We start from the raw sequence: 56,374 nt of genomic DNA, 5'->3' as shown, positions 1-56,374 counted from the left end.
GGGCAAAAGCCTTGACCAGACGGTCGGCATCTTGAAATGCGCTGTCTTTGATCCCGAGCGCCGCGCCAGCATCGCTCTTCAGGGTCCCCGGGCGTTTAGCAGGCTGAGTACCAACGAACGAGAGCACCATGGTATCGCCACGCTTGTAAACGGCGACCTTGAGCGCTGACCAAGCATCGCCTGTCAGGATAAAGGGGTCATTCTTGCCCTTGCCCGGGGTTACATGAAGAGTCAGTGCACTCCCGGTGCCGCCGGAACCATCTTCACGACGGGCCAATATCGAAGGAGGAATATCTGCCAGCGTGGCGTGACTGTAGCCTGCCGGCATCTCCCGATAGCTGCTGGAGCAGCTGACCCGAGCCAGCTGGGCCGCATCCATCACAGCTCTCGCCCCCTCGGCAGTCAGCGGCTCCTGCTGCGCCTTCGCCACGAAGGCCGGCTTGATGATTCCCTTGGCGGCACTCAATGCCTGCTGTGAGCCCTGTTGCAACCTGTCTGACATACCGAGTGGCAGATGGGAGGCCCCCTTCATAACGCTACCCGCCAACCCCAGAGAGGAGGAGGCCACCAGACGCGCCGCTGACTCACCAAGGTTTTTCACCCCGGCCACCCCGGCCGTCACCGCACCGCTGGCCACGCTGCTGACGCCGCCGGTAATATTGGCCAGCCCTTTGATGATGGCGCCAGTCCAGTAACGGGCTTTCCCCTTGGCGCTCTGGGCATGGGAGTCATGGCCGCCCTGGATGGCGATGCCAATCTTGCGAGCCGGGGCACTGAGGGTCAACCACTTGAGCGAGGTATTCAATACCTTGCCTGGCTGAACCCGGGAACCGAAGCCGAGACTGGTATAGTGAGAGGCCAGATTGTGATGAACCGTGTGCTGGCGAGATGATGATTGCACCTCGCCATGCTCATGAGAGGCCACTGCGGTGGCTCGCTGGGGTTGTCCAATGCTTTGAATAGACATCTTCTGCTCCTGATTAATACCAATGACGATCCATCAACACGGGATCATGACGCCAGATAACGGTGAGTGAATGGCAGGTTTCTCCTGCTGGATGCTCAACGTCCGCAACTGCGCCTGCAAGGTGACGCCGAGATCAAGAAACTCGCCCAGGGTCTGCACAAACAGGGTTTTATCGAGCATCTCGATGAGGGAGGAAAAGGTCAGCACCAGATGGTTGCTGCGACTGTCCAGACTGATCTGGCTTCCACCAGTGGCCAAACCAAACATGTTCAGCTCAAGGGCCGAGCGGGTCAGCAGCAACTGGCTGGCTGCATCGTCAGGCAGACGAAGCAAGGGAATATAAAGGTAACATGCCTGCAGATCATCGTTATCAGGGACTTCGACCAGACACTCGCCATCCAGACCGAACGGCACACGACAGTGGCCATCACTGCCCAGACTCAATGCTACGCCCTGCTGTTCGCCCGCGAGCAATAGCCATTCAGATACGATTTTTTGATAAGGTTTCACTATGATGCACTCCACGCTCAATCCCTTGCTGGCGAACGAGCTCGCACGCATCAGGGTATGATGGAGATGCTACCTCTGGCAGAGGTGCTGTGATTTAGCTGTGAAACGGCGTTTTTTAGATTCACGCCGAAATTGCCCCTAACGGCAAGCGGGCTTCACCGTGAAGGTACGGCTCGAATCCACGGCCCCCAGATCCGCCAGCAGACGGCGACCGAGCAGCACCGGATAGATCATCTTGCTGCGATCCCGCAGGGTGAACCACTCCTCATACACCTTGTCACCCAGGCAGATGGCCATGGTGACGGTTGGCCTCTGCTCCATGCCGCCGGCACCGCGCACCGTCACCATGTGTTCCACCGGCCGCTCCAGGGTCTGGCGCACCTGCTTGTCGGTGTTGGCATCCGTCACCTGCAGAGTAAAGCGCACCCAGGGTTTGCCATCGCGCTTGAAGTGGTGCAGATCCCGTGCATCCATCGAGGAGGTGAGCGCCCCTGTATCCAGCTTCATCTTCACTGCCACGCCGCTTGGCATGATGAGTCCCTTCTCGATCCAGCCATACACGGCGGGAGCCGAGGCGGCACGGGCCCCCCCCGGCAGGGAGAGGCAGGCCAGCAGCAACAGCGGCATCATTCGCGATCCAAACATGTCGGTTCCTCGTCCAGACAGGGCCCAGGCTGGCCCGAGAGGCCCAGAATGAGGATGCAAACGGCGGCTGTCAACTGGCGAAGCGCGGCGGCAGGCGGGCTTGTTCTGTCAGCGTCGGAGGCGCGACATGGGCTGGTAAAAAGGCGTGATTGATGACTCTGTTCGCGAAGAGGTTCAGGCAGAAAAGCGGTGTTGGATGACACCCGAGGCTGCGCTCAGGTTGTGACGCCAAAGGCTAACACAATGATGAGCGAATTATCAGTCTTGTTCTGGCGGGATTTTTGCCTACACTGTTGTAAACCGGAGGCCCTGAAAACCGCCGGTTTTTTTGCGCCTGCCGAAAATTGACCACTGCAAAAGTGACTTTCAACAAGGCTCAATAAGGAATTCGTCATGCGTATCGAAGAAGACTTGAAGCTCGGTTTCAAGGATGTTCTGTTCCGCCCCAAGCGCTCCACTCTCAAGAGCCGTTCCCAAGTCAGCCTGACCCGTCAGTTCACCTTCAAGCACACCCAGACTCAATGGCAGGGCGTTCCCGTCATCGCCGCCAACATGGATACCGTCGGCAGCTTCGCCATGGCCAGGACCCTGGCCGGTTTCGAGATGATGACCGCAGTCCACAAGCACTACAGCCTTGCGCAGTGGCAAGCTTTCGTGAACGAGACAGACCCCGCCCTGCTCGGCCATGTAATGGTATCGACCGGCACCTCCGAAGAGGACTTCATCAAGACCCGCCAGATCCTGGCCATGTCGGCGGCTCTGCGCTTCATCTGCGTGGACGTAGCCAACGGCTACTCCCAGCACTTTGTCGAGTTCTTGCGCAAAATACGTGAAGCCTGCCCGAACCACGTCATCCTGGCCGGCAACGTGGTCACCGGCGAGATGGTGGAAGAGCTGATCCTCTCCGGCGCCGATATCGTCAAGGTTGGCATAGGCCCGGGCTCTGTCTGCACCACAAGGGTCAAGACAGGCGTCGGCTACCCCCAGCTCTCCGCCATCATAGAGTGCGCCGATGCGGCGCACGGCCTTGGTGGCCAGATCGTCGGTGACGGCGGCTGCACCTGCCCGGGTGACGTGGCCAAAGCCTTCGGCGGCGGCGCCGACTTCGTGATGCTGGGCGGCATGCTGGCAGCCCACGAGGAGTGCGGCGGCGAAGTGGTGGACGTAGATGGCACCCCCTTCATGAAGTTCTACGGCATGAGCTCATCGAGTGCCATGGACAAGCACGCCGGCGGCGTCGCCGACTATCGCGCCTCCGAAGGCAAAACCGTGCTGCTGCCCTACCGCGGCCCGGTCGAGAACACGGTGCGCGACATCCTGGGCGGCGTGCGCTCCACCTGCACCTACGTCGGCGCCAGCCAGCTCAAAGAGCTGACCAAACGCACCACCTTTATCCGGGTGCGCGAGCAGGAGAACAACGTCTACGGCAAGGAGTAAACCTGCCCCTGCCAGGAGTGAGGGCTTCATGCCCTGCCCCTTAGAAGCCAATCCACCGGTGTGCTACCCTGCACACCGGTTTTTTTGTATCTCTTTTCCATCGGACCCCTGACATGACAACCTCTTCACCACGTAATCTGCCGCCATTCGACTGGGATATCTTCTGCTGCGTCGTGGACAACTTCGGTGACATAGGCGTCACCTGGCGGCTCGCTCGCCAGCTGGAGCAAGAGGGGCATGTCCCGACCCAGGCTAGTGGAGCAGAAGAGGGACAAGGGCTGACCCACGGCAGTGAAGCAAGAGTCAGGCTCTGGGTGGACGATCTGGCGAGCTTCGCCCGCATCTGCCCGGGACTCGACCCCGCGCAAGATGGCCAGTGGGTCGCGGGCATCTATATCCAGCACTGGCACGACGCGCTGCCGGCGGATGTCATCCCGGCAAAGGTGGTCATAGAAGCGTTCGCCTGCGAACTGCCCGCTCCCTTTATCGAGCGCATGGCCAGCCAACCCAAGCCCCCCTGCTGGATCAATCTGGAGTACCTCTCGGCCGAGAGCTGGGTCGAGGATTGCCACGGCCTTGCATCGCCCCAGCGAGTCGGCGACCTGAGCCTCAACAAATACTTCTTCTTCCCGGGCTTCACCCCCAGCACCGGCGGCCTCTTGTGCGAGCAGGGGCTCATGGCTGCGCGTGAGCAGTGGCAACAGGATGAAGCTGGCCTTGCCGCCTACTGGGCCAGCCTGGGATTGCCGCCCAAAGGGGACAATGAGCTGAGAGTCAGCCTCTTTACCTACGAGAGCGAAGCGCTTGTGAGCCTGATAGAGGGCTGGTGTCAGAGCCCAACCCCCGTCACTTTGCTATTGCCGCTGGGGCGCTCGCTCAATGACGTGCTGCGCGGCGCCGGCCTTGAGAGCGCCATCGCCACCGCCAGGGCCGGGGATCTGCTGCGCGTGGGCAGTCTCACCATCAAGCTGCTGCCGATGACGGATCAGGCAGGCTACGACCGGCTGCTGTGGAGCTGCGACCTCAATCTGGTGCGCGGCGAGGACTCCTTCGTGCGGGCCCAGTGGGCCGCCCGCCCCTTCCTGTGGCACATCTACCCGCAGGATGAGCAGGCCCACATGGTCAAGCTGGACGGTTTTCTCGATCACTATCTGGCGGACTTTTCCCCGGAGGCAGCCCAATGGTTGCGGGCTTTCAACCACGCCCTCAACCAGGGGGAAGATACCAGCAAACTTTGGGCCCAATGGCCCCGATATAGCGCCATTTGGCAGCAAGATGCGCGAAGCTGGTCACAGAAGCTGCTCGAGGACGGGGATCTCGTCACGCGGTTGGTGAAATTTTTAGAAAGCCGTATATAATCTGGCAGTTTTTATCCGTCCGTTTCACGAACAGGAATTTTTTACATGAAAACCGCACAGGAAATCCGCGCTGGTAACGTAGTCATGATCGGCACCGAGCCGATGGTGGTCCAGAAGGCTGAGTTCAACAAATCCGGCCGTAACTCCGCCGTGGTCAAGATGAAACTGAAGGGTCTGCTCAACGGTAGCGCGACCGAGACCGTATTCAAGGCCGACGACAAGCTGGACGTGGTTCAGCTGGAGCGTAAAGAGTGCACCTACTCTTACTTCTCCGACCCTCTGTATGTCTTCATGGACACCGAGTACAACCAGCACGACGTCGAGAAAGACAACCTGGGTGACGTGCTGAACTACCTGGTAGACGGCATGGAAGACATCTGCGAAGTGACTTTCTACAACGAGAAAGCCATCTCCGTAGAACTGCCGACCACTATCGTGCGCGAAGTCGAGTACACAGAGCCGGCCGCCCGTGGCGACACCTCCGGCAAAGTGACCAAGCCTGCCCGTCTGAAGGGCACCACCTACGAGCTGGCCGTTGCCGCCTTCGTAGAGATCGGTGACAAGATCGAAATCGACAGCCGCACCGGCGAATTCAAGCGTCGTATCTCCTGATCGACCCCTTGAGTTGAATCCAAAAAAGCGAGCCAATGGCTCGCTTTTTTATTGATCCCCTGGCCGCACTTCAGAAAACCGGCCCCGTGCCGCTAACCCAATTAACCGGGGAGCGCACTATGGCCAGATTATCCTTATCACTGCTGTTACTGACCCTGCTGGCAAGCCAGGCTTCGCAGGCCAGCGATGTCGCGCCCCCCATCACCGAGCCACAGCCCCTCGACTACTGGCAAAACAGCGACTGGCAGGGGCTGCCCAACAGCACCCAGATAGACAAGCAGACTGTGCTGTTTGCCAAGCATGACAGCGACAGCTATGTCGGGCTGGCGATCCTGCTGCCGGACTGGCAGCGCAGCGGTCAGCTGTGGCAACTGACCCGGGCCCTCGGCCAACTCGGCTTCGATACCCTGCTGCTGCTCCCCTCTCCCCAACAGGCGGAGCTGGACCCCGCCGCCGAGAAGAAACAGCAGGCCATCGATGACTTTCGCAAGCAGTTTGCCGCCCGCATCATCAAGCTGGGGGATGCCAAGCTGCAAGAAGGGGGCTTCAAGCTGATACTGGCGCAGGGCACCAGCGCCGCCTGGGCCACCAACCTCATCGCCAGCGAGCAAGTGCCCGCCCCCGATGCCCTGGTGCTGCTGGATGGCTTCTTCCCCAATCAGCAGAGCAATCAGACCCTGGCCAAGCAGGTGGCCCAGGCAACCATGCCGACCCTGGATCTCTATCAGGAAGAGGGCGGCCGCTGGCCACTGCTGGCCGCTGAAGCTCGTCGCAGCGAGAGCCGCCGCAGCCACAAGCTCAACTACCGCCCCTACGCCTTGATGGAGCTGGATGAAACACCGACCCGCATTCAGGGGTGGCTCACCCACCTCGGCTGGCTCTGACCTCGACCTGCCCCCAAAATGCCGCCAGCGTCACAGACAGCGCCATTGATTCACCGCTGACGGCGTTCGGGCTGGCTCCCGGACGCCCATATTTGGCATCATGACGGCTCCAATGGCAGGAGGCGTCATGCAGCAGATAGTTTTTCTCGATAGCGATACCCTGGATGCGGGCATCACACTGCACCGGCCAGACTTTCCCCATCACTGGCAGAGCCATCCAAGCACGACCCCCGAGCAGGTGGTGGAGCGGCTCAGGAATGCCAGTATCGCCATCATCAACAAGGTACGCATCGGCGCCACCGAGCTGGCACAACTGCCGGATCTCAAGCTGATCGCCCTGGCGGCCACCGGCAGCGACAACGTGGATCTGGAGGCGTGCCGGGCAGCCAATGTCGGGGTATGCAATATCCGCAACTACTCGGGTCCCTCGGTGCCGGAGCACGCCATGGCGCTGATGCTTGCCTTGTCGCGCAATTTGTTCGCCTGGCGCCAATCCCTGCTGGAGGGGCGCTGGCAGCAGAGCGGCCAGTTCTGCTTCTTCGATCACCCCATCATGGATCTGCACGGCAAGCAGCTCGGCATCATAGGCAAAGGTACCCTGGGTCAGGCGCTCGGCGAACGGGCGCAGGGGATGGGCATGGCGGTGCGCTACGCCCAGAGTCAGGTCGGCGCCAGCCACGACGAGGATCGGCTGCCGCTGGACGCGCTGCTGCAAAGCTCGGATGTGGTCAGCCTGCACTGCCCGCTCACCCCCTACACCCGCCACCTGATCGGCGAACGGGAGCTGGCCCTGATGAAACCGGGCGCCCTGCTGATCAACGTGGGCCGTGGCGGCCTAGTGGATGAAGCGGCACTGCTCAAGGCGCTGGCCAACGGCCGGCTCGGTGGCGCCGGCTTCGATGTGGCGAGCGTCGAGCCGCCACCCCCCGATCACCCGCTGATGCAGGCTCTGCAATACCCCAACTTCATCCTGACCCCGCACGTGGCCTGGGCCAGCGAGGAGTCGATGCAGCGCCTCGCCGATCAGCTGATCGACAACATCAACGCCTTCGCCGAGGGACGGCGCCAGCACCGGCTGGTCTGAGTCACACCATGCAAAAAGGGGCCTGTTGGCCCCTTTTGTCTATGCTCGCCACCATGGCGCACCAGCCAGCACGGCTGACATCAGTCATCATCATGCCATCTGTGTTTCTTGTGCTTCTTGTGTTTCTTGTGGTGCCTGTGCTCATCGTCGTCGTAGCGATCATTGTTGCTCTTGTGACCGTCTCCCGTCTTGGCACCAATGGCCGACCCACTGGCACCGCCGATGCCGGCACCGATCAGCTGGCCCGTGCTGCCTCCCACGCTCTTGCCGATGGCCGCGCCACCCAGGGCACCAACGGCGCCACCCAGGGCCGCTTCATTCTTGTTGCCCTTGTTGGCGGTGGCGGCGCCACCGGCCGCACCACCGACTGCCGCTCCCACCAGGGCACCGGTATCGCCCCCCAGCTCCTTGCCTATCATGGTGCCAGCCACGCCACCGGCACCGCCGCCGAGTATGGTGTTGAGGGTTTCCGAGGCCTGCACTGCGCCGCTCGCCAGCAACAGGGAGCCCAACAGGGCCAGGGCGCTCATGCCGTGCTTGTTCATCTCCATGGGGTACTCCTGTCAAACCTGATTAATTTCCCCTGCACTATACAAACAGCCGTCCACTCCGCCAGTGGCCCCCGCGGCCTGACACCTCATTCAAAAGAATCAGAGCCAGGCGCAGGCGCTCGAGATGAAAGATTAACGATTTGAAAATAAAGATAAAAATATATAGATCAGCACAAGGTGAGCGGTACATCCCCTTGGCCCGGATTGTCGCAGCCCGCCAGGATCACGCAGGGATCAGACAGATATTGTCACCGAAGGGAGCTTGGCTCACCGCCAGTCTCCGGGGACGAAGAGAGATGCCAGCGATCCCGCCCCAACCGCTTGCTCTGGTAGAGGCAGTCGTCGGCCCGATCGAACAGAAAGAGGGCGTCATCCGGATAGTGAGCACCGCCCGCGCTCAGGGTGACCTCTGCCTTGAATTCCCGCCACTGCTGATTGCGTACCCGCGCCAGCAGATGGTTCAGTCGCGGCTCCAGCTCGTGGCGCGCCCACGGCAGCAGGGCCGCAAACTCGTCTCCCCCGATCCGGTAGGCGCTGCCGCTGCCAAGCTCGGCCACCATCAGTTCAGCCACCCGGCAGAGCACGCCATCCCCCACGCTGTGGCCCCAGCTGTCGTTGATGCATTTGAAATTGTCCACATCGAACAGCACCAGCCAGTGGGGCGTCCGATTTTCTTCCAGCTCGCTCCGGCGCTGGATAAAGGCGCGCCGGTTCATGATGCCGGTGAGGGGATCGTGCAGCAGCGCATCCTGCCCTTGCAGGAAGCTGGTGCGGACCTGCTCTATCTCGCTGAGGCTGTTGCGCACAAACCAGGTCTTCAGGTGACTCGAAGGCTTGGGGCAACAGGGTGCTTGCACAATGCCGGTCAGCGAACCCGAGACCAGCGCCTGCTCCTGACGGAACACCCGCACCAGAAAATTGATGCTGCAAAACCAGATGATGAAGAGGGAGAGCAGCGGCAGCACCACCATCAGCAGGGCCTCGTAAAGACTGTCACGAAACAGGGCGGGGGGCAGATAGATATTAAGGTCCCAGTCGACATCCTCCAGCTCGCGCCTCAGGTGGCTGCCATGCCAGATAACATCCAGCCCCAGCAGATGGGGCTCTGCCGTCGCGTTAGCCTTGTCATAGAGCGCCATCTTGCTGCCCACCAGCAGCCGGTCACTGCCCCGCTGGCTAAGGTAGATGGCGGCCTGGTTGCTACCCATGGCCCGCTGCAGCGCCTGCTGGATGGCGTTGAAGGACATATCCACCATCAAGAGGCCGAGCAGCTTGCCATCATCATCTTTCACCCGTTTGATCAGAGTCAGGATGCGCTCGTGGGAACTGTACTCCTGATAGGGGCCAAACCAGACCAGCTCGTCCCCTTCCATCGACAACACCTGGTACCAGGGGCGCAGGGCGGCCCTGTACTCGGCTGGCTGTACCCAGAGGGGATAACTGCTGATCCGATCAAAGCGGGAGTTGTAGAAATAGATGTAGTGATCGTCACGCTTGATCTGATGGGCGATGGCCCAGATCGGGTTGTCGGCGGGCTCGCCACGGGCGATGGCAGCCTTGTCCAGCGATGCCTCCAGCACGGCCAACTGACGCTGGTTGGCCAGCACCAGTTCGTGAATGAGCGCAGCCTCGATGGAGGAGATCATGTGGCCGTAACCGGCCATCGTCTTGTCTATGCTGCGCAGGTAACTGACCGCAGCCAGGGTCAGGGTGGCGACCAGCACCAGAGCGCCCAGCAGGAAGGAGCACGAGGTCAACACATAGTAGCGCCGGTTGAGCACCCACTGGATCATCAAAGCTCCCTGAAAACAGCCGATGTGCGAGGATCTTATAGTGAAAAGACCGGGTTAATCATTGATTGAAATCAGCTGAATAAGAGCTAATTGACAAGAAACACAAAAATGTGAGGCGGCTCATCCAGACTGCGCATATGAATATCCACAAAAAGTAAAAACAGTGACCACTGTGCGTTGACGGTTAAGCGGGAAGGCGGTGTTATAGTCTATAGCTTGAACAATCGGAGCCGGATGGCCTTCTCACTGGCCGCCGAATGCGATGATCCGTCAAACCAAGGAGATGTTATGAGCAGTCCGTTTATCGAACAGATCAAAGTACGTCGTACCATCTATGCCCTGGGCGACCAGGTCTCCCACACGCCGGAGCAGTTGACGACCCTGATCCAGGATGCCGTCAAGCACAGCCCCTCCTCTTTCAACTCCCAGAGCTCCCGCGCCGTCATACTGTTTGGCGCCCAACACCACAAGCTGTGGGACATAGTTAAAGCTGAATTGAAAAAGATAGTACCGCCAGAGGCTTACGCCCAGAGCGAAGCCAAGGTGGATGGCAGCTTCCGTGCCGGTTTCGGTACCGTGCTCTTCTTCGAAGACACGGATGTGATCAAGGATCTGCAACAGAAGTTTGCGCTGTATGCCGACAACTTCCCAATCTGGTCCGAACATGCCACCGGTATCGCCCAATTTGCGGTCTGGACCAGCCTGGCACAGGAAGGGATTGGAGCCTCCCTGCAGCACTACAACCCGTTGATCGACGAAGCGGTGCGCAAGGAGTGGAACCTGCCAGCGAGCTGGCTGCTGCGCGCCCAGATGCCCTTTGGCAGCATCAAGCAGCCAGCCGGAGAGAAGACTTTTATCGACGACGCCACCCGTTTCCGCGTTTTCAAATAACCCGGCTGTCTCGTCATACCATGCCCCCGCTCGCCGGGGGCTTTTTTGTTGTCTGCTCTCCCATCAGGTCAGCAGCGTCACCTGCAACGCGCCCTCCGCCCCATCACCCACCCTCACCTGACGCCAATCCTGGATCACGGCTATGACGGCCGGATCCAGCAACCGCTTGCCTCCGACCTGCACCACTGTACAACCGGCCCGCAGGGCACTCTCTATGCCAGCCGACGCATCCTCGAACACCAGACAGTCGGCGGGGGCAACCCCGAGCCGTGTCGCGGCCAGCAGATAGGGCTCGGGATCCGGCTTGCCCCGCATCACGTCTTCCGCCCCCACCAGCATATCCGGCAGTGGCAGACCTGCGCTCGCCAGCCGATGGCGGGCGACCCTCTGACTGGCGGAAGTCACCAGTGCCCAACGTCCGGCGGGCACGCTGGCCAGCACGGCCCGGCATCCCATGATGGCCTCGCCGCGCCCCGTGTGATGGATCTCAAGCTCATCGAGCAGGGCCACCTCCTGCGCCATGTCCAGCTGCGGAGCCAGGGCCCGGATCACCTCCCGCGAGCGAAGGCCGTGACACATGGCCAGCACGGGCTCGGGCGCCAGCTGATGACGTCGGCACCATAGCCGCCACACGGTTTCCACCTCGCCGGTGGAGTGAACCAGGGTGCCATCCATGTCCAGCAGCAGGGCGGCAGCCTGCAGGGTGAGCCGGGTCATGACGGGGCTCCAGCCAGCACGGGCTCAACCCCTGCCAGCACACTGGCGAGGGCCGACTGCTGGGCTGCCTGCTCATAACAGGCCAGCGCCTGCTCGGCATTGCCCGCCCAGACCTGCTGGGGGGCCACCACAAATCCCTGTTGCAGCAGGCTCGCCAACAACTCCCCCGTCTCCGGCGCCGCCAGTGGCTGGGCCATCACCAGGGTTCCCTTGATCAAAAACAGATAGCGTTCGCTAGACATGACATGGCTCCTCGTTGTGTGTCAGACCGGGCAGATGGCCCGTTACGAGACCATTAGAACAAGGCAGTTAGATAATTTATAATCAATAAATCGCCACATTGGATAACCAAACGGAATGAAATTCGACTTGAGGCAACTGCAGGCGTTCGTGATGCTGGCCGAAACCGCCAACTACCGGGAGGCCGCCAGCCGGCTGTTCATCACCCAGCCGGCACTGACCAAGCAGATCCAGGGGCTGGAGCTGGCCCTCGGCAGCACGCTGTTCAACCGGGGTCGCCACGGCGCCGAGCTGACCGCCATAGGTGCACAGCTGCTCACCCAGGCCAGCGCACTGGTCGAACACGGCAGGGGGTTTGAGCGTCACGCCCTGGCACTGGCGAGCGGCATAGCAGGGCGGCTCAAGATTGGCTTCGGGCTGTCGAGCTTCGCGCTGGCCCCCTCGCTGGTCGCCCGTTTCAAGCAGCAGGTACCCGATGTGATGGTGCATCTGCAGGACATGACCTCCGCCATCCAGCACGAGCGCTTGCTGTCGGGTCAGTTGCAGCTGGGATTCATGCGCCGGCCGCACGCGCCGCAACTGCGGGAGCACAGGCTGCTGACCGACCGGCTGGTGCTGGCCGTGCCCAGCCAGATGACGGGGCCGGATCCGGCTGCTTTCGACGTGGAGTGGGCGCTGGCCCATCAGCCACTGTTGCAGATGGTCGGGCACCGCTGCCCGGGCCTCAGCCAGCAGATCGCCAGCTTCCTCGGCGCCAACCGGCTGACCGGCATGGTGCAGGAGGCGGAAGATATCCAGACCCTGGTCGCCCTGGTGGCCGCCGGCATAGGCAACGCCATATTGCCGCGCAGCGTCAGCTTCATTGCGGGCCAGGATGTCACCCTCTACCCCTTGTCCGGCCCTTGGTCAGAATGGGAAATCAGCCTGGTCTGGAACCCGGCATTTGCCGATCCCATCCGCGATCGTTTCCTGCAACTGGTCATGGCGGCGCATCCCACGCCATGCTCGGCCGTGCCCGAGTGCTGAGGCGGCTTATGCGCAAAAAAAAAGCCCCATCAAGGGGCTGTGGTGCTCAAGGGGCGGGTAATGACGGACAGCTGACGCTGTGGCAGCGATTCTTGCCCCCCTTTTTGGCCATGTAGAGCGCCATATCGGCCGCCGCCAGCAGTTCGTTCTCCGAGCCCTGCAGCAGATCAGGGATCTGGGTGGCAATGCCGATGCTGGCGCTGAGTCGGGCATCACCCGCCTCCCGGATACTCAAGGCACGGATCCCGAGGCGGATCGCCTCCCCCATCCGCAAGGCAGCCTCCTTGCCGGTATTGCCGAGGACCAGCGCAAATTCATCGCCCCCGAACCGGCTTGGCAGATCCGCTGGCCGCTGGCACAAGGCGTTGAGCAGGTGGCCCACCTGCAGCAGGAAATCGTCCCCAACCTGATGGCCGAAGTGATCGTTGCACGCCTTGAAGTTGTCCAGATCCAGCATGATGAAGGAGATGGGCGTGCGCTCCCGCATGCTGCGGCGCCACTCGTTATGCAGGAAGCTGTTGAACAGACGCCGGTTGGCCAGACCGGTCAGGGGATCGTGTTGGGAGAGGTGGGTCACGTCCAGCTCCTGCAACTTGCGCTCCGTGATGTTGATGTGGGCTATGGTGTAAAACTCGACATCCACCCCCAGCACGGGAGAGACCCGCATCATGAACCAACGCTGGGTATCCGGGCTGTGGCAGGGATACTCCAGAGAGAAGTGGTCCTGCTCCCCGCACAGCACACGACGGATCCCCTCTGCCGCCATCAGTACCAGTGGATCGACCAGGCAGTCGAACACCCTCAGGTAGTTGACCCCCAGCCAGTTGTACCCTTGCGGTATGCCGTTTTGCTCGGCAAACCGGTTCCAGGCGAGATTGGTATAGTGGATCACTCCGTCCCGATCAATCACGGATATCTGGTCTTCCAGCGAGTTCAGCAAGGCCGCCAGATACTGTGCCCGTTCGGAAAAATGAAACAGAGAGCCCCGAAAATCATCCACCATGACCGCACACCTCACCCAAAAACAACGCACAGTACCTGCCGAGACAACGAGAGCAATGCCGGCCTTTCTGCCAGCGTTTCGCCAATGACTAAAGGGTAGAACCGGCCATGCCCCGCCCCCGGCCTGTAAAATAAAGATAGATGATCAACCGCTTGAGCCAGCCCCCCGCTAATGGCTGCACCACTGACTTTCACAAGGAATGCCGTTGCCTCTCCCTCTGCCATCCATCTTGGTGTTGGGGCAATTTTGCAAAAACCAGGTCGCCTCCTCGCAGGAGGTCATTTGGGAGCAGTACTGCCGACCGTCGCACTGACGGACGAAGGTGGGGCTGTATGAGCTGCCGGCCTCCTCCTGGCTGAAAGAGGAGGCCGGCATAGGTGAGACCGACTCGGCCGAGAAGCGGGAGTAGACCGAAAACAGGCCCGCCAGCACCAGCAGGGGGATCAACTTGCCGCGCCAGCTGCTCTTGCGGCGATAGGAGGGACCAGGGCGGAGCCTGGAGGAAACGGGTGGCTGTGCCCCCCTGGCCGCTGGTCGGCGGACCGCGTCTTTGCAGGACAAAGGGGGAACGGAGGTGTCAGCCAGCGACAGGGGCCGGTCGGGGAAGAACACCTGCACGGCCCTGGGCTTGTCATCCTTGCCCCTGCCTATCTGGTAGGAGACCCGCTCCCCCGCCTCGGGCAGCCGACCATCGGATTGCAGTGCCGAGATGTGCACGAACAGCCCACTCCCTTGCTGCTCGCTCCCCTGCTGCTCCGGCGTGATAAAGCCGAAGCCTCGCGCCTCGTTCCAGCTCGCGATCCGTCCCTGATAACGCATGCCCTCATCCTTGTGGCCATCAATGCTGACTCCATGTTGCCCTAAAACGGCGCCGGCTCAACAGGGGACTGCTGACAAAATGTCAAAATAGTGAGCGAAAACAGCCTTGACCGGCGAGATCACTCCAGTCGGGCCACCTTGATGATCTCGGCGATACGGCCAAGCATCCGCAACGAGCCCAGGTGTTCGCTGGCGTCGGCGGCGGCGCAGGCATCCTCCAGTATGGTGATGGCGTAGTCCCGATCGTGGCCGTCCCGAGCCGCAGCCTGAATGGCCCAGCTGGTGCTGACCCCGCACAGATAGAGGTGACCAATGCGATTGGCCCGCAGCGCCGGCTCAAGCGCGGTGCCATAGAAGGGGCTGACCCTGGGCTTGGTCAGCACCAGATCGCCGGGTTGCACGTCAAGATCGGGGTGGAAGTCGGTGCCACTGTCCGCCAGCGAAAGCGCACCAAACTGATTGGCCCGACCAAACATGGGGGAACCCTTGGGTTGCAGCAGATAGCCGCCATCAAAGCCGACCTTGATCAGGATCACCAGCCAGCCGTGGGCACGGGCATGGGCCAGTGCCTGATTGGCATGGGTGATGGCATCCTGCTCCACCACATGGGCCGCCGAGGCGGCGATGCGCCCGTCCGGGTGGGCTATGTCGTTGATAAAATCGATCGCCAGCAGTGCCTTGTTCATGATCTCTGCTCCCTCGTGATGGCGCCCGGCGCCTTATACCAGCCCCAATGCGTAGCGCAGCGCCATCTCCTTGAGCGGGCCAGCCTTGTCCGCCAGATTGAGGGCCAGATTGCGAGCCAGCTTGAGTGGCCCTATCTCGTTGCTGAACACCCCGTAGAAGAGATCCATCCCTGACTGCATTAAAAGGTTGTCAGGGCGACGGCGGCGCTCGTAGCGCTCCGCCAGGGCCAGCTGATACCAGTCGGCTCCCGCCTTTTCCAGCAACCCAGCCCAGCAGGCCACGTCCTTGAAGCCGAGGTTGACCCCCTGCCCCGCCAGCGGGTTGATGGTGTGGGCGGCATCGCCAAGCAGCACAACCCGACCGGCGTGATAGTCGTTGGCGTGGCGCCGCACCAGCGGAAAACTCCCCTTGGCCGTGACGGTGAAGCCGCCGAGCCGGGCCGGAAAGTGGCGGCGCACCTCCTCCCCCAGCTTCTCGTTGCTCATGGCCGACAGGGCACGAATACGGGCCGGGCTGTCATACCACACCAGGGAACCGTGCTGGCCGGGCAGCGGCAGGAAGGCGCGCGGGCCGCTCGGGGTGAACTGCTGCCAGGTGATATCTTCCTGCGCAAACTCGGTGTCGATATTGATCAACATGCAGTGCTGGCGGTACTCGAAGCGCGACACGCCTATGCCAGCCAACCGGCGCATCTGGGATTCGGCGCCATCGCAGGCCAGCACCCAGCGGGCGCAAAGCTCGGTACCATCGTCCAGAGTCAGCACGGCCTCGTTGGCGCTCTGGCGCAGACTCGTCACCGCCGCCGGGGTGTGGGTCTGGATGTTGGGGAAATCCTCCATCCTCTTGAGCAGGGCCAGCTGCACCAACCGGTTTTCGATGATGTAACCGAGCTGGGGCAGGCCGAGATAGGCCGCGTCGAAGCGGGTGGCAAAACCGTCCAGCTCCCAGGTCTCCAGCCGGCGGTAGGGACAGAGCCGCATCTGCTGCAGGTGTGACCAGGCGCCGGCCTGATCCAGCAGCGCCACCGAGGCCTGACTGATGGCGGAAACCCGCAGATCCAGCGGCTGCTGTGGGGCGTATTGCTCGGGCAATTGGGTCTCTATGACCCGAATGGAGAGACCCTGCGCCGCCAGCAGACAGGCGGTGGCAGCGCCGACCATGCCAGCGCCGACGATGGCGATATCACACTGTTCCATAACTTGATTCCTGAAAGGGGATGCCCCGGACAAGGGTAGGCGGGGTAAAACCGAATGGGGACATGATACCGCAAGGGACCGGCAGAAACAGTGAGACAAATTGCGAATTGCCGCGCCAAATCAAGGAGAAAGCCCGAACAAATACCGGCTGTCCGGAAGGAAGGGAGACCCATGACGGGCTGGATATTAGCTAGGCAGTATCCAGATTGCGGAGTAAAATGCCCGGTCCTTTGACCATGCCGATTTCAACACAAGTCAAGAGAAGCAATGAGCAAGAAACTTCACATTAAAACCTGGGGTTGCCAGATGAACGAGTACGACTCGTCCAAGATGGCCGACCTGTTGGATGCCAGCAATGGCTATGAACTGACCGAGGAGCCCGAAGAGGCAGATGTCTTGCTGCTCAATACCTGCTCCATCCGCGAAAAAGCACAGGAGAAGGTGTTCCACCAGCTGGGACGCTGGAAAAAACTCAAGGCCAACAAGCCCGGTCTGGTGATCGGCGTGGGTGGCTGTGTCGCCTCCCAGGAGGGGGACAACATTCGCACTCGCGCCCCCTATGTGGATATCGTGTTCGGTCCACAGACCCTGCATCGCCTGCCCGCCATGATCAAGCAGGTGCAGGAGGGCCGGGGTGCCCAGGTGGACATCGCCTTCCCCGAGATCGAAAAGTTCGACAGCATGCCGGAACCCCGTGCCGAAGGCGCCACCGCGTTCGTCTCCATCATGGAAGGCTGCTCCAAATACTGCTCCTTCTGCGTGGTGCCCTACACCCGTGGCGAGGAGGTGAGCCGGCCGATGGACGACGTGCTCTACGAAATCGCCCAGCTCGCCGAACAGGGCGTGCGCGAGGTGAACCTGCTGGGCCAGAACGTCAACGCCTACCGGGGCCCGACCTTTGATGGCAGCATCTGCTCCTTCGCCGAGCTGCTGCGACTGGTGGCCGCCATCGATGGCATAGACCGCATTCGCTACACCACCAGCCACCCGATCGAGTTCACCGACGACATCATAGAGGTCTACAAGGACACGCCGGAAGTGGTCAGCTTCCTGCACCTGCCGGTGCAGAGCGGTTCGGATCGCATCCTGACCATGATGAAGCGCCCGCATACCGTGCTGGAGTACAAGTCCAAGATCCGTCGCCTGCGCGCCGCCCGTCCCGACATCACCATCAGTTCCGACTTCATCGTCGGCTTCCCGAACGAGACGGACGAGGATTTCGAGGCCACCATGAAGCTGATCGAAGAGATCAACTTCGACATGAGCTTCAGCTTCATCTACAGCCCGCGCCCCGGCACGCCGGCCGCTGACATGCCCGACGACGTCGACATGGAAGTGAAAAAGGCCCGGCTGGCCCGCCTGCAGCATGTCATCAACAACCAGTCGATGCAGATTGGCCGCGCCATGCTGGGCTCCACCCAGCGCATCCTGGTGGAAGGGCCCTCCCGGCTCGACCCCATGCAGCTGTGTGGCCGCACTGAGAACAACCGGGTGGTCAACTTCGAGGGGCAGCACACCCTGATCGGCGGCTTTGCCGACGTGGAGATCACCGAGGTGCGTCCCAACTCCCTGCGCGGTCGTTTTATCCGCGGCGAGGATGAGATGAATCTGCGCATCGCCACGGCGCCGCGCGAGATCCTGGCCCGCCGCCCGGATAATATACCGGACGAGCTGGGCGTTGCCGCGTTTACCCCCACCCCAAGCGAGATCCTGGTTAAATCCGCCCGCCCGGATAACGTGCCGGACGCACTGGGCGTTGCCGCCTTCACTCCCCACTAATCTCTTCGTGCCCATCTGGCCTGGCCTGATGGGCACTGCGCCAAGACGAGGATATTTTGAGCCGACACATCTCGACCCTGAATCTGCATCTGGAGCCCGCCGACAATCGGCGCCTCGCCAGCCTGTGCGGTCCCTTCGATGACAACATCAAGCAGCTGGAACGCCGCCTCGGCATCGAGATCAGCTACCGTGACAGTCACTTCCAGCTGGTTGGCAAACAGGCCCAGCTGGATGCCGCAGCCGTCATCCTCAAGCACCTCTATGTGGAAACCCAGCCCCTCAAGGGCGGCAAGGTGACCGACATAGTGCCCGACATGGTGCACCTGGCCATTCAGGAGTCGCGGGTGCTGGAGCAGGATGACGAACCGGCCGCCGGCATACCTTATGGCAAGGAGGTGACGGTCAAGACCAAGCGCGGTCTCATCAAGCCGCGCAGCCCCAATCAGGCGCAGTACATCGCCAACATAGTCCAGCACGACATCAGCTTCGGCATTGGCCCGGCCGGTACCGGCAAGACCTATCTGGCGGTGGCCGCCGCCGTGGATGCGCTGGAACGTCAGGAGATACGCCGCATACTGCTGACCCGCCCGGCGGTGGAAGCGGGCGAGAAGCTGGGTTTTCTGCCCGGCGATCTCTCCCAGAAGGTCGATCCTTATCTGCGCCCGCTCTACGACGCCCTGTTCGAGATGCTGGGCTTTGAGCGGGTCGAGAAGCTGATGGAGCGCAACATCATCGAGGTAGCGCCGCTCGCCTACATGCGCGGCCGCACCCTCAATGACGCCTTCATCATCCTGGATGAGGCCCAGAACACCACCACGGAACAGATGAAGATGTTCCTGACCCGCATCGGCTTCAACTCCAAGGCAGTGGTCACCGGTGACATCACCCAGGTGGATCTGCCGCGCAGCACCAAGTCCGGCCTGCGCCACGCGCTGGAAGTGCTGCAAGGGGTCGACGGCCTGTCGTTCAACTTCTTTGAATCCAAAGACGTGGTACGCCATCCGGTGGTGGCCCGTATCGTGCAGGCCTACGAGGCGTTCGATGCCAAACAGGCCGAGTCCATCCCTGCCAAAGCCAATAAAGAGAGTGCCCAATGAGTGTGACCCTGGATCTGCAACTGGCCTGCGCTCAGGCGGAAGATCTGCCGAGCGAAGCCAAGCTGCAAGGCTGGCTTGACGGCACCATACTCGGTTTCCAGACCGAGGCCGAAGTGACGGTGCGCATCGTCGACGAGGCGGAGAGCCGCGAGCTCAACCTCACCTATCGCGGCAAGGACAAGCCCACCAACGTGCTCTCCTTCCCGTTCGAGGCGCCACCCGGCATGGAACTGCCGCTGCTCGGTGATCTCGTCATCTGCCGCCAGGTGGTGGAACAGGAGGCCGTCGAGCAGAACAAACCGCTGGAGGCCCACTGGGCCCACATGGTTGTGCACGGCAGTCTGCATCTGCTAGGTTATGACCATATCGAGGATGAGGAAGCCGAAGAGATGGAGCAGCTCGAACGCGACATCATGCAGGAGCTCGGTTTTGCCGATCCTTACCAGGACGATGAAGTAGCAGAGTAGACAGGAGAACAAAGCCGAAGAGATGGTGCCACGCCTGGATCGCGACATCATGCAGGAACTCGGTTTTGCCGACCCTTATCTGAACGACGAAGAGTAAAAGCGTAAAGGACGGGAGAGTCATCGTCTTGAAACAGCCGATGGTCATCCTTATATCACCAAGACAATTCCAAATGTGTTCAAGCGAGTAACCAAGAGAAAAAATGACCGACGATCACCCTAGTACCGGCTCGCCGAAGAAAACCTGGCTCGACAAACTCAGCCAACTCTTCCAGGGCGAGCCAAAAGACCGCAACGATTTGGTGGATGTGATAGCCGATGCCGAGGAGCGCGATCTTATCGATCAGGACACCAAGGACATGATTGAAGGCGTGCTCGAAATTGCCGAGCTGCGCGTTCGCGACATCATGATCCCCCGCTCCCAGATGGTCACCATAGAGAAGTCCCAGCCGGTGGACGACATCTTGCCCGTGATCATCGAATCCGGTCACTCCCGCTTTCCGGTGATCAACGAAGACAAGGATCATGTGGAGGGCATCTTGCTCGCCAAGGATCTGCTGCCGTTCGGTTTCGGCGGCCACCATGCCAGCGAGCCGCTGCAGCTCGAGAAAATCTTGCGCCCTACGGTGATCGTGCCCGAAAGCAAGCGGGTCGACCGTCTGCTCAAGGAGTTTCGTGAAGAGCGCTACCACATGGCCATCGTGGTGGACGAGTTTGGTGGCGTCTCAGGTCTGGTGACCATCGAAGACATACTGGAGCTCATCGTCGGCGAGATCGACGACGAGTTTGACGACATCGAAGATGAGCCGGACGAGATCCGCCGCATCAGCAAACGGGTCTTCTCGGTCAGCGCGCTCACCGAGATCGAGGATTTCAACGACTTCTTCGGCACCCAGTTCAGCGATGAAGAGGTGGATACCGTGGGCGGTCTGGTGATGCACGCCTTCAGCCACCTGCCGAAAAAGGGTGAGGAGATAGAGCTGGACGGCTACCTGTTCAAGGTGATGCACGCCGACCGGCGCCGCCTGCAACAGCTGCAGGTGAAGATCCCCGACAACCATGTCGCGGCCCAGTCTGAAGCCCTGTAAATTCAGCGCGGCCCTCAGCCAGCCGTGAAGCATCAGCGCCCCGCTCGTCGGGGCGCTTGCCATTTGGCCACGGGGCAAGGTAACCAATCCTTTGACCCCACACGTCATCCCATGCCCGGCAGACCGCCCTTTATTTCCCGATCCCAGCCCGGTTGTGCCCGCCACAGCCGGGAGGCTCGCCGTTGACCGCATTTACAGGTTAAGATACCGGCCAATCAACCTGTTGCAGTCCAATCCGAGCCTCTATTGCCCGTGAAATCGAAACTCCTGACAAGCCTCTGTGCCATGGCATCCGGCGCGCTCGCCGTGCTGGCCTTCTCCCCCTTCAACTACTGGCCGCTGGTGATCCCGTCCCTGCTCGGCCTCTATGCCCTGCTGGACAAGGCCAACCCCAGGCAGGCGGCCTGGCGCGGCTTTGGCTATGCCATGGGTCTGTTTCTGCCGGGGCTCTGGTGGATCCACGTCAGCATGACCATGTTTGGCGGCATACCGCTGCCGGTGGCCTTCGTGCTGCTGGCCGGGCTGTCGGCCTATCTGGCACTTTATCCAACCCTGGCCTGCTGGGCATTCGCCCGCTTCTTCAGCGGTCGCCACTGGAGCCGCTGGCTGCTCGCCTTCCCGGCGATCTGGCTGGTGGCCGACTGGCTGCGCGGCTGGGTGATGACAGGCTTCCCTTGGCTCTGGTTTGGTTACAGCCAGATCGACGGGCCGCTCAAGGGCCTGGCCCCTATCCTCGGCGTGCAGGGCATCACGCTGGCGCTGCTGCTGTCGGCCTCAGCCCTCTGGCTGGTGTGGCAGAGCCGCAAGCCGGTCTGGCTGCTGCTGCCCGTCGCGCTGATCGGTGCCGCTCAGGGGCTGATGCAGCTCAACTGGGTGACCCGAGGCGAGCCGGTCAAGGTCGCCCTGGTGCAGGGCAACATAGAGCAGTCTCTCAAATGGGATCCCGAGGCGCTGGTGCCGACGGTGCGCAAGTATCAGGATCTCAGCCGCGAGAACCAGGATGCCGACATCATCATCTGGCCGGAATCGGCGATCCCGGCCATCGAGAAGGAGATGGGCAACTACCTGGAGAGCCTGGACAAGGCAATGAAGGTGAACGACACCGGCTTGCTGGCGGGCATCATTCATTACGATTTCGAGCAGCAGCGCTTCTTCAATACCGTGCTGGGCATGGGAGTACAGGATGCGGACGGCAAGGAGTCGTATCACTACGAGCACCCGAACCGCTACTACAAGTCCCACCTGCTGCCCATCGGCGAGTTCGTGCCGTTTGAAGATCTGCTGCGCCCCATAGCGCCCTTCTTCAACCTGCCCATGTCCTCCTTCAGCCGCGGGAATGAGCAGCAACCGAACCTGATCGCCAAGGGGCTCAAGTTCGCCGCCGCCATCTGCTACGAGATCATCTTCCCGGACGAAGTGCGCCGCAACGTGCAGCCGGATACCGACTTCCTGCTGACCGTCTCCAACGATGCCTGGTTCGGCACCAGCATAGGTCCCTGGCAGCACATGGAGATAGCCCGCATGCGCGCGCTGGAGCTGGCTCGCCCGCTGCTGCGCGACACCAACACCGGCATCACAATCGTCACCGAAATCGACGGCAGCATCATAGCCCAGCTCCCGCAGTTCGAGGCCGGGGTGCTGAGAGCCGAGGTGCGTCCCGCTCACGGTTCGACCCCCTACCTGCGCTTTGGCAGCTGGCCGCTGTACGGGCTGACCGTCCTGCTGCTCGGTCTGGCGCTGGCGCTGCGCCCCCGTGCCCACCCCTGGGCCCGCGAACTCTGAACCGGTAGTCCGATTCGTCGCTGAATAGAAAGAGGCGCCCCCTGGGCGCCTCTTTTCATCTGGTTGTCTGACGGGATCAGGGCGAAAGCGGCTCGCGGTGATACTCGTGGCCGCCGCACTCGGGGCAGGTATCGAGCGGTTGCGGGTGCAGCACAGTATGGCGCCAGCCGCACTGCTCGCACACCATGACGCCGAGACCCGCCCAGTCACCCGCCTCGTAGACGCCCTTGTGCTCCAGCTCCTCCGCCAGCTCGCGCCACTCCACCTGGGCACGGTCGGTCACGTCCGCCAGCCAGGACCAGGCGGTGTCTTTGAGCGCCAGCATGAAGGCGGACTCCTCCACCTCGGCGCGCCCCTCGTCATAGTTGCCCAGATCCCGCTTCACGTACTCGGCGATCAGCGCCAGCTCATCCTGGGTCAGGTCGCCGGCCGCCTCCAGATAGGCCTGCACCTTGGCGATCATCCGGTTGAGGCGCTCCCCCTGGAACTCTTCAGTCTCTTGCCACTGCTTTTGCAGCTCTGCAATGAAGGCTTCGTACCCTTTTTGACGTTTGTCCATGGTCGTTACTCCTCTACTGAACCCTGATCATGCCCGGCATAAGGCCTGACGGATGCTGGCGGTTGTTGCCGCCGCTGGATATGGGTATTCTATTGCGATTTCCCAGCTGATTTATCTATTCATTTCACAGATCCGGATGTCACCAATGCAAGAGCAATACGTTCCCCAATCCATAGAACCAGCAGTGCAAAAGCACTGGGATGCCAAGAAAACCTTCAAGGCGGTGGAGAAAGTAGACAAGGAAAAGTTCTACTGCCTCTCCATGTTCCCCTATCCGTCTGGTCGTCTACACATGGGGCACGTTCGCAACTACACCATAGGTGATGTGATCTCCCGTTATCAACGCCTCAATGGCAAGAACGTGCTGCAACCCATAGGTTGGGATGCATTCGGCCTGCCGGCGGAGAACGCCGCGGTCAAAAACAACACGGCACCGGCGCCCTGGACCTACGAAAACATCGAATACATGAAGAACCAGCTGAAGATGCTGGGTCTGGGCTATGACTGGGATCGCGAGCTGGCGACCTGCAAACCGGATTACTACCGCTGGGAGCAGTGGTTCTTCACCAAGCTGTACGAGAAAGGTCTAGTCTACAAGAAGACCTCCTCCGTCAACTGGTGCCCGAACGACATGACGGTACTGGCCAACGAGCAGGTGATCGACAACTGCTGCTGGCGCTGCGACACCCCGGTGGAGCAGAAAGAGATCCCCCAGTGGTTCATCAAGATCACCGACTATGCCGAAGAGTTGCTCAGCGACATCGACAATCTGGAAGGCTGGCCGGAGATGGTCAAGACCATGCAACGCAACTGGATTGGCCGCTCCGAAGGGGTCAACATCAGCTTCGCCATCGAGGGTCAGGCTGAGCAGCTGGAAGTCTACACCACCCGTCCGGACACCTTCATGGGCGTCACCTATGTCGGTATCGCCGCCGGTCACCCGCTGGCCCTGCAAGCCGCTGCCGGTAACCCCGAGCTGGCCGCCTTTATCGACGAGTGCAAGAACACCAAGGTAGCCGAAGCGGAACTGGCCACCATGGAGAAGAAGGGCATGGCCACCGGCCTTTATGCCATTCACCCGCTGGATGGCCGCAAGGTGCCGGTCTGGGTCGCCAACTTCGTGCTGATGAACTACGGCACTGGCGCCGTGATGGCAGTTCCGGCTCACGACCAGCGTGACTTCGAGTTCGCCACCAAATATGGCCTAGACATCAAGGCGGTCATCAAGCCTGCCGATGGCGGGGTGGACGTGAGCGCCGCAGCCTACACCGACAAGGGTGTGCTGTTCGCCTCCGGCGAGTTCGACGGCCTCGAGTTCCAGGCCGCCTTCGATGCCATCGCCAGCAAGCTGGAAGCGATCGGCAAAGGCAAGCGCACCGTCAACTTCCGTCTGCGCGACTGGGGCGTCTCCCGTCAGCGTTACTGGGGTGCCCCCATCCCCATGCTGACCCTGGCGGACGGCACAGTGGTGCCGACGCCGGAAGATCAACTGCCGGTACTGTTGCCGGAAGACGTGGTGATGGACGGGATCCAGAGTCCGATCAAGGCCGACGCCGAGTGGGCCAAGACCACTTACAACGGCCAGGAAGCATTTCGGGAAACTGACACTTTTGACACCTTTATGGAGTCCTCCTGGTACTACGCCCGCTACTGCTCCCCGGACTACGACAAGGGCATGCTGGATCCGGCTGCCGCCAACCACTGGCTGCCGGTGGATCAGTACATCGGCGGCATCGAGCACGCCTGTATGCACCTGCTCTACGCCCGCTTCTTCCACAAACTGCTGCGTGACGCAGGCCTCGTGAACAGCGACGAGCCGTTCAAGCGCCTGCTCTGCCAGGGCATGGTGCTGGCCGACGCCTTCTACTACAAAGACGAGAAGGGCGGCAACGTCTGGGTCAGCCCGGTTGACGTCAAGGTCGAGCGTGACGACAAGGGGCGCATCACCAAGGCCATCGACCTTGAGGGCCGTGAAGTCATCCACTCTGGCATGACCAAGATGTCCAAGTCCAAGAACAACGGCATAGACCCGCAGCTGATGGTGGAGCGTTACGGCGCCGATACCGTCCGTCTGTTCATGATGTTCGCCTCACCGGCCGAGATGACCCTGGAGTGGTCCGACTCCGGCGTGGAGGGGGCCCAGCGCTTCCTGCGTCGCCTGTGGCGCATCACCTTCGAGCACGTCTCCGGTGGCGCCGTTGCTGCACTGGATGTGACTGCCCTTACCAGCGAACAGAAGGCGGTACGCCGCGAGCTGCACAAGACCATCGCCAAGGTGAGCGATGATGTGGGTCGCCGTCAGACCTTCAACACCGCCATCGCCGCCATCATGGAGCTGATGAACAATCTCTCCAAGCTGGGCTGTGACGAGCAGGACCGCGCCCTGATGCAGGAAGCGCTGGAAGCCGTGGTGGTCATGCTCTCCCCCATCACCCCGCACATCGGCTTCGAGCTGTGGAAGATGCTGGGCAAGGGCGATGACGTGGATCACGCTGCATGGCCGGTGGCCGACGAGGCCGCCATGGTCGAGACCGAGAAGCTGGTAGTGGTGCAGATCAACGGCAAGATGCGCGGCAAGCTGACCGTACCGGCCGAGATAAGCCAGGCCGACGTCGAGAAGCTGGCCATGGCCGATGCCTCGGTGCAGAAGTTCACTGATGGCCTGACCGTTCGCAAGGTCGTCTATGTGCCGGGCAAGCTGCTCAACATTGTCGCTAACTGATGGTAGCGAGGACCTCGTCCGCCCCCTGCCGAGGGAGAGCGCCTGTTGCGCCTCCCCGTGCAAAGGGGAAACCGGGAAGAGATCCGCTGATCGTTGCCAACGAGGATGACGGCGGGCCCTGCGCCCGCCGCGCTTCACTTCATGCAAAGAGGATTTCATATGGGCACCCCCCTCATTCGCTGGATGGCCATCGTGCTGATGGGCCTGCTGCTGCAGGCTTGCGGTTTTCAGATGCGAGGCACGGCAATCCCGCCCGAGTTGATGACCATGAAGGTGGTCGGTGACAACAAGAGCGACTTCTACCGACTGGTCACCACCCGCCTCAAGGCGGCTGGCGTCAAGCTCGCCGACAAGGAGGGCATACCTGTGCTGACCCTGTCCGGCGTCGGCAGCACCAGTCAGGTTGCCTCGGTCGACTCCATTGGCCAGGCCCGTGAGTACGTGCTGGGCTACAACACCCAGTTCACAGTCTCCATGCCGGGCAAACCGACCCAGGTCTTCCCCATCACCTTCAACCGCAGCTTCCTGAACAAGCCGGATGCAGCGCTGGCCTCCTCCCGCGAGCAGGAGCAGCTTGGCAAGGAGATGCAGGAGCAGGCCGCCAGCCTGGTCATCCGCCAGCTGAGCCAGGTCAAGTTCTGATGCGGATCTACCCCGAGCAGTCTGCGGATCACCTCAAGGCAGGGCTCAAGCCCTGCTATCTCGTTTTTGGTGACGAGCCTCTGCTCAAGCTGAAAGAGCAAGCCATCGACCTGGCGGCCCACCGACTCAACCAGGTCAAGTTCTGATGCGGATCTATCTCGAGCAGTTTGCGGATCATCTCAAGACAGGGCTCAAGCCCTGCTATCTCGTTTTTGGTGACGAGCCTCTGCTCCAGCTGAAAGAGCAGGCCATCGACCTTGCGGCCCACCGACTCAACCAGGTCAAGTTCTGATGCGGATCTATCCCGAGCAGTTTGCGGATCATCTCAAGACAGGGCTCAAGCCCTGCTATCTCGTTTTTGGTGACGAGCCTCTGCTCAAGCTGGAGGCCATCGACGCCATCCGTCAAGCCGCCCGCAAGCAGGGGTTCGATGAGCGCCATACTTTCGTGGTGGAGCAGGGACTGGACTGGAATCTGGTTTATGACGCCTGCCAGGCCATGAGCCTCTTCTCCGCCCGCCAGATCATAGAGCTGGAGCTGCCGGCCAAGGTCGACAAGGATCTGGCCGCCCGCATCACGGAAATTGGCAAGCAACTGCATCCGGATCTGCTGCTGGTGCTTAGCGGTGGTCGCCTCAACCAGACCCAGATGAAAGCAGCCTGGTTCGACAAGCTCAGCCAGAACGGCACCTATGTGCCGGTCAATCACCCCGAGCCCCGCTTCTTTCCACGCTGGATGAGCGCCCGCTTCCAGCGTTTCGGCCTCAAGGCGCTGCCGGATGCCATCAACTTCATGTGCCACTCCTACGAGGGCAACCTGCTGGCCGCCAGCCAAGAGATTGAGAAGCTGACCCTGCTGGCACCGCCCCAGCCGATCAGCGTCGCCTATCTGCAAGAGACCATCATACGCCACGCCCATTTCACGCCGTTCCAGCTCATCGATACCCTGCTGGAGGGCAAGGTGAACCGGGCCCAGCGCATCCTGCTGGCCCTGCGTGCCGAAGGCACAGAGCCCGGCATGCTGGCTTGGGCCCTGTGCCGCGAGCTGGAGCAGCTCACCGAGCTGGCCCTGGCGGCCAGAGCCGGCCAGCCGCTGGTGGAGCACTTTTCCCGCCTGCGTATCTGGCAGAGCCGCCAGCAGCTGATCCAGCAGGCCCTGACCCGGCTGCCCTTCACCAAGTTGCAGCAGCTGTGGCAGCTGATGGCCCGGCTTGACGACGCCCAGCGTCGCTTCGACACCGAGCAGGCCTGGCTGATGTTGCAGACCATAGCCCTGGGTTTTCGCGATGGCACCCCGTTGCCGCTGCCGATGGAGAACAGCCCATGCTGAAGGCCCCCATCGGCTTGCTTGGCGGGACCTTCGACCCCATCCATATCGGCCACCTGCGACCGGCCATAGAGGCACGGGATGCCATCGGGCTGGCCGAAATCCGGCTGATCCCGAACCATATACCGCCCCATCGCGCCCACCCGTTCTGCTCGAGCGAGCAGCGCCTCGCCATGGTCAAGCTGGCGGCGGCGGAGAATGCGGGATTCGTGGTGGATGAGCGGGAGCTGAGACGGGACAAGCCCTCCTGGACCATAGACACCCTGATTGAGCTGCGTCAGGCGCTGCCCGATACCCCGCTCTGCTTTCTGATGGGGATGGACTCCTTGCTCGGCCTGCCAGGCTGGCACCGCTGGCAAGAGCTGTTCGATCACGCCCACCTGGTGGTGAGCGTGCGGCCGGGCTGGCAACCTGACTACCCGGGGGAGGTTGCCGAGCTGCTGGCTCGCCATCACACCACGGATGCCACAGCGCTGCACCGGCGCCTTGCCGGCCATATCTGGCTGGCGGACAACCAACCCATAGAGCTGTCGGCCACCCGGCTCAGAGCCCTGCTGGCGGCCGGGGAGGATCCCCGTTACCTGCTGCCGCCGTCGGTGGCCGATTACATTCGCCAGCAAGGCCTCTACCAGGCAAGCTGACCGCAACCGGCGCCGACTATTGTCCCGGCCGGTTGCGCACTATATTGATCAACAGGGGCCTGGTTTGCCAAGCGGGCACGGCCCCCGTTCCACTCCCCTTCACCGGACTGGGAAACGGGAGTGACCATGATATAATCCGCCGCCCTCAGGCGTCGGAACACAGGAGAAGATCATTGCAAGGCCAAGAACTGCATGCCTTTATCGTCGACAAGATCGATGACATGAAAGGCCGCGACATCATCACCCTCGATGTGCGCGGTAAATCCAGCATCACAGACACCATGATCGTCTGTTCCGGCAACTCCAGTCGCCATGCCAGCGCCATCGCCCATCACCTGGCCAGCGAAGCTCGCCATGCGGGGCTCGATCTGCTGAGTGTGGAAGGCCAGCTCACGGGGGAATGGGTACTGGTGGACTTGGGGCAAGTCATAGTGCACGTGATGCAGGACGAATATCGCGACTTCTACCAACTGGAAAAACTCTGGGGCGCTACCGCTCAAGTGAATGCGCAATAACAGAGCACAAGTGTAACAAACGATGAAGATCCAGTTGATTGCAGTGGGCACCAAAATGCCTGCCTGGGTAGAGCGTGGCTTCGAAGAGTACCGTCGCCGTTTCCCCAAAGACATGCCGTTCGAGCTGGTCGAGATCGGCGCCGGAAAGCGCGGTAAAAATGCCGATATTCCCCGCATCCTGCAAAAGGAAGGGGAAGCCATGCTGGCCGCCGCCGGCCGTTCGCGCATCGTAACCCTGGATATTCCCGGCAAGCCCTGGACCACGGAGCAGCTCGCCGTACAACTGGAAGCCTGGAAGCTGGATGGTCGCGACGTGGCGCTGCTGGTCGGGGGCCCGGAGGGCTTGTCGCCCGAGTGCAAGGCCGCCGCCGAACAGAGCTGGTCGCTGTCGCCGCTGACCCTGCCCCACCCGCTGGTACGGGTGCTGGTGGCCGAGAGCCTCTACCGCGCCTGGAGCATCACTACCAATCATCCGTATCACAGAGAGTGAGCATGAATCTCCAGAGTCTCGCCACTCACCACCTCGTCAGCCATAAGGTAGCGGCATGCTGAAGAATCGCATCGAAATGCGCGACCACAGCGCCGAGGGTCGCCTCTTCTTCCGACGCACCCTGGTCGCCTACATCGGCATGATAGTGCTGATGCTGGTGCTGCTGGGCAATCTCTATTACCTGCAGGTCGAATCCTTCGAGACCTATCAGACCCGCTCCAACGACAACCGGATCCGGGTCGTGCCCGTGGCGCCGCCACGGGGCCTCATCTATGACGCCAACGGTGTGCTGCTGGCGGAGAACCGCCCCGTCTACAGCCTGGAAATAGTGCCGGAAGAGACCACAGACCTGGAAAAGACCGCCGACGAGCTGATCACCCTGCTGGCCCTGCCGGAAGGGACCAAGGAGAAGTTCCTGGCCGAGGTCAAACGCCAGCGCCGCTTCAAGCCGGTGGCCCTGTTCGAGAAGCTGACCGAGTATCAGGTCGCGCTCTTCTCGGTCAACCAGCACAACTATCCGGGCGCCAGCATAGAGGCCTACCTCAAGCGCTACTACCCGTTTGGTGACACCCTCACCCATGCGCTGGGCTACGTGGCCAAGATCAACACCCGCGACGTGGAGCGCCTCGACAAGGAGGACAAGCTCGCCAACTATGCCGCCACCAAGGATATCGGTAAGCAGGGGGTGGAGAAGTTCTACGAGGATCAGCTGCACGGGGTGGCCGGTTATCAGGAGGTCGAGGTCAACAACCGCGGCCGAGTGGTGCGTACCCTCAAGTTCCAGCCGCCGGAGCCCGGCAAGGACATCTACCTCAATATCGACATTCGCCTGCAACTGAAGGCCCAGCAACTGCTGGCCGGTCGCCGGGGCGCCATCGTCATGATGGATCCCAATACCGGCGCCATTCTGGCCATGGAGTCGAGCCCGAGCTACGACCCCAACCTGTTCGTGACCGGCATCTCCAACACCAACTATTCGGCGCTGCTCAACGATCCGGCCCGTCCGCTGGTGAACCGCACCACTCAGGGCATCTATGCCCCCGCCTCCACCGTCAAGCCCATGATGGCGGTGATGGGGCTGAACGAGGGGGCCATCACCCCCAACTACCGCTACTTCGGCGGCCCCAGCTTCTCCATCCCGGGCACCACCAAGAAGTTTCGCGACTGGCGCCGCTGGGGCCACGGCTGGCTCGACGTCTACCGCGCTATCGAGGTGTCGGCGGATACCTATTTCTACGATCTCGCCTATCGGGTCGGCATCGACAAGATCCACAGCTACATGACCAAGTTCGGCTTCGGTCAGTACAGCGGGGTGGACCTGTATGAAGAGACCCGTGGCGTCATGCCCTCTCGCGACTGGAAGATGGCACGCTGGCGCCAGCCCTGGTATCAGGGTGATACCATCTCCATCGGCATAGGTCAGGGCTACTGGAGCGCCACCCCGATCCAGCTGGCCAAAGCGATCAGCATACTGACCCAGAACGGTCACGACGTGACGCCACACCTGCTCAAGAGCACGGCCTCGCTGGATGGGGTGGTCAACGCCCCCGTCAACCCGAACATGGCGCTCAAGGCCAAGAACGATGCCTATTGGCAGGTGGCCAAGGACGGCATGTGGCGCGTCATCAACGGCAATGAAGGCACCGGGCGCCGCGCCTTTGCCAACACGCCCTACAAGGCCGCGGGCAAGTCAGGTACCGCCCAGGTGGTGGGTCTGAAAGAGAACCAGGTCTACAACGCGGCCACCACCAAGGTGGAGCACAGAGATAACGCCCTGTTCGTCTCCTTCGCCCCGTTCGAGGCACCCAAGGCCGTGGTGGCCCTGGTGCTGGAGAACGCCGGGGGCGGCAGCAGCATGGCCGCGCCTGTGGCACGTCAGATGCTGGATGCCTATCTGGTGCCACCAGAGCCCCAGTTGCCACCTGCTCCCAAGCAGCCGTCCCCATCACGCGAGGCCGTTTCCCATGAGTAATTCCGCGCAGCGACAGAGCATCTGGTACCGGCTGCATATCGACCTGCCGCTGTTTCTCGGCCTGCTGGCCCTGATGTCCCTCTCCATGGTGGTGCTCTACTCCGCCTCCGGTCAGAGCGTGGACTCCATCGTGCGCCAGCTGGTGCGCGGGGGGCTGGCCTTCGCCCTGATGATCGGCATGGCCCAGTTGCCCCCCTCCCTCTACGCGCGCTGGTCCGTGCCTCTGTTCGTGGTGGTAGTGCTGCTGCTCATCGCGGTGGACGTGTTCGGCCATATCGGCAAGGGGGCCCAGCGTTGGTTAGACCTCGGCTTTATGAAGTTCCAGCCCTCCGAGGTGATGAAGCTATCCATGCCCATCATGGTGGCCGCCTGGCTCAGCCGCCATTCGCTGCCCCCCAAGTTCAGCCATGTGGTGATCGCGCTGGTGATGGTACTGCTGCCCACTCTGTTAATCGCGGCCCAGCCCGATCTCGGCACCTCCATCCTGGTGGCCGCCTCCGGCTTCTTCGTCATCTTCCTGGCGGGGATCAGCTGGTGGCTGATCGGGCTGGCGGTGCTGCTCATCTGCGCCTTCATGCCGGTGCTCTGGTTCTTCCTGATGCACGACTACCAGCGCCAGCGGGTACTGATGCTGCTCGACCCGGAGAAAGACCCGCTCGGCCGCGGCTATCACATCATACAGTCCAAGATAGCGATCGGCTCCGGCGGCGTCTTTGGCAAGGGCTGGCTGCAAGGCACCCAGTCCCAGCTTGAATTCCTGCCCGAGCGCCACACCGACTTCATCTTCGCGGTCTTCAGCGAGGAGTTCGGTCTGGTGGGAGTCTCCCTGCTGCTGGTCATCTATCTCTACATCATCAGCCGCTGTCTTTTTATCTCCATGCAAGCTCAGAACAGCTTTGAGCGCCTGCTCGGTGGCGCCCTGACCCTCACCTTCTTCGTCTATGTGTTCGTCAACATGGGCATGGTGAGCGGCATACTGCCGGTGGTGGGGGTGCCCCTGCCGCTGGTGAGCTATGGCGGCACCTCCATGGTGACCCTGATGGCGGGCTTCGGCATCCTGATGTCCATTCAAACTCACAGACGACTGCTCGCCTGATGAGAGGAGCCTGGCTGGCGATCTCCCTGTGCTCGCTGACGGCGAGTGCAGCCCCTGCGCCTGAACGGCTGGCGTTGCTGGCCGAGCAACAACAGGTGCCGCTGGCCGAATTGCAGGCGGCCACGGCGCAGGCCCGATTGCGCCAGGAGATACTCGACACCATCAGCAAGCCGTGGGAAGCCAAGCCCTGGCACAGCTACCGACCCTTGTTCGTGACCCAGGCCCGCATTCAGGACGGGGTCAGCTTCTGGCAACGCCATGCCGACGCCCTGGCGCGGGCCGAGCAGCGCTACCGGGTACCCGCCTCCCTCATCGTCGCCATCATAGGCATAGAAACCTTTTACGGCCGCCAGATGGGCCGCCATTCGGTGCTCGACAGCCTCTACACCCTGGGATTTCACTACCCAGCGCGCGAGGAGTTCTTCGCCAAGGAATTTGCCCAGTTGGTGCTGCTGGCCAAAGAGGAGAAGTGGCCACTCACCCTCCTCAAGGGCTCCTACGCTGGCGCCATGGGCATGGGGCAGTTCATGCCCTCCAGTTACCGCCACTACGCGGTCGATTTTGACGGAGATGGCAAGCGGGATCTGTTTGCCAATCCGGTGGATGCCATCGGCAGCGTTGCCAACTATTTCGCCCTGCACCAGTGGCGTTGGGGCGAGTCGGCCGTCGAGCCTGCCTTGATCGGACTGGCGCCAGTGAGTACCCTGCTTCGGCCCGAACCCGAGCTCAAGCAGCAGTGGGCAGAGCTGGCTGCCGCCGGGATTGAACTCGCCACCCCGCTGGCACCCGACACGCCGGTGAAACTGCTGGCATTGGAACAGGCCGATGGACCGGAATACTGGGTCGCGCGCCACAATTTTTATGTGATCACCCGCTATAACCGCAGCCCTCTCTATGCGATGGCGGTGCATCAACTCAGTCAAGCAATCCAGGAAGCGTATGCATTACAGCCACAAACTTCTCCCGCTCAGCCTGAGCTTGTTGCTGGCCGCCTGTAGCAGCCAGCCGGAACAGTCCGTTCCGATCGAGCAACCACCGGTCAGCAAACCACCCGTTATCGAAATCCCGCAAGCCACCGGTGCCATTCCGCGCCCTGAGCCCCTGAGTGCCAGCGGCAACCGGGACTACTGGATCGGCAAACAGAAGAACGAGGTGTGGCGCGACATCAAGCACTACAGCGAAGAGGGCACCGCCAGCTGGCTGTCGCAGGATCTGGACGGTCAGCAGACCGCCAACGGCGATGTGCTGGACAGCAAGCTGTTCAGCGCCGCCCACCGCAACCTGCCGCTGCCAAGCTATGTTCGAGTCACCAACCTGGCCAATGGGCTGGAGACGATAGTGCGCATCAACGATCGCGGCCCGTCCGACAGCACTCGCCTAATCGATCTCTCCTATGCTGCCGCCAAGCAGCTGGAGATGGTCGATAGCGGTGAAGCGCGGGTACGGCTGGAGCTGATCAACGACACTCCGGATCAAATGGTGATCATGGAGCCGATGAAACCTATCCAGATGACCCCAACCACCCCGGCTGCGGCGCAGGAGGGTTTTCTGGGTGAACCGACCGCGCTCGCCATGGCCACGCCGGCAGCCGCTGAACCGGCCCAGGTGAAGTCCCCCGCGGCCAAACCCGCCAAACCGGCACAGGCCAAGGCGGCCGCCCCCGCCAGCAGCGGCGACGGCAAGATGATCCAGGTGCTGGCCAGCGGCTCCCAGCCCAGGGCCGAAGCCATGGGCAAGGTGATGACCCAGCGCTACGGCGTGCCGTATCAGGTGGTGGCCCACGGCGCCATCTTCCGGGTCCTGCTGGGACCGGTCGCCGCCGATCAGCAGACAAGTCTGCTGGAACAGATCCGTCAGGGGGGCTTGGAGCAAGCCTTTATCGTCCCCTGAAACCAGCTGGCTCACCTTGGGTGAGCCACCGCCGGGCGCCCGTCGTCACGTCGTTTCCCGGCGTGACGACGGCTCCCGATGGAGAAAAAACCAGACCAGATGGCACGTCGGACTATGACCGACTGTCGCTTCTGGTATAGTTAAGCCCGCATTTTAACTTGGGTTACCCCCCATCCAGGCTCCAGGAATTTCAAGATGTCCAAATTTGCCCGTTCAGTTATTCTGGCCTCCCTGATCAGCGCCACCGCCCAGGCCAACCAGCCTGTACCGACCCCGAACGCTACCCCCATGGTCGTTCCCGCCGCGCCGGAGATCTCCGCCAAGGCCCATATTCTGATCGATTACTACTCGGGTCAGGTGCTGGCCGAGCAGAACGCCGAAGAGCGTCTGCCGCCCGCCAGTCTGACCAAGATGATGACCTCCTACATCATCGGCCAGGAGCTGCTGAAGGGAAACATCAAGCGCACCGACATGGTGACCATCAGCCAGAACGCCTGGTCCAAGAACTACACCGACTCCTCCAAGATGTTCATCGAGGTGGGCAAGCAAGTCTCCGTCGATGACCTGAACAAGGGCATCATCATCCAGTCCGGCAACGATGCCTGCGTCGCCATGGCCGAATTCCTGGCCGGCAGCACAGACTCCTTCGCCAGCCTGATGAACTCCTGGTCCGCCAAGCTCGGCATGAAGGACAGCCACTTCATGAACCCGCACGGTCTGGATGCGGAAGGCCACTACAGTACCGCCCACGACATGGCCCGTCTGGGTCAGGCCCTGATCCGCGATCTGCCTGAGGAGTACAAGATCTACTCCCAGAAATCCTTCGTGTTCAACGGCATCACCCAGCACAACCGCAACCGCCTGCTGTGGGATCAATCCCTGCAAGTGGATGGCATCAAGACTGGCCACGTCAGCCAGGTCGGCTACAACCTGGTCTCCTCCGCCACCAACAACGAAGGCATGCGCCTGATCGCCGTGGTGCTGGGCGCCAGCAGCGAAGGTTCCCGCGCCGCCGAGAGCAAGAAGCTGCTCACCTACGGTTTTCGTTTCTTCCAGAGCCTGACCCCGTACAAGGCTGGCACCGAGCTGGTCACCCAGAAGATCTGGATGGGCGACAAGTCTGAAGTGAAACTGGGCGTCGACAAGGATGTGTCCGTGCTGGTCACCCGTGGTCAGGGCAACAACCTGAAAGCGGACTTCCAGCTCGAGAGCGAACTGAAAGCCCCGCTGGCCAAGGGCCAACGGGTCGGTACCGTGTTCCTGAAGCAGGGCGACAAGGAGATCAAGCAGGTTCCGCTGGTCGCGCTGGAAGAAGTGCAGGAAGGCGGACTGATGAGCCGTCTGTGGGATTACCTGGTGATGCTGGTCTCCAGCTGGTTCAAGTAAGACAGACGCACAATCCTGACCAAACAGCGGCGCCAACAGGCGCCGCTGCTGTCTTTACCCGGTCATACCAGCGAATAACCCTGCAATCTGCAGGTTCCGCCGACTGGCGATTTGTGGTAAAAAGCAGCATCTCCATGTCTTGTCGCGCGGCCCGGGCCTTGATCTCTGCCCGGGCAATGCCCATATAGACTTGTACATGACGGCCTGATGAGCCATTGGCCACCAGCCACGCAAGATTAAAGATGAAGTCATCCCGTGATGACGCCAAAAGGTGAGTAAATGAATACCAAGTTTGATGAACTGCTGGAGTTCCCCTGCAAGTTCCCGTTCAAGGTGCTCGGCATTGCCGACCCGGCCCTGCCGGATCAGGTAGTTGAAGTGCTGCAGCAACACGCCCCCGGTACTTACAGCCCGACCGTTCAGCCCAGCTCCAAGGGCAACTACCACTCGGTCCGCGTAACAGTAACGGCCCAGAGCAAAGAGCACATCGAAGCGATGTACCACGCCCTTGGCAAGATCGAGCTGGTGAAATACGTACTGTAATTTCTCTCTCGCCCCGCCAGGGGCGATTGATTTTGCGTCACCCCCGAGCGCTGCCCCATGGTGCCGACTCAAGCGCCAGCCTGTGAGGAAAAGATGTCACCCCAGATCCCCGCCCAGCCACAGCTGCTCGTCAGACACCTGGGTCGCCGCCCCTACCAGCCGGTATGGGACGCCATGAAGGCCTTCACCGACAGCCGCACCAGCGACACTCCGGACGAGTTCTGGGTGGTGGAGCATGATCCCGTCTACACCCAGGGCCAGGCCGGCAAGGCCGAGCACCTGCTCGCGCCGGGCGACATCCCCGTGGTGCAGAGTGATCGCGGCGGTCAGGTGACCTATCACGGCCCGGGCCAGCTGGTACTCTACGTACTGGTGGATGTACGCCGCAGCAAGCTCACGGTGCGCGAGCTGGTGACCTGTCTGGAAACCGCCATCATCAAGACCCTGGCAAAGAGCGGTATTGAGGCCTATGCCAAGCCCGATGCCCCCGGCGTCTATGTGAAGAACGCGCTGGGCACCTCGATGCAGACAGAAGCCAAGCTGGCCTCGTTGGGCCTGCGCATCCGCAAGGGCTGCTCCTTCCACGGGCTGGCACTCAATATCAACATGGACATGACCCCCTTCCTGCGCATCAATCCGTGCGGTTATGCGGGCATGGCCATGACCCAGACCAGCGCCCTGGGCGGCCCGCAGAGCGTGGCCGAGGCGCAGGCCATTCTGGTGGCCGAACTGGCCAGCCTGATTGGCTATAACACGATCACGAATATCGACGATGCGGCATGAGCAAGCCCTGCCGTGCGGCCGCGAGGGCACAGAGATGACCCCGATGGCTATCTACCAAACAATAACAAACACCGAGAGTGAATCATGAGCAAACCCGTTCGTATGGAGCCGGGCGTCAAGCTGCGCGATGGCGACAAGATGGCCCTGATCCCGGTGAAATTCATGCCGGATCCCGACGAGGAAGTGCTGCGCAAGCCGGACTGGATGCGGATCAAGCTGCCGCCGTCGAGCCAGAAGATCGAGCACATCAAGAGCACGCTACGCAAGAACAAGCTGCACTCAGTGTGTGAAGAGGCCTCCTGCCCCAACCTGGCCGAGTGCTTCAACCACGGCACAGCCACCTTCATGATCATGGGCGCCATCTGCACCCGTCGCTGCCCCTTCTGTGACGTGGCCCACGGCCGCCCGCTGGCGCTGGATCCCGACGAGCCGCACAAGCTGGCACTCACCATCAAGGAGATGGGACTGAAATACGTGGTCATCACCTCGGTGGACCGCGACGATCTGCGCGACGGTGGTGCCCAGCACTTCGCTGACTGCATCAAGCAGATCCGCGAGCACAGCCCGCAGACCCGCATCGAGATCCTGACCCCGGACTTCCGTGGCAGGATGGAGCAGGCGCTGGAGGTGTTCCGCGAGACGCCGCCGGACGTGTTCAACCACAACCTGGAAACCGCCCCGCGCATGTACCGGGTCGCCCGCCCCGGCGCCGACTACAAGTGGTCCCTTGAGCTGCTGCGTCGCATCAAGGAGATGCACCCCCATGTACCGACCAAGTCCGGTGTCATGATGGGCCTTGGCGAGACCAACGAGGAGATAGTGCAGGTGCTGACCGACTTGCGCGAGCACGGCGTCAATATGCTGACCTTGGGCCAGTATCTGCAGCCGAGCCGCCACCACCTGCCGGTGAAGCGCTACGTGCCGCCCGCAGAGTTTGACGAGCTGAAAGATGTCGCCATGGGGCTGGGCTTCTCCCACGCCGCCTGCGGCCCCTTCGTCCGCTCCTCCTACCATGCGGACCTGCAAGCCAAGGGTGAAGAGGTAAAATAACCTCGTCCCCCTTGGTCAAAAAGAGCGCCCAAGGGCGCTCTTTTTTATGGGCCAGCCGCGGGCTGACGCCGTCCCGGCTCCCGACAGCAGCCGGCATCGTTTGCGCTCACTTCGCCGCCGGGTTAACGTGAACCCCCTTCCCCCTTTGAGTGATGTGCAGGATGCCAACCCCCCTCGTTAGCCTGATCCCCATGAGCCAGGCCCACTACCCCGCCTATTGCGCCTACTTCATCGAGGATTACGCGCAGGATATCGCCAGCAATCATGGCCATGATCTCGCCACCGCCCGCCGCAAGGCCGAGGCCTCCCTGCAGCACTCCCTGCCGCAGGGGGTGGCTACGGCAGGCCACAGCTTGCTCTGCATCCTGCCCGCCGGCGAAGAGGAGGGGGTTAGCGCCGCAGAATTACCGCCACTGGGCTATCTCTGGCACGCCATCGACGCTGATGCCAGCGCCACCTTTATCTATGACTTCTATGTCGCGCCAGCTCACCGCAGCCAAGGCATTGGCAAGGCCGCCATGGCAGTGCTGGAAACCGAGCTCAGGGCAAGTGGCATCAGCCAGATCAAGCTGCGGGTCGCGTACGACAACCCGCGCGCCCTGGCGCTCTACCAGGAGGCGGGCTTCGCCATCACCGGCTACAACATGGCCAAACGGCTGGGCTGAGCGGTTTTATCCTCCCCTGAACCACCCAGACAGGGGCGTGTCGTCACCCAGGGGCACTGGTATTATGTGGCCGCCCCGGCCAGTTGCCGCAGCGGCACGGTTTTCATTCCCTGTTGCCCCGTTTCAGGATCATGCTCATGTCACACACCCGTGTCTTCATCGTGCACGGCTACACTGCCTCCCCCCAGTCCCACTGGTTCCCCTGGCTCAAGGAGAAACTCGAGTCTCGCGGTATTCATGTCGAGGTGCTGGCCATGCCAGACCCGCATCGGCCGGAACCGGCGGCCTGGGATGCCGCCATGGACACTCTGGTGCGGGATCACGATGAGCACACCTTCCTGCTGGGCCACAGCCTCGGCTGCATCGCCATACTGCGTCAGCTCAGCCGCCTGCCCGCCTCCCGCCGGGTGGGCGGGATCCTGCTGGTGTCCGGTTTCGACCAGCCGCTGCACACCCTGCCGGAACTGGATCCCTTCATGCAACCGGGCTACGACCCGGCGCACATCATGACCCTGGCACCACAACGGGTTGTCGTTGCCTCCCGGGACGATGCCATAGTGCCCTATCGCTACTGCCAGCACCTGAGCGAGCAGCTGGCCGCGCCGCTCTACAGCCTGGAGCAGGGTGGTCACTTCCTCGACCGGGACGGCTTCCTGACACTGCCGCTGGTCCATGACCGGCTGCTGGGAATGATAGCCTCCGCCGAATAGCAAAACGGCCACGCAAGTGGCCGTTTTCACAGATGGCGTGCCTAGAGCGACATGCCGGAGAAGGACATGAAGCCGAGCGACATCAGCCCGGCCACTATGAAAGTGATGCCGATGCCGCGCAGCCCCTCGGGCACATCCGAATACTTCATCTTCTGGCGCAGACCGGCGATGGCGACGATGGCCAGCAACCAGCCAAGCCCTGAACCTGCCCCATACACTATGGATTCGATGAAATCGTAATCCCGCTGGGCCATGAACATGACACCGCCGAAGATGGCGCAGTGCACCGTCAACAGCGGCAGATAGATGCCCAACGCGTGATGGAGCGCCGGGAAGTGCTTGTCGAGCACCATCTCCATCACCTGTACCAGCGCGGCCAGTACCCCGATGTAGACGATGAAATCGAGAAAACTCAGATCAAATTCCCCTAGGAAGGTGCTCTCGGGCCGCAGGATATGGCGGTAGATCAGGTTGTTGAGGGGAATGGCGATCACCATGACCACCAGCACCGTCAGGCCCAGGCCGAAGGCGGTATTGATGTTCTTGGAGACGGCCAGGAAGGTACACATGCCCAGAAAGAAGGCCAGCGCCAGGTTTTCGACAAAAATCGATTGAATAAACAGGTTTACATAATAATCCATCGGATCGGCTCACAACTTGTGCAGAGAAGGGCCCGGCTCCCGCACGGCGGGCGGGGTAAGCAGGGGCAACAAGGCGCGGCAACCGATCGCAGGCGTCAGCCAGCAGAGAGGTCAAACAGTCAGTCGACGGGGAAACGCCGGATCCGGTGCGCGCTCAGCAGCAAGCCGGACGCGAGTGGCCGTGGCAGAAGCGAAATTGCAGGTGGTGGCAGATCAGCAGGCGTTTGTGCAGGTAACCGAAGTAACCTGACAGCTGCCTGAGGTAGATGAGGGGCAGGAAGAACAGCAGGCCGCAGAGCAGGCCCAGGATCTCGTGCTGGAACCAGGCCAGCAGCATCTGATAGAACTCGGGGTGACTGGCGCTCTCCAGCCGCCGCCCCTGTTCGAAGCTGAGCCGCCACTGGCCGCCCGGCGGCAGGCTGACGCTGTTGACGAGTCCTGTATCGGACGGCTCGTGCAGTTGCATCGCGGCCAGCCGGTCGGCCGATGTCGGCTGACCGGACACACTGACGCCTCCCGCCGCTAAGGCGGCAAGCCACAAGATAGAGGCGATGGCGAGGGCCATCAGTCCTGTCGGTGATCGGCCAAGGGGTGGCAAGCGGTCAGGTCCCTGAAAAAAGACAACAGATAAAACGAGCCGAATATATCACATTCCCTCTATTTATTGAATTTAAACATCCAGTAATTAACCTTACTCGATACTAAACACCCGTTATATCCAAAAAGGCGGCATTTAAAATCCATAAAAAGACAGTGAGCCCTGCCGCCCTTCTCTGATAATGGCTCCTCCCCCCCTGATTGGCAGCCCTGGCCGATAACAACACGGCCACCCTGAGGTGGCCGTTGTCGTGAGCAGATGTGCCAGAGCCGGCGCTAGATGCCGGCGGCTTCCAGATGCTCCACCAGCAGCTGCACGCTGCGGTTGCCGCGCCACTCGTTGACATCGAGCCGATAGACCAGCCGCACCCGCTTCACCGAGGCGTCCGGCCAGCGCTTGAGATCGACCCCGAAGGCGATGGCATCCACCGCATGGCCCGAATCCGTAGTCAGCATCATCTTGAGGTGTTTCTCCCCCACCAGCCGCTGCTGCACCAGCACAAACTCGCCGTCAAACAGCGGCTCGGGGAAAGCCTGACCCCAGGGGCCGGAGGCGCGAATAAGCTCCGCCAGCTCAAGGCTCAGCTCATCCGGCAACAGTTCGCCGTCGGTGAGCAGCACCCCGGTCAGCAGCTCTGGGGTCACCAGCTCGCCGATGACCGCCTCAAACGCGCGGCCAAAGGCCTCGATATTGGCCTTGGGCAGGGTCAGCCCGGCCGCCATGGCGTGACCGCCAAACTTGCCCATCAGGCCCGGGTGACGGGTGTCGAGCAGTTCGAGGGCATCGCGCAGGTGCACGCCGGGAATGGAACGTCCCGAGCCCTTGAGCTCGGTGTCGCTGCTCTCGGCGAAGGCGATCACCGGGCGGTAGTACTGCTCCTTCACCTTGGAGGCCACCAGCCCAACCACCCCCTGATGCCACTCGTCTCTGTGCAGCACTATGCCGGAGGGCACCTCACCGTCACGAAAGCGGATCTGCTCCAGGGTGGCAAGCGCCTCCTGCTGCATTCCCTGCTCTATCTCTTTGCGCTCCTGGTTGAGGCTGTCCATCTCGGCCGCCAGCTGGCGCGCAAGATTGAGGTCATCGCTGAGCAGACAGGCGACCCCGAGGGACATGTCGTCGAGCCGGCCCACCGCGTTGAGGCGCGGCCCCAGCGCAAAACCGAGGTCGGCGGCGGTGAGGCGGCGGCCATCACGGCCCGACACATCCACCAGCGCCTGGATGCCGGGACGGCAGCGACCGGCCCGGATCCGCTGCAGCCCCTGATGCACCAGGATGCGGTTGTTGCCATCCAGCGCCACCACGTCGGCAACTGTGCCAAGCGCCACCAGATCCAGATAATCCGCCACATTGGGGGCACGAATGCCTTGGCGCTCGTACCAGCCCAGCTGGCGCAGGTGGGTGTTGAGGGCCGCCATCAGATAGAAGGCCACCCCCACCCCGGCCAGGGACTTGGAGGGGAAGTCGCAGCCGTGCTGGTTGGGGTTCACTATCGCGTCGGCAGCAGGCAGCTCCTGGCCCGGCAGGTGATGATCGGTGACCAGAACCTGCATGCCGGCCGCCTTGGCCGCCGCCACCCCGGCGATGCTGGAGATGCCGTTATCCACCGTTATCAGAAACTCGGCGCCGCGGGCCACCGCCAGCTCGACGATCTCGGGGGTGAGGCCATAGCCGAACTCGAAGCGGTTGGGCACCAGAAAATCGATGTGGTGGCCACCCATGGCCCGCAATGCCAGCACACACAGGGCCGAGCTGGTGGCGCCGTCGCAGTCAAAATCTCCGACGATTAGGATGCGCTGCTGGGCGGTGAGCGCCGCCGCCAGCAGCGGCACCGCCTGCTCCATGCCGAACAGGCGCTGGGGCGGCAGCAGCGAGCTGGCGCTGCGCTCCAGCAGGACGGGATCCTCTACCCCCCGGCTGGCGAAGACTTGACGGAGCAGTGGATGCAGGGTGGCGGGCAGATGGGAATCATCAACTCGCGGACGACGACGGATTTGCAGGGGCATTGATGTGATCCAGTATCTTGAGCAGTTGTTCAGGGCTCTGATAACCCCGCACCAGATCCCCGTTTGGCAGGACCCAGCTCGGCAGCGCCTTGATCCCGAGCCACTGGCTCAGGCCGATATGATGGGCAAGGATCTCATTACAACCGGCCGCAGGCAAACGATCACTGAGACTGAGTTCACTGAACAGAGCGGGATCGCACCAACGCGCCTGCGCCTCGGCCAGATCGGCGAAGGTACCCAGCGCTGGCAACAGCTGCACACTCACCCCCTGCGCCTGCAGTATGGGCAGCTCATCGAGCGAGGTACGGCAGCTACTGCAGGTCAGATCGGTAAAGAGTGTGATGCTGTGACGCTCGGGCACCGCCTTGAGCTGCATACGCCGTTCGCCGATCTGGGTCAGGGCCCGCTGCCGTTGTTGACGCTGGCCCAGCATGGTGAGGTTTTTCATGTCGTGGCCCAGATCCAGCATGATGCCCTGGAGCACGTAGTCCCCCTTGGCATCGGCATAGAGCGGCCCCTGACTGGTGCCCAGCATGAAGAGGCCGGGCATGGGGGTCGCATCCACCAGATAGACCTGAACCCCGAGCCGCTGCTCTATACGCTGTTTCAATAATTGGGGATCCATCCCCGCGCTGGCAGCAAAGGTGCACAGCAGCATCATTCCCAGTAGTAAATGCTTCACTCTTTTACTCACTTGGCATGAACGAATGGACTCACAAGGTAACTCAGGCCATATCCTGGCCTCAACCTGTTAATTACTGATTGATTAATAGCGAGGGCTGCAAAAAATCCCTCCCTGACAGGTTGCCAATTGGGCAGAGGCCCAGCAAGCTAACCGTGACGACAGGAAACAAGACGGTCATCCCTCTGTTTTCCTGATGCTTTATTATTCAAACCTTGGTGCGGCAGCGACCGCACTCTGCCCATTTTTGGAGGGAAACATGAGTCTGATTCAAGAGTTCAAGGCCTTTGCAGCCAGAGGCAACGTCATCGACATGGCGGTCGGTATCATCATAGGTGCCGCCTTCGGCAAGATAGTCTCCTCCTTCGTGGGTGACGTGATCATGCCGCCAATTGGTCTGATTCTGGGGGGAGTGGACTTCAGCGATCTCGCCGTGACCCTGAAGGCCGCCGAGGGTACCACCCCGGCCGTGGTCATCGCCTACGGCAAGTTCATCCAGACCATCATCGATTTTCTGATCATCTCCTTCGCCATCTTCATGGGGCTCAAAGCCATCAACACCCTCAAGAAGAAGCAGGAAGAGGCAGCCGCTCCCGCCGGTCCCACCAAGGATCAGGAGCTGCTGAGCGAAATCCGCGATCTGCTCAAATCCCAGCAGGGAAAATAAGCGCCAACTCCTGTCGTGTGTTTAAAAAAACCGCCCTCGGGCGGTTTTTTGTTGCGCGTCGGCGACTCAGGCACGGGGGTGGTGCTCGCCGTGCAGCGCCTTGAGTCGCTCATTGGCCACATGGGTGTAAATCTGGGTAGTGGAAAGATCGGCGTGGCCCAGCAGCATCTGCACTACCCGCAGATCTGCGCCGTGATTGAGCAGATGGGTGGCAAAGGCGTGTCGCAAGGTGTGGGGAGACAACTCCCCGCGGATACCGGCACGCTGGGCATAGAGCTTGATCCTGTGCCAGAAGGTTTGACGGGTCATCATGCGGGCCTGCTTGGAGGGAAATACCACGTCCGAGCTGGTCCCCCCCAACAGCAGGGTGCGGGCCTCGCGGTAGTAACGCTCGAGCCAGTGGATCGCCTCCTCCCCCATGGGCACCAGCCGCTCCTTGTTGCCCTTGCCCACCACCCGTACCAGCCCCTGGCGCAGGCTGACATGCTCGGCGGTGAGCCCCACCAGCTCGGAGACCCGCAGTCCGGTGGCGTAGAGCAGCTCCAGCATCGCCTTGTCACGCAGCTCCAGCGGATCGTCCACCAGCGGCGTCTGCAGCAGCGCCTCCACCTCCCCTTCGCTGAGATCGGAGGGGAGCTTCTTGGGCAGCTTGGGCCCCTCCAGCAGCACGGTCGGGTCATCACTGCGCAGCTTCTCGCGGTTCAGATACTGATAAAAACGGCGCAGGGCAGACAGAAAACGGGCCGTGCTGCTGGCGGCGAACTGGTGATCCACCCGCCAGGCGAGGTAGTGCTGGATCTCATCCATCCCGGCCAGCAGCAAAGAGCTGCCCTGCTCATCGAGCCAGAGGGCAAATTTTTCCAGATCACTGCGATAGGAGCTGACAGTGTTGTCAGACAATCCCCGCTCCAGCCAGAGGGCGTCGAGGAAGGGTTCGATCAGGGGGTGATTGTGCACGGCAGGCGCTGGCTTGGTCATGGTACTGGGTCTTGGGCAAACGGTGGCCCATTGTAGCGCGCTAGGCGCCGGGCGACAGCGGGATCTGATGAGGCCGGCGCCACGCTTGCCCCGTGAAGGGTGCCGGGCAATCTGTTAAACTGGCGCCCCTCCCTGCAGCCTTTGCGCGCGCCAGCCCCACGCGCCGCCAGGATAAAGAGCTATCTGTTTTACGGTAAGGACAGTGCGATGAAGATAGGTTTGTTTTACGGTTCCACCACCTGTTACACCGAGATGGCCGCCGAGAAGATCCGCGCCCTCATAGGCCCGGAGCTGGTCGATCTCCACAACATCAAGGATGTGCCCCTCATCCGCATGCAGGAGTACGACATCCTGATCCTCGGCATCTCCACCTGGGACTTTGGCGAACTGCAGGAAGATTGGGAATCCCGCTGGGAGGACATCAAGGATGTCCATCTGGAGGGGCGCATCATAGCCCTGTTCGGCCTGGGCGATCAGCTGGGCTATGGCGAATGGTATCAGGATGCCCTCGGCCTCCTGCACGATCAGCTGGTGCCCAAGGGGGTCAAGCTGGTGGGTTACTGGCCCAGCGAGGGGTACGAGTTCGACGCCTCCAAGGCGCTGATCGACGATGGCCGCCACTTCGTCGGGCTGGCCCTCGACGACGCCAACCAGTACGACCAGACCGAATCCCGCATCGAACAGTGGGTCGACCAGATATTAAGCGAGATCCACGAGCTGCTCTGACTTGCCGGTTTGACGATGGCCGTCATCTTGCGTCGGCCTGGTACTCGACGACGCCAACCTGTACGCCCAGACCGAATCCCGCATCGAACTGTGGGTCGACCAGATCCTCGGCGAGATCCACGAACTGTTGTGAGCCCCTGACCGGCGGCCAGTGTCCCGATGCATTGGCCATCCGGGCGCAGTTATCGCACCGATTTTCTCAATCGGTATCATCGCATGACGCTATAGCGACTTTTTTGTGCTGGTCTGCAACAATGCAATCGACACCCCATAACACAATCAGAACGGGTGTCGGAAGCAAGCAGGAAACAGACCAGAAAAGGATATTCTATGACCTCATTTTCCCTGTTGGCCCCCGCCATTGCCCGCGACGTGCTCGATCACGCGCTGGCGCTCGGTGCCGACTTCGCCGAGCTGTTTGTGGAGCGCAAGCGCCGCAGCCAGCTCAGCCTGCTCTCCAGCCAGATCGAAAATATCAGCGGCGGCCTCGATTTCGGCATAGGCGTGCGCCTCTGCTACGGCCACAAGGTGCTCTACGGTTACACCAACCTGGCCGATCGCAACGAGCTGCTGCGCATCGTCACCCTGCTGGCGGCCAAGGACAGACGCGACCCCGTAGTCACTGCCACCGCCTTCGACTTCACCCGCTTCACAGACCGCAATCCGGTCACCCTGCCGCTCGGTGCCGACAAGCTGCTGGAGCAGAAGATTGCCTATCTGCACGCCATGGATGCCGCGGCCCGCGCCGAGAGCACCAAGGTAAGCCAGTTCTCGGGCAATGCCCTGGGCTGGGAGCAGGAGGTGGAGATCTTCAACAGCGAAGGGCTGCAAGTGGCCGATCGTCGCCACTACAACCGCATCATGGCCCAGACCATAGCCATGGAAGGGAGCGAGCAGAGCGTGGGCTACGAGGCCCCCGGCGCCATGATGGGCTGGGAACACGCGGCCCTCATAGACCCGCGCGAACTGGCCCTCACCGCCACCCGCCAGGCACTGGTGAAACTCGGCGCGGCACCCTGCCCGAGCGGTACCCTGCCGGTCATCATGGAGAGCGGCTTTGGCGGCGTCATCTTCCACGAGGCGTGCGGCCACCTGCTGGAAACCACCTCGGTAGCCAAGAAGGCCTCGGTGTTTCACGACAAGATGGGCCAGCTCATCGCCAACCCCGTGGTCAACGCGGTGGACGAAGGCTTGCAGGGCAACGCCTGGGGCTCCATCAACGTCGATGACGAGGGCATGGCGACCCAACACACCCAGCTCATCAAGGATGGCGTGCTGACCGGCTTCCTGGTCGATCGCATGGGGGCGCTCAAAACTGGCTATGCCCGTACCGGCTCAGGAAGACGCGAATCCTATCGCTTCGCCCCGGCGTCGCGCATGCGCAACACCTATATCGAGCCGGGCAGCCACAGCCTGGACGAGATGCTGGCGACGGTGGAACACGGCATCTATGCCAAGCGGATGGGCGGCGGATCTGTGCAGCCGGGCACAGGCGAGTTCAACTTCAACGTGCAGGAGGCCTATCTCATCGAGGGGGGCAAGATCACCCGGCCGCTCAAGTCGGCCACCCTGATCGGCACAGGGCCCCAGGTGCTCAAAGAGATCTCCATGGTGGGCCGCGATCTCGCCATCGCTGCCGGCATGTGCGGCTCTGTTTCCGGCTCGATCCCGGCATCCGTCGGCCAGCCACCACTCAAGGTCGACAATATCCTGGTCGGAGGGAACGCCTGATGAGCCAACTCGATATGAATACTCTGCTCACCCGCCTGCTGGACAAGGTCGCCGATCTCAATGCCGAGGCGGACATCATCGCCAATCGGGACAAGGCTTTCTCCCTCAAGGCCGACAAGGGCGAGCTGGGTGAATACAAGGTTACCAGCAGCCAGCAACTCGGCATCCGCCTCATCAAGGATGGCCGGGTCGGCATCGCCTACTCGGAATCCCTGGATGAGCTGGCGCTGGATGCCATGCTGCAGGATGCGCTCGATGCCAGCCGCTTCGCCAAGCTGGATGCGGATCAGCGCATCTCGGTGGCCAACAGCCAGCTCAGCACGCAGTGCGCAGAGATAAACCAGCCCGACACCACGGCCGCGGAGGAGAAAATCGCCCTGGCCCTGCGCCTCGAAGCGGACATGCTGGCCCTGCCGGATGTGACCGGCGCGCCTTACAACAGCTTCTTCGAGGGAGAGAGTCAGCTCTGGCTCGCCAACAGCCAGGGCAGCCTCTGCCAGCACAGTGAATTCAGCGTCGGTTGCTATACCTCGGCGCTGGTGGAGCGGGATGGCCGTCAGTCGATGCACTCGCAAGGGCAGTATGGCCGCCGCTTCGACGAGCTCGACAGCCAGGCCCTCATAGCGCAGATCCATGCCGTGGCCGACGGCCTGTTACTGGGGGAAGCCGTGCCGAGCGGTCACTACAGCGCCCTCTTCAGCACCAACTGCTTCGCCAGCCTGTTTGGCTGCTTCCAGGCGGCGCTGTCGGGCAAGTGGGCCCAGCAGGGGATCAACCCCTGGCGCAGCAAGCTGGGCCAGTCCGTGGCCTCCCGCTGGCTCACCCTGGAGAGCCGGGCCTATATGCCGGGTGGTATGAACATCAAGGCATTTGACGGTGAAGGGGCGCCCACCTCGGATCTGCTGCTGATTGGCGAGGGCGAGCTGAAAACGCTGCTCCACAACAGCGCCACCGCCCACCACTTCGGCCTGGCCAGCAACGGCTCGGCCGCACGCAGTGCCCGCGGCGCGCTGGATGTGACGGCGCGCCACCTGGTATTTGGCACAGGCCCCCACAGCGAGGCCGAGGTCAAAACCGGCGAGTATCTGGAACTGGTCAAGCTGGACGGCCTGCATTCAGGCGCCGATGCGGTGAGCGGTGACTTCTCGTTCGGGGCGTCGGGCTTCCTGTGCCGGGATGGTGTTCGCATCCAGCCGGTGCGTGGCATCACGGTAGCGGGCAACTTCTATCGCCTGCTGGGCGAGCTGGAGGCGGTCGGCGACCTGCTGCACCACGACGATGGCAAGGGCTTCTATGCGCCCCTCATCCGCTTTGGCGGGCTGAATATCGCAGGCAAGTAACTGTATATCGAGGGGAAAGGGCTTCTCCTCCCCACCCAAAAGCGGCGCCATCAGGCGCCGTTTTTTTTGCCTCTGGCGCCCCTTCCCCCCTGAGCAAGATGATCGCCGCGTCTGTATGCACCCTGCCTTGTCACCCGTAGCCAACCATCGACAGGGCAACCCATGGATTGCCCTGTTTTGTTCAGTCAACCCGCCAGCGTCGGGCGGCATGGCAACCGGTCAAATAACGCTCACATCCCCTCTGGCCAGGTCGATAGTGACAGTGCAAGGCAATGAAAAAGTGGTTTCCTACCAGCGTGCAAGACAATCAGGAGGTCTGCATGAAGACAATCGCAGTGGCGCTCACCCTCGCCACCATCTCCACGGCACAGGCGGTGCCGGCAACCAGTACCGGACACATCACCTTCAGCGGAGCCATCGTGGAAGATGCCTGCCGTATCAAGCAGCAACAGGATCTGATGCAGATCACCTGCCTCTCGGGCCCCGCGCAAACCACAGAGACCCTCAATCTGCAACAGTTGGCGAAGCAGTCGCCACTGCGTCTCGCCAGCAGCCAGGTTTCCTATCGATGGATTGATCCGCGCCATACCATGGCGGTGATCACCATCAGCCACGAATAATCCTCACCAATGCCAGAAACAACAACGGCGACCACAAGGTCGCCGTTGTTTATTACCGGGTTTCCCGGGCCATCAGGCCTGCGGGTTGAGACGGGTCGGCATGCCGGTACGCTGTTCCAGCACCTGCTTGACCACATTGGAGTCGCTGTCCATGTGGGCGATGAAGCGGGTGATGGCAGGGGTCATTGGCAACGGCACAGACGTGGTGGAGTTGAACTCCTCCTCGTTGCGCGACAGCGGCTCATGGACTTCCATGTAGCGACCGCCATCCGGCTCGACCGTGGACTTGACCGGCTGGTTGACGAACTGGACGCGGGTACCGACCGGCACGTGGTCGAACAGGTACTTGATGTCGTCGGCGCGCAGACGCACGCAGCCGCTGCTCACCCGCAGACCTATGCCGAAGGTGGCATTGGTGCCGTGGATGGCATACAGGTTACCGATGTAGAGAGCATGCAGACCCATGGGGTTGTCCGGACCGGCTGGCCAGACCGCAGGCAGTGTCTTGCCCTGGGCGGCGTAGCGGCGACGGATGTTCTCGGTCGGGGTCCAGGTCGGGTTGGCGCGCTTGCGCTCCACCTTGGTGATCCAGTTTTCCGGGGTATTCACCCCCAGCTGGCCTATGCCGATGGGCAGCACTTCTACCACGTTCTTGCCTTTGGGGTAGTAGTAGAGGCGCATCTCGGCCACGTTGATGACGATCCCTTCACGGGGCGCATTCGGCAGGATCAGCTGATGGGGGATGACCAGCTTGCTGCCCGGTGTCGGCAGATAAGGGTCGACCCCAGGGTTGGCTTCCATGATGTTGGTCAGGCCCAGCTGGAAGTCTGAGGCGATCTGCTCCAGCGGACGGTTGTCCGCAGGCACCACGTATTCTTGGTTCTCACCGATCAGGCGGCTGTTGGCCGCGGGCAGTGTGTATTCAACGGCGGCGGCCTGGTGGCTGACCAGCGTCAGAGTACATAAAAGGGCCGAAGCGGCAGTGCGAAGGGGATTCATAAAATTCCTGTGTGGTTTCCTGTACCAAGTTGGCCGGGGGCCGTGTCATCCTCGGTCTGGCCTGTGACGAGTCACCCTGCGCCCGAGGTCAATAACCGAGCGCGCATTCTTCCCTGAGTCGGCCAAAATTTCAACGTCAGGATGGCTCTTTTTGCATGAACAGTCTATTCACAGCCCCTGGCTTGTCATTTTTACCCTTGCCAAGCTAACAATCAGCAAATGAGTAGAGCATGAACAAAAGGGAGACCCGTGGGTCTCCCTCTCCTCAGCAGCCTCTGGCAAGCAGGCGGGTCACAGCCTCCCTGATGGCGGCCCTGGCATCCAGCCTCCCTATCTCGTCGGCCAGCAGGCGCGCCCGTGCCCGATAGCGAGGCTCACGCACCAGCTTGCGCACCGCCGCAGCCACGGCCTCTGCCGTCGGCTCGTTGCTGTGCAGATTGATGCCAACGCCACTCCACGCCACCCGAGTGGCCACCTCGGCCTTGTCCTCCCCTGTGCCTGCCACCACCAATGGCACCCCGTGGGCCAGTGCGGCCTGCACCGAGCCGTAGCCGCCGTTGGTCACCAGCACGGCGGCCCGGGGCAGCGCCAGCTCGAACGGCACATGCTCGGTGACGATGGCATTGGCGGGGATGGATGGCCCCAGCAGCGCCGGATCCCGCCCGTCCGTAGTCAGCAGCAACTGCACCTCATCACCCGCCAGCCCCTGCAGGGCCGGGATCAGCAGTTGCCCCAAATCCACGTTGGCCAGGGTGCCCTGGCTGACGATGACCAGCGGCCGCCCATCCAGCCGTTCCCACCAGGGCGGCGGCATCAACTCAATTCTGGGTGGCAGCAGGGGGCCGACATGACGGATCACCCCCTCAAGCTCGGGCCGCTCATATTCAAAGCCGGCGCAGGAGAGCTGCAGGAACGCATCCGGCGCCGTCACCATCACATCGGTGAAGGGGGCCGCCAGCGGCGGCGCCCCCGCCTCGGCCAGCGCAGCATCGAAGCACTGCTGTACCTCGGCCTGCAGTCGCCTGGTCTGTTCATCCAGCCAGGGCAGCTCGCCAAGGGAGCGGCGCAGCTCGGGGGGGATGCGCGGGCCATAGAAGATGGCATCCGGGCTCGAGAAGGAGACCGGGTTCACCCCCAGCATCAGGATCGGCACCGGCCTGCCATGGGGTTGCTGCAGCAAGGGCAGCACACCGTAGAAGCCGTTCTCCACCAGCAGCAGATCCACCCCCTCTTCAGCGATCAGCGCCCGCAAGCGGCGGTCGTGCACCGGGATGGGCGCGGCGAAGAAACGCCTGAGCGCCAGCGCCATCTGGGCGGTGCCGCTCAACTCGGCCCGCTCGGGGAAGTGCTGCTCCAGCGCCCGGTAGTCAAAATCCAGCTCGGGGGAGAAAGACACAAATTCGGCGCCGCTCTGGCGGATACGCTGCTCGAACAGGGCGCCGCACAGCATCAGCACCCGGTGCCCCTCCCCCACCAGCAGGCGGGCCGCCGTCAACATGGGGTTGACGTGGCCCGGAGTGGCGGTGGCCGCCAGCAAAATGGTCGCCATCACGCCGCTCCTTGCGGCGCCAGCGCCGGGTTGAGGCAGAGCGGACTGGCCTGGACATGGACCCGCTGGATGTGGCGTGCCGAGCGGGCGGTGAAGCCTTCCCGCCCGTGCAGCAGGCCGAGGTTGTCGGCGATCACCACATCCCCCGGCTGCCACTGGTGGGCATAGAAGTAACGCGGATCGTAGAGTCGCTCGTGCAGATCCTGCAGGAAGGCGGCCTGCTCATCGAGCGGGATCCCCTCAATCTGCAGCGCATGCTGGTTGAGGAAGCGCACCCCCTCGCGCGGCGGCTCGTTGTAGCGCATGACGGTCTCGCCGCTCACCGGATGAGGCACCAGCAGGGGCGAGCTCACCTCGCCACCGTAGTGCACCACCTGCTTGATGCGATAGGTGATCCGTATCCGCTCCCAGCGGGCCAGCCGCTCGCCATCGAGATCCACCAGCAGCTGGCGGGTATTGATGAAGGTGGTGCGCCCGCCCTCGTCGGCAGCCGGGGCGTGTACGCAGTGAAACAGCTGGAACTCGGGCACGGTCGGCTTGTACATGCCATCCCAGTGCAGCGGCACATAGCTGGAGTCGAAGATATGGTCGGTGGCGTTCTCGTGCTCCTTCACATCCAGCACAGCGCCGAAGGGCCACATCATGATCTCGCCCCAGTGCTCGGCGTAATGGGTCAGCCGCTCGGGGTCGACAAAGCCCGAAGCAAACCCACGCAGGATCAACACACCGTGGCGACGGGCCAGTTCGCGCAGCGATTCGACCGGCAGGGCCTGCACAGTTTGCCCCTCCCGGGCCGGTTCGATCAGCAGGCCGAAGGGGGCGTGGGGATGAATGCGGCAGTGCTCGCCGCCGAGGGGAATGATGGATGCTGTCATGGTGAACTCCTCAGGCGGCGGCCTGCTTGCTGCGGATCAGGTAGTGACTGGGACGGCCATGGATATGGACCAGCTCGTGCTCCAGAGCCAGCACGTCGCGCCGCTTCATCAGCACGAACTGGCCATCCAGATTGGCCGCCACCCCGTGCCAGGGGGTGAGCCAGTCATCCCGGGTCGGCAGCATGTGAATGCCCATCTTCAGGCTGTGGCTGGCCTGGGGGTGAATGGAGAGACGGATGGCCTCGGGGAAGCGCTCCGCCAGCAGCTTGCCCCAGGCGCGGCTGCGCTGGATCACGCCGTGGGTGCGCGACTTGGCATCCCGCTGCAGCGCCGTGTTGGAGAGTGGCGTGTCCGGCAGCTGGCTGTCTTCATACAGGAAGCGGGTCATGGCGCGATAGAGACGAACCCCCTCCTCCGTGGTCTTCACCTCTTCACTGATCTGCGCCAGCGGCTCGGCATAGCGCTCGACCAGCTGTTCGCGCAGAGTGTCGAAGTCGCGGCTGGCGCAAAACTCGGCCATGCCCGCCACCATCCCCAGGTGAAAGACCCCGAGGTGGGTCGCCCCCAGCTCCAGGATCAGCTGCTCTATATGGGCCTGATAGGCATCGATGGCCGGGTCCGATACCCGGATCAGATCGCCGAAGACGTGGCCATCCGAGCAGATGAGGATCCGCATGCCGGGCCGGTAGTGCAGCTGGATGCGCTGGCAGAGGTGATTGAGAAAGCTGAGGGAGAGGCGCTCCGCCATGTCCGGCAGGGTGCCCAGCACCTTGTTCGGGTTCGGTGACTTGGTGGGGAAGGCGGGCAAGACGCAGGTGATGGTCTCGCCCCGCTCGATGAAGGCCTGCAGCCGGGGGATCTGGATGGCGGCCACCTCCTGCTCTTCGCTGTGCCGATCTAGGATGGGATCAGGAAAGCGACGACGATAGGGCAACAACTCGGCAAATATCTCACGGGCAATTTGATGGGAAGATAAACCACTCATTATTCCGGCTCCTTTAGGCAGGATAAAATCAATAAAGATGACTCTTTATCAATGCGTCCAGTCTCTGTCGTTATTATGGATGTATCCGTTTGCTACCCAAACGAATCGAGAGGGGACAGTAGCCGAGATGAAGTCAGGCTATCAATTCGCCATTAATGTAAAGAGATTCAACCCAGCGCTAACAATCTATTTCGCATAAGCTAACTCACCCTATGCATATGAATAAAAACAGATTTAATGAATATTGAAGCGTATTGAAAATACACCAGTCAGGAAAGTTCCCCACCGGCTTTATTATTCCGTCACAATTTGACTCGTGGATTATTTAGCTCAACTTAATAGTGATATTTCTTCATGCCGGCAATGCTGACCATTTCGCTTTAAATATCGCAAACTATTATCCAGCAGCATATTAAGCGGACGAACAAACGCTGGCTCTGGCAATCAAGACGGGGAGTGGCGGGCTGGATGATTCATCCCTGACCCCCAGCGGCATCGCCATGGTTTTTCATGGTGGCAGCCCCGGGCGGAGCCGTCAGACGATTCAAGGCTGGGCCGGGTCGGCCGCCAGATAGTCCTGAGCCGCCTGCCAGCCCATTTGGTAACCCTGCTCCAGCCGCCCCTTGTCTGTGGTCATGCGACCGACCCGAAAGCCCGCCGGCGGGTGGATGAGCCGGATGCGGCAATCCGCCGGTGGCTGGCGGATGAAGTCGATGGCGTCGTTGTAGCTGCGATGGCGCGCCAGGCTGGCGCGAGCCAGGGCTGGGGTCTGGCGCAGCAGATAACGGTGCAGCGCAGGCAGGCGCGGCGCCCGCTTGCGATAGCCGAGTGGGCGGGAGAGCACTACGGTAATATCGCGCGCCCCCTGCTCGTAGGCATGACGCACCGGAATGGAGTCGGCCACCCCGCCATCCGTCATGGCTTCCCCGCCGATACGCACGAAGTCGCGATAGACCAGCGGCACAGAACAAGAGGCCTTGATCTGCTGCTCCAGCTCGACCGCATTCCCCTTGAGGTAGGCAGCCTGACCATCCGAGACCCGGGTGGCCACTACTGTCAGCGGCACCGGATTGGCGGCGAAGCGGGCCAGATCGAGTCGGCACTCGCGGATGGTGATCTCCCACAGCCAGTCGAGATCGAGCCAGTGGCCGCCGCGCACAAACCTGGCCAGACTGATGAACTCGGGGCGGCAGGAGTAGTCCGTGATGACGCTGTGGTTGCGCCCCCGCTGGCCGGCCAGAAAGGCCGCCAGGTTGACCGCCCCCGCCGAGACCCCGATGCAGTGATCAAACGCCGTCCTGCCCTGTGCCAGAAAGGCATCCAGCACACCGGCGGCAAAAATGCCGCGCATGGCGCCCCCCTCGACCACCAGGGCCGTTTGTCGCCGACTCATCTCGCCTCCCCTCATTGCTCTGTGAATGGACTCACACTTTGGCTCATCCGGCGCCCGGCCCGGGGCCGGGATCCCTATAATGGGCGCGCCTCAACGCTCGTACCAACGAGATATAACTTATTGATGCTACGGAATATTACAATGAAAAATATCAGCAAGTCCCTACTCGCCGCTGCCATTTCCCTCGGATTGATGGCAGGCTGTAACAGCCAAAACGACTCCGAGACCCCGACCCCCATGGTTCGATTCGCTACCTTCAACCTCTCCTTTGATCGCACCGCTCCTGGCATACTGAGCGGGGAACTGGCCCTGACCCGCGCCGAGCAGGACACCCTGCTGGCTCGCCTCGCCGACGGCAGCCTGAGCGGTGCAGAGAAGACCAAAGCCCTGGATGTGCAGCAGATCCGCAATATCGCCGAGATAGTGCAGCGCACCCGGCCGGATGTGTTCCTGCTCAACGAATTCGACAACGACGGCAAAGGCGAAAATACCGCCGACCTGAAAGCGTTCAACGACAACTACCTGGCCCACGCCCAGCACACCGAAGTGACCGCCATCAGCTATCCTGTGCTGCAAAACTTCGCCACCAACACAGGCCTGATGAGCGGCCATGACCTCAACCTGGATGGCAAGGTCAACACAGGGCCGGACGACGCCTGGGGCTTTGGCAACTACCACGGCCAGTACGCCTTCGCCGTCATGTCCCAGTACCCCATCGACACCAAGCAGATCCGCACCTTCCAGCACTTCAAGTGGAAGGACATGCCGGGCGAATCGAACCCGGTCATCGACGACTGCAACAACCCCAAGGCGCCGATCCCGGCCGGCCGCCAGTGCGGCGATGCCTGGTATGACGACACCGCCTGGCAGGCGTTCCCGCTCTCCTCCAAGAACCACGCGGACGTGCCGGTGCGCATCAAGCGCGGCAACAAGGAGGAGGTGATCCACTTCCTCGTCTCCCACC

57 protein-coding genes and 1 pseudogene (1 of these 58 cut by a window edge) are annotated in these 56,374 nt (G+C 61.8%); 36 read left to right on the top strand and 22 right to left on the bottom strand.

Annotated elements, in window-relative coordinates; translation table 11 throughout:
* The 3 genes from BN1128_RS08470 to rloA3 all read right to left on the bottom strand — a co-directional run.
* Nucleotides 1–967, bottom strand: the 5' portion of a protein-coding gene (locus BN1128_RS08470) for a Tle-like phospholipase domain-containing protein (RefSeq protein ID WP_042867638.1). Its footprint begins 326 nt before the window's first position; the window shows 967 of its 1,293 coding nt (coding positions 1–967); its start codon is at nt 965–967; the stop codon falls past the left edge of the window.
* Nucleotides 968–1,000: 33 nt separating this feature from the next.
* Nucleotides 1,001–1,477 carry a CesT family type III secretion system chaperone gene (locus BN1128_RS08465; protein ID WP_244464573.1) on the bottom strand — a complete coding sequence of 159 codons (477 nt, stop codon included), beginning with the start codon at nt 1,475–1,477 and terminating at the stop codon, nt 1,001–1,003.
* 138 nt (nt 1,478–1,615) lie between these two features.
* On the bottom strand, nt 1,616–2,122 hold the full coding sequence (rloA3, locus tag BN1128_RS08460) for a retropepsin-like aspartic peptidase RloA3 (RefSeq protein WP_042867636.1): 507 nt from the start codon (nt 2,120–2,122) through the stop codon (nt 1,616–1,618).
* A gap of 393 nt (nt 2,123–2,515) precedes the next feature.
* Here rloA3 and BN1128_RS08455 point away from each other — a divergent pair, with 393 nt between their 5' ends.
* The 5 genes from BN1128_RS08455 to BN1128_RS08435 all read left to right on the top strand — a co-directional run bounded on the left by BN1128_RS08455 (nt 2,516) and on the right by BN1128_RS08435 (nt 7,497).
* A complete protein-coding gene (locus BN1128_RS08455) occupies nt 2,516–3,559 on the top strand; it encodes a GMP reductase (protein WP_042867634.1) in 1,044 nt (347 codons plus the stop codon).
* Nucleotides 3,560–3,672: 113 nt separating this feature from the next.
* Complete coding sequence (earP, locus tag BN1128_RS08450) at nt 3,673–4,917, top strand: elongation factor P maturation arginine rhamnosyltransferase EarP (RefSeq protein ID WP_042867632.1); 1,245 nt, start codon at nt 3,673–3,675, stop codon at nt 4,915–4,917.
* Between the two features lie 45 nt (nt 4,918–4,962).
* Nucleotides 4,963–5,529, top strand: coding sequence for an elongation factor P (gene efp / locus BN1128_RS08445; protein WP_042867629.1), 567 nt, complete (start codon nt 4,963–4,965; stop codon nt 5,527–5,529).
* 119 nt (nt 5,530–5,648) lie between these two features.
* On the top strand, nt 5,649–6,413 hold the full coding sequence (locus BN1128_RS08440; protein ID WP_042867627.1) for a DUF3530 family protein: 765 nt from the start codon (nt 5,649–5,651) through the stop codon (nt 6,411–6,413).
* A gap of 127 nt (nt 6,414–6,540) precedes the next feature.
* Complete coding sequence (locus BN1128_RS08435; RefSeq protein ID WP_042867625.1) at nt 6,541–7,497, top strand: D-2-hydroxyacid dehydrogenase; 957 nt, start codon at nt 6,541–6,543, stop codon at nt 7,495–7,497.
* An 80-nt stretch (nt 7,498–7,577) separates the two neighbouring features.
* Here BN1128_RS08435 and BN1128_RS08430 read toward each other — a convergent pair whose 3' ends face one another.
* Nucleotides 7,578–8,048, bottom strand: coding sequence for a YMGG-like glycine zipper-containing protein (locus tag BN1128_RS08430; protein WP_042867623.1), 471 nt, complete (start codon nt 8,046–8,048; stop codon nt 7,578–7,580).
* Between the two features lie 248 nt (nt 8,049–8,296).
* Nucleotides 8,297–9,841, bottom strand: a complete 1,545-nt coding sequence (locus BN1128_RS08425; protein WP_042867621.1) for a GGDEF domain-containing protein — start codon at nt 9,839–9,841, stop codon at nt 8,297–8,299.
* A 288-nt stretch (nt 9,842–10,129) separates the two neighbouring features.
* Between BN1128_RS08425 and BN1128_RS08420 the strand changes: the two genes are divergently transcribed.
* Entirely contained in the window at nt 10,130–10,732 is a 603-nt protein-coding gene (locus BN1128_RS08420) for a nitroreductase family protein (protein ID WP_042867619.1), read from the top strand.
* Between the two features lie 63 nt (nt 10,733–10,795).
* Here BN1128_RS08420 and BN1128_RS08415 read toward each other — a convergent pair whose 3' ends face one another.
* Nucleotides 10,796–11,449 carry an HAD-IA family hydrolase gene (locus BN1128_RS08415; RefSeq protein ID WP_042867617.1) on the bottom strand — a complete coding sequence of 218 codons (654 nt, stop codon included), beginning with the start codon at nt 11,447–11,449 and terminating at the stop codon, nt 10,796–10,798.
* Nucleotides 11,446–11,691: a hypothetical protein gene (locus tag BN1128_RS08410; protein WP_042867615.1), complete on the bottom strand. Its 246-nt coding sequence runs from the start codon at nt 11,689–11,691 to the stop codon at nt 11,446–11,448. Before BN1128_RS08410 ends, BN1128_RS08415 begins: the two co-directional genes overlap by 4 nt.
* Before the next feature lie 115 nt (nt 11,692–11,806).
* Here BN1128_RS08410 and BN1128_RS08405 point away from each other — a divergent pair, with 115 nt between their 5' ends.
* Entirely contained in the window at nt 11,807–12,715 is a 909-nt protein-coding gene (locus BN1128_RS08405; protein WP_042867613.1) for a LysR family transcriptional regulator, read from the top strand.
* Nucleotides 12,716–12,761: 46 nt separating this feature from the next.
* Here BN1128_RS08405 and BN1128_RS08400 read toward each other — a convergent pair whose 3' ends face one another.
* From BN1128_RS08400 to BN1128_RS08385, 4 genes are all read right to left on the bottom strand, one after another.
* Nucleotides 12,762–13,718, bottom strand: coding sequence for a sensor domain-containing diguanylate cyclase (locus BN1128_RS08400; RefSeq protein ID WP_042867611.1), 957 nt, complete (start codon nt 13,716–13,718; stop codon nt 12,762–12,764).
* Nucleotides 13,719–13,886: 168 nt separating this feature from the next.
* Nucleotides 13,887–14,537, bottom strand: a complete 651-nt coding sequence (locus BN1128_RS08395; protein WP_042867609.1) for a cold-shock protein — start codon at nt 14,535–14,537, stop codon at nt 13,887–13,889.
* Nucleotides 14,538–14,656: 119 nt separating this feature from the next.
* Entirely contained in the window at nt 14,657–15,223 is a 567-nt protein-coding gene (locus BN1128_RS08390; RefSeq protein ID WP_042867607.1) for a cysteine hydrolase family protein, read from the bottom strand.
* Between the two features lie 33 nt (nt 15,224–15,256).
* Entirely contained in the window at nt 15,257–16,420 is a 1,164-nt protein-coding gene (locus BN1128_RS08385; RefSeq protein WP_042867605.1) for an FAD-dependent monooxygenase, read from the bottom strand.
* Nucleotides 16,421–16,687: 267 nt separating this feature from the next.
* Here BN1128_RS08385 and miaB point away from each other — a divergent pair.
* The 5 genes and pseudogenes from miaB to lnt form a co-directional block, all read left to right on the top strand.
* Nucleotides 16,688–18,115 (top strand): annotated as a pseudogene (miaB, locus tag BN1128_RS08380) (tRNA (N6-isopentenyl adenosine(37)-C2)-methylthiotransferase MiaB); the annotation flags it as partial.
* Between the two features lie 140 nt (nt 18,116–18,255).
* Nucleotides 18,256–19,296: a PhoH family protein gene (locus BN1128_RS08375; protein ID WP_042867603.1), complete on the top strand. Its 1,041-nt coding sequence runs from the start codon at nt 18,256–18,258 to the stop codon at nt 19,294–19,296.
* Complete coding sequence (ybeY, locus tag BN1128_RS08370) at nt 19,293–19,763, top strand: rRNA maturation RNase YbeY (protein WP_042867601.1); 471 nt, start codon at nt 19,293–19,295, stop codon at nt 19,761–19,763. Before BN1128_RS08375 ends, ybeY begins: the two co-directional genes overlap by 4 nt.
* 200 nt (nt 19,764–19,963) lie before the next feature.
* A complete protein-coding gene (gene corC / locus BN1128_RS08365; protein WP_042867599.1) occupies nt 19,964–20,848 on the top strand; it encodes a CNNM family magnesium/cobalt transport protein CorC in 885 nt (294 codons plus the stop codon).
* A 285-nt stretch (nt 20,849–21,133) separates the two neighbouring features.
* A complete protein-coding gene (gene lnt, locus BN1128_RS08360; RefSeq protein WP_042867597.1) occupies nt 21,134–22,630 on the top strand; it encodes an apolipoprotein N-acyltransferase in 1,497 nt (498 codons plus the stop codon).
* A gap of 76 nt (nt 22,631–22,706) precedes the next feature.
* Here lnt and BN1128_RS08355 read toward each other — a convergent pair whose 3' ends face one another.
* Complete coding sequence (locus BN1128_RS08355) at nt 22,707–23,189, bottom strand: zinc ribbon-containing protein (protein WP_042867595.1); 483 nt, start codon at nt 23,187–23,189, stop codon at nt 22,707–22,709.
* A gap of 145 nt (nt 23,190–23,334) precedes the next feature.
* On the opposite strand from BN1128_RS08355, the gene leuS reads away from it, so the two are divergent.
* The 18 genes from leuS to BN1128_RS08265 all read left to right on the top strand — a co-directional run bounded on the left by leuS (nt 23,335) and on the right by BN1128_RS08265 (nt 39,620).
* Nucleotides 23,335–25,911 (top strand): leucine--tRNA ligase, encoded by a 2,577-nt coding sequence (leuS, locus tag BN1128_RS08350; RefSeq protein WP_042867593.1) that lies wholly within the window; start codon nt 23,335–23,337, stop codon nt 25,909–25,911.
* Nucleotides 25,912–26,070: 159 nt separating this feature from the next.
* A complete protein-coding gene (locus tag BN1128_RS08345) occupies nt 26,071–26,553 on the top strand; it encodes an LPS-assembly lipoprotein LptE (RefSeq protein WP_042867584.1) in 483 nt (160 codons plus the stop codon).
* Complete coding sequence (locus tag BN1128_RS08340) at nt 26,553–26,699, top strand: hypothetical protein (protein ID WP_042867581.1); 147 nt, start codon at nt 26,553–26,555, stop codon at nt 26,697–26,699. The genes BN1128_RS08345 and BN1128_RS08340 overlap by 1 nt, the downstream gene beginning before the upstream one ends.
* Nucleotides 26,699–26,845 (top strand): hypothetical protein, encoded by a 147-nt coding sequence (locus BN1128_RS08335; RefSeq protein ID WP_042867574.1) that lies wholly within the window; start codon nt 26,699–26,701, stop codon nt 26,843–26,845. Before BN1128_RS08340 ends, BN1128_RS08335 begins: the two co-directional genes overlap by 1 nt.
* Nucleotides 26,845–27,882 (top strand): DNA polymerase III subunit delta, encoded by a 1,038-nt coding sequence (holA, locus tag BN1128_RS08330; protein ID WP_042867571.1) that lies wholly within the window; start codon nt 26,845–26,847, stop codon nt 27,880–27,882. Before BN1128_RS08335 ends, holA begins: the two co-directional genes overlap by 1 nt.
* Complete coding sequence (gene nadD / locus BN1128_RS08325) at nt 27,876–28,520, top strand: nicotinate-nucleotide adenylyltransferase (RefSeq protein WP_042867568.1); 645 nt, start codon at nt 27,876–27,878, stop codon at nt 28,518–28,520. Before holA ends, nadD begins: the two co-directional genes overlap by 7 nt.
* Nucleotides 28,521–28,693: 173 nt before the next feature.
* Nucleotides 28,694–29,035: a ribosome silencing factor gene (gene rsfS, locus BN1128_RS08320; RefSeq protein WP_042867567.1), complete on the top strand. Its 342-nt coding sequence runs from the start codon at nt 28,694–28,696 to the stop codon at nt 29,033–29,035.
* 22 nt (nt 29,036–29,057) lie between these two features.
* Nucleotides 29,058–29,525 (top strand): 23S rRNA (pseudouridine(1915)-N(3))-methyltransferase RlmH, encoded by a 468-nt coding sequence (gene rlmH / locus BN1128_RS08315; protein WP_042034723.1) that lies wholly within the window; start codon nt 29,058–29,060, stop codon nt 29,523–29,525.
* Nucleotides 29,526–29,580: 55 nt separating this feature from the next.
* Nucleotides 29,581–31,497 (top strand): penicillin-binding protein 2, encoded by a 1,917-nt coding sequence (gene mrdA, locus BN1128_RS08310; RefSeq protein WP_042867563.1) that lies wholly within the window; start codon nt 29,581–29,583, stop codon nt 31,495–31,497.
* Nucleotides 31,490–32,593 (top strand): rod shape-determining protein RodA, encoded by a 1,104-nt coding sequence (gene rodA, locus BN1128_RS08305; RefSeq protein ID WP_042867560.1) that lies wholly within the window; start codon nt 31,490–31,492, stop codon nt 32,591–32,593. The genes mrdA and rodA overlap by 8 nt, the downstream gene beginning before the upstream one ends.
* On the top strand, nt 32,593–33,591 hold the full coding sequence (gene mltB / locus BN1128_RS08300; protein ID WP_042867557.1) for a lytic murein transglycosylase B: 999 nt from the start codon (nt 32,593–32,595) through the stop codon (nt 33,589–33,591). The genes rodA and mltB overlap by 1 nt, the downstream gene beginning before the upstream one ends.
* Nucleotides 33,533–34,483: a septal ring lytic transglycosylase RlpA family protein gene (locus BN1128_RS08295; RefSeq protein ID WP_042867554.1), complete on the top strand. Its 951-nt coding sequence runs from the start codon at nt 33,533–33,535 to the stop codon at nt 34,481–34,483. Before mltB ends, BN1128_RS08295 begins: the two co-directional genes overlap by 59 nt.
* A gap of 195 nt (nt 34,484–34,678) precedes the next feature.
* Entirely contained in the window at nt 34,679–35,869 is a 1,191-nt protein-coding gene (locus BN1128_RS08290; RefSeq protein ID WP_042867552.1) for a D-alanyl-D-alanine carboxypeptidase family protein, read from the top strand.
* A gap of 279 nt (nt 35,870–36,148) precedes the next feature.
* Entirely contained in the window at nt 36,149–36,412 is a 264-nt protein-coding gene (gene ybeD / locus BN1128_RS08285) for a DUF493 family protein YbeD (RefSeq protein WP_042867550.1), read from the top strand.
* A gap of 93 nt (nt 36,413–36,505) precedes the next feature.
* On the top strand, nt 36,506–37,195 hold the full coding sequence (gene lipB, locus BN1128_RS08280; protein ID WP_042867547.1) for a lipoyl(octanoyl) transferase LipB: 690 nt from the start codon (nt 36,506–36,508) through the stop codon (nt 37,193–37,195).
* A gap of 84 nt (nt 37,196–37,279) precedes the next feature.
* Complete coding sequence (lipA, locus tag BN1128_RS08275) at nt 37,280–38,245, top strand: lipoyl synthase (protein WP_042867544.1); 966 nt, start codon at nt 37,280–37,282, stop codon at nt 38,243–38,245.
* A gap of 161 nt (nt 38,246–38,406) precedes the next feature.
* Nucleotides 38,407–38,910: a GNAT family N-acetyltransferase gene (locus BN1128_RS08270; RefSeq protein ID WP_042867542.1), complete on the top strand. Its 504-nt coding sequence runs from the start codon at nt 38,407–38,409 to the stop codon at nt 38,908–38,910.
* Nucleotides 38,911–39,047: 137 nt separating this feature from the next.
* Nucleotides 39,048–39,620, top strand: coding sequence for an RBBP9/YdeN family alpha/beta hydrolase (locus tag BN1128_RS08265; RefSeq protein ID WP_042867540.1), 573 nt, complete (start codon nt 39,048–39,050; stop codon nt 39,618–39,620).
* Nucleotides 39,621–39,661: 41 nt separating this feature from the next.
* Here the strand turns inward: BN1128_RS08265 and nqrE are convergent, their stop codons facing one another.
* The 4 genes from nqrE to BN1128_RS08245 all read right to left on the bottom strand — a co-directional run bounded on the left by nqrE (nt 39,662) and on the right by BN1128_RS08245 (nt 43,547).
* A complete protein-coding gene (gene nqrE / locus BN1128_RS08260; RefSeq protein ID WP_042867538.1) occupies nt 39,662–40,261 on the bottom strand; it encodes an NADH:ubiquinone reductase (Na(+)-transporting) subunit E in 600 nt (199 codons plus the stop codon).
* 154 nt (nt 40,262–40,415) lie between these two features.
* A complete protein-coding gene (locus BN1128_RS08255; RefSeq protein ID WP_042867535.1) occupies nt 40,416–40,826 on the bottom strand; it encodes a hypothetical protein in 411 nt (136 codons plus the stop codon).
* Nucleotides 40,827–41,134: 308 nt separating this feature from the next.
* Nucleotides 41,135–42,865 (bottom strand): single-stranded-DNA-specific exonuclease RecJ, encoded by a 1,731-nt coding sequence (gene recJ, locus BN1128_RS08250; protein WP_042867533.1) that lies wholly within the window; start codon nt 42,863–42,865, stop codon nt 41,135–41,137.
* On the bottom strand, nt 42,831–43,547 hold the full coding sequence (locus tag BN1128_RS08245) for a disulfide isomerase DsbC N-terminal domain-containing protein (protein WP_042867530.1): 717 nt from the start codon (nt 43,545–43,547) through the stop codon (nt 42,831–42,833). Before BN1128_RS08245 ends, recJ begins: the two co-directional genes overlap by 35 nt.
* 259 nt (nt 43,548–43,806) lie before the next feature.
* Here BN1128_RS08245 and mscL point away from each other — a divergent pair, with 259 nt between their 5' ends.
* A complete protein-coding gene (gene mscL, locus BN1128_RS08240; RefSeq protein WP_042867528.1) occupies nt 43,807–44,214 on the top strand; it encodes a large-conductance mechanosensitive channel protein MscL in 408 nt (135 codons plus the stop codon).
* Between the two features lie 66 nt (nt 44,215–44,280).
* Here the strand turns inward: mscL and xerD are convergent, their stop codons facing one another.
* Entirely contained in the window at nt 44,281–45,192 is a 912-nt protein-coding gene (xerD, locus tag BN1128_RS08235; protein WP_042867527.1) for a site-specific tyrosine recombinase XerD, read from the bottom strand.
* Between the two features lie 207 nt (nt 45,193–45,399).
* Here xerD and fldB point away from each other — a divergent pair, with 207 nt between their 5' ends.
* The 4 genes from fldB (at nt 45,400) to BN1128_RS08215 (ending at nt 49,609) form a co-directional block, all read left to right on the top strand.
* Nucleotides 45,400–45,918, top strand: a complete 519-nt coding sequence (gene fldB / locus BN1128_RS08230; RefSeq protein WP_042867526.1) for a flavodoxin FldB — start codon at nt 45,400–45,402, stop codon at nt 45,916–45,918.
* Nucleotides 45,919–46,248: 330 nt separating this feature from the next.
* Nucleotides 46,249–47,649 carry a TldD/PmbA family protein gene (locus tag BN1128_RS08225; protein ID WP_042867524.1) on the top strand — a complete coding sequence of 467 codons (1,401 nt, stop codon included), beginning with the start codon at nt 46,249–46,251 and terminating at the stop codon, nt 47,647–47,649.
* Entirely contained in the window at nt 47,649–48,989 is a 1,341-nt protein-coding gene (locus BN1128_RS08220; protein ID WP_042867522.1) for a TldD/PmbA family protein, read from the top strand. The genes BN1128_RS08225 and BN1128_RS08220 overlap by 1 nt, the downstream gene beginning before the upstream one ends.
* A 320-nt stretch (nt 48,990–49,309) precedes the next feature.
* A complete protein-coding gene (locus BN1128_RS08215; protein ID WP_209428551.1) occupies nt 49,310–49,609 on the top strand; it encodes a type 1 fimbrial protein in 300 nt (99 codons plus the stop codon).
* Between the two features lie 72 nt (nt 49,610–49,681).
* Here BN1128_RS08215 and BN1128_RS08210 read toward each other — a convergent pair whose 3' ends face one another.
* From BN1128_RS08210 to BN1128_RS08190, 5 genes are all read right to left on the bottom strand, one after another.
* Nucleotides 49,682–50,608 carry a L,D-transpeptidase family protein gene (locus BN1128_RS08210; RefSeq protein WP_042867518.1) on the bottom strand — a complete coding sequence of 309 codons (927 nt, stop codon included), beginning with the start codon at nt 50,606–50,608 and terminating at the stop codon, nt 49,682–49,684.
* A 265-nt stretch (nt 50,609–50,873) separates the two neighbouring features.
* Nucleotides 50,874–52,157: a glycosyltransferase gene (locus tag BN1128_RS08205; RefSeq protein ID WP_042867516.1), complete on the bottom strand. Its 1,284-nt coding sequence runs from the start codon at nt 52,155–52,157 to the stop codon at nt 50,874–50,876.
* On the bottom strand, nt 52,157–53,032 hold the full coding sequence (locus BN1128_RS08200; protein WP_042867514.1) for a TauD/TfdA dioxygenase family protein: 876 nt from the start codon (nt 53,030–53,032) through the stop codon (nt 52,157–52,159). Before BN1128_RS08200 ends, BN1128_RS08205 begins: the two co-directional genes overlap by 1 nt.
* Nucleotides 53,033–53,042: 10 nt before the next feature.
* Nucleotides 53,043–54,017: an L-tyrosine/L-tryptophan isonitrile synthase family protein gene (locus BN1128_RS08195; RefSeq protein WP_042867512.1), complete on the bottom strand. Its 975-nt coding sequence runs from the start codon at nt 54,015–54,017 to the stop codon at nt 53,043–53,045.
* A 544-nt stretch (nt 54,018–54,561) separates the two neighbouring features.
* Nucleotides 54,562–55,410, bottom strand: coding sequence for a patatin-like phospholipase family protein (locus BN1128_RS08190; RefSeq protein WP_042867510.1), 849 nt, complete (start codon nt 55,408–55,410; stop codon nt 54,562–54,564).
* Nucleotides 55,411–55,551: 141 nt separating this feature from the next.
* On the opposite strand from BN1128_RS08190, the gene BN1128_RS08185 reads away from it, so the two are divergent.
* Nucleotides 55,552–56,374, top strand: an 823-nt coding sequence (locus tag BN1128_RS08185) for an endonuclease/exonuclease/phosphatase family protein (RefSeq protein ID WP_042867508.1), incomplete at its 3' end; no start/stop codon positions are given.

Origin of the sequence: Aeromonas piscicola, from assembly GCF_000820005.1 — a bacterium.
Lineage (GTDB): Bacteria > Pseudomonadota > Gammaproteobacteria > Enterobacterales > Aeromonadaceae > Aeromonas > Aeromonas piscicola.
The sequence above is the reverse complement of the archived record's forward strand: the minus strand, read 5'-3'. Positions and strand labels throughout refer to the sequence as shown.

Bases quoted from the DNA above. Each gene is read 5' to 3' on its own strand.
- rloA3 (WP_042867636.1), bottom strand. From the start codon at position 2,122: ATGTTTGGATCGCGAATGATGCCGCTGTTGCTGCTGGCCTGCCTCTCC.
- BN1128_RS08455 (WP_042867634.1), top strand. From the start codon at position 2,516: ATGCGTATCGAAGAAGACTTGAAGCTCGGTTTCAAGGATGTTCTGTTC.
- earP (WP_042867632.1), top strand. From the start codon at position 3,673: ATGACAACCTCTTCACCACGTAATCTGCCGCCATTCGACTGGGATATC.
- efp (WP_042867629.1), top strand. From the start codon at position 4,963: ATGAAAACCGCACAGGAAATCCGCGCTGGTAACGTAGTCATGATCGGC.
- BN1128_RS08440 (WP_042867627.1), top strand. From the start codon at position 5,649: ATGGCCAGATTATCCTTATCACTGCTGTTACTGACCCTGCTGGCAAGC.
- BN1128_RS08435 (WP_042867625.1), top strand. From the start codon at position 6,541: ATGCAGCAGATAGTTTTTCTCGATAGCGATACCCTGGATGCGGGCATC.
- BN1128_RS08430 (WP_042867623.1), bottom strand. From the start codon at position 8,048: ATGGAGATGAACAAGCACGGCATGAGCGCCCTGGCCCTGTTGGGCTCC.
- BN1128_RS08425 (WP_042867621.1), bottom strand. From the start codon at position 9,841: ATGATCCAGTGGGTGCTCAACCGGCGCTACTATGTGTTGACCTCGTGC.
- BN1128_RS08420 (WP_042867619.1), top strand. From the start codon at position 10,130: ATGAGCAGTCCGTTTATCGAACAGATCAAAGTACGTCGTACCATCTAT.
- BN1128_RS08415 (WP_042867617.1), bottom strand. From the start codon at position 11,449: ATGACCCGGCTCACCCTGCAGGCTGCCGCCCTGCTGCTGGACATGGAT.
- BN1128_RS08410 (WP_042867615.1), bottom strand. From the start codon at position 11,691: ATGTCTAGCGAACGCTATCTGTTTTTGATCAAGGGAACCCTGGTGATG.
- BN1128_RS08405 (WP_042867613.1), top strand. From the start codon at position 11,807: ATGAAATTCGACTTGAGGCAACTGCAGGCGTTCGTGATGCTGGCCGAA.
- BN1128_RS08400 (WP_042867611.1), bottom strand. From the start codon at position 13,718: ATGGTGGATGATTTTCGGGGCTCTCTGTTTCATTTTTCCGAACGGGCA.
- BN1128_RS08395 (WP_042867609.1), bottom strand. From the start codon at position 14,537: ATGCGTTATCAGGGACGGATCGCGAGCTGGAACGAGGCGCGAGGCTTC.
- BN1128_RS08390 (WP_042867607.1), bottom strand. From the start codon at position 15,223: ATGAACAAGGCACTGCTGGCGATCGATTTTATCAACGACATAGCCCAC.
- BN1128_RS08385 (WP_042867605.1), bottom strand. From the start codon at position 16,420: ATGGAACAGTGTGATATCGCCATCGTCGGCGCTGGCATGGTCGGCGCT.
- ybeY (WP_042867601.1), top strand. From the start codon at position 19,293: ATGAGTGTGACCCTGGATCTGCAACTGGCCTGCGCTCAGGCGGAAGAT.
- corC (WP_042867599.1), top strand. From the start codon at position 19,964: ATGACCGACGATCACCCTAGTACCGGCTCGCCGAAGAAAACCTGGCTC.
- lnt (WP_042867597.1), top strand. From the start codon at position 21,134: ATGGCATCCGGCGCGCTCGCCGTGCTGGCCTTCTCCCCCTTCAACTAC.
- BN1128_RS08355 (WP_042867595.1), bottom strand. From the start codon at position 23,189: ATGGACAAACGTCAAAAAGGGTACGAAGCCTTCATTGCAGAGCTGCAA.
- leuS (WP_042867593.1), top strand. From the start codon at position 23,335: ATGCAAGAGCAATACGTTCCCCAATCCATAGAACCAGCAGTGCAAAAG.
- BN1128_RS08345 (WP_042867584.1), top strand. From the start codon at position 26,071: ATGGGCACCCCCCTCATTCGCTGGATGGCCATCGTGCTGATGGGCCTG.
- BN1128_RS08340 (WP_042867581.1), top strand. From the start codon at position 26,553: ATGCGGATCTACCCCGAGCAGTCTGCGGATCACCTCAAGGCAGGGCTC.
- BN1128_RS08335 (WP_042867574.1), top strand. From the start codon at position 26,699: ATGCGGATCTATCTCGAGCAGTTTGCGGATCATCTCAAGACAGGGCTC.
- holA (WP_042867571.1), top strand. From the start codon at position 26,845: ATGCGGATCTATCCCGAGCAGTTTGCGGATCATCTCAAGACAGGGCTC.
- nadD (WP_042867568.1), top strand. From the start codon at position 27,876: ATGCTGAAGGCCCCCATCGGCTTGCTTGGCGGGACCTTCGACCCCATC.
- rlmH (WP_042034723.1), top strand. From the start codon at position 29,058: ATGAAGATCCAGTTGATTGCAGTGGGCACCAAAATGCCTGCCTGGGTA.
- mrdA (WP_042867563.1), top strand. From the start codon at position 29,581: ATGCTGAAGAATCGCATCGAAATGCGCGACCACAGCGCCGAGGGTCGC.
- rodA (WP_042867560.1), top strand. From the start codon at position 31,490: ATGAGTAATTCCGCGCAGCGACAGAGCATCTGGTACCGGCTGCATATC.
- mltB (WP_042867557.1), top strand. From the start codon at position 32,593: ATGAGAGGAGCCTGGCTGGCGATCTCCCTGTGCTCGCTGACGGCGAGT.
- BN1128_RS08295 (WP_042867554.1), top strand. From the start codon at position 33,533: ATGCATTACAGCCACAAACTTCTCCCGCTCAGCCTGAGCTTGTTGCTG.
- BN1128_RS08290 (WP_042867552.1), top strand. From the start codon at position 34,679: ATGTCCAAATTTGCCCGTTCAGTTATTCTGGCCTCCCTGATCAGCGCC.
- ybeD (WP_042867550.1), top strand. From the start codon at position 36,149: ATGAATACCAAGTTTGATGAACTGCTGGAGTTCCCCTGCAAGTTCCCG.
- lipB (WP_042867547.1), top strand. From the start codon at position 36,506: ATGTCACCCCAGATCCCCGCCCAGCCACAGCTGCTCGTCAGACACCTG.
- lipA (WP_042867544.1), top strand. From the start codon at position 37,280: ATGAGCAAACCCGTTCGTATGGAGCCGGGCGTCAAGCTGCGCGATGGC.
- BN1128_RS08270 (WP_042867542.1), top strand. From the start codon at position 38,407: ATGCCAACCCCCCTCGTTAGCCTGATCCCCATGAGCCAGGCCCACTAC.
- BN1128_RS08265 (WP_042867540.1), top strand. From the start codon at position 39,048: ATGTCACACACCCGTGTCTTCATCGTGCACGGCTACACTGCCTCCCCC.
- nqrE (WP_042867538.1), bottom strand. From the start codon at position 40,261: ATGGATTATTATGTAAACCTGTTTATTCAATCGATTTTTGTCGAAAAC.
- BN1128_RS08255 (WP_042867535.1), bottom strand. From the start codon at position 40,826: ATGGCCCTCGCCATCGCCTCTATCTTGTGGCTTGCCGCCTTAGCGGCG.
- recJ (WP_042867533.1), bottom strand. From the start codon at position 42,865: ATGCCCCTGCAAATCCGTCGTCGTCCGCGAGTTGATGATTCCCATCTG.
- mscL (WP_042867528.1), top strand. From the start codon at position 43,807: ATGAGTCTGATTCAAGAGTTCAAGGCCTTTGCAGCCAGAGGCAACGTC.
- xerD (WP_042867527.1), bottom strand. From the start codon at position 45,192: ATGACCAAGCCAGCGCCTGCCGTGCACAATCACCCCCTGATCGAACCC.
- fldB (WP_042867526.1), top strand. From the start codon at position 45,400: ATGAAGATAGGTTTGTTTTACGGTTCCACCACCTGTTACACCGAGATG.
- BN1128_RS08225 (WP_042867524.1), top strand. From the start codon at position 46,249: ATGACCTCATTTTCCCTGTTGGCCCCCGCCATTGCCCGCGACGTGCTC.
- BN1128_RS08220 (WP_042867522.1), top strand. From the start codon at position 47,649: ATGAGCCAACTCGATATGAATACTCTGCTCACCCGCCTGCTGGACAAG.
- BN1128_RS08215 (WP_209428551.1), top strand. From the start codon at position 49,310: ATGAAGACAATCGCAGTGGCGCTCACCCTCGCCACCATCTCCACGGCA.
- BN1128_RS08210 (WP_042867518.1), bottom strand. From the start codon at position 50,608: ATGAATCCCCTTCGCACTGCCGCTTCGGCCCTTTTATGTACTCTGACG.
- BN1128_RS08205 (WP_042867516.1), bottom strand. From the start codon at position 52,157: ATGGCGACCATTTTGCTGGCGGCCACCGCCACTCCGGGCCACGTCAAC.
- BN1128_RS08200 (WP_042867514.1), bottom strand. From the start codon at position 53,032: ATGACAGCATCCATCATTCCCCTCGGCGGCGAGCACTGCCGCATTCAT.
- BN1128_RS08195 (WP_042867512.1), bottom strand. From the start codon at position 54,017: ATGAGTGGTTTATCTTCCCATCAAATTGCCCGTGAGATATTTGCCGAG.
- BN1128_RS08190 (WP_042867510.1), bottom strand. From the start codon at position 55,410: ATGAGTCGGCGACAAACGGCCCTGGTGGTCGAGGGGGGCGCCATGCGC.